The organism is Candidatus Bathyarchaeota archaeon, assembly GCA_026014805.1.
Classification (GTDB): Archaea; Thermoproteota; Bathyarchaeia; order Bathyarchaeales; family SOJC01; genus JAGLZW01.
The window spans coordinates 57,672-115,342 of record JAOZHR010000010.1 but is presented as its reverse complement, the minus strand read 5'-3'; the positions used below and the strand labels follow the sequence as shown (position 1 = coordinate 115,342).

The 57,671-nt window shown below is 40.9% G+C and carries 56 protein-coding genes, 2 tRNA genes and 1 other RNA gene (1 of these 59 only partly in view); 28 read left to right on the top strand and 31 right to left on the bottom strand.

Going from position 1 to position 57,671, the window contains the following annotated elements; all coding sequences use genetic code 11:
* Positions 1-687 carry the 5' portion of a hypothetical protein gene (locus NWE91_02880; GenBank protein ID MCW3985339.1) on the bottom strand. Its footprint begins 33 nt before the window's first position, so only the first 687 of its 720 coding nucleotides appear in the window; its start codon is at positions 685-687; its stop codon lies off the left edge, out of view.
* Positions 688-850: 163 nt separating this feature from the next.
* Between NWE91_02880 and NWE91_02875 the strand changes: the two genes are divergently transcribed.
* From NWE91_02875 to NWE91_02860, 4 genes are all read left to right on the top strand, one after another.
* Positions 851-1,765: a DUF72 domain-containing protein gene (locus NWE91_02875; GenBank protein MCW3985338.1), complete on the top strand. Its 915-nt coding sequence runs from the start codon at positions 851-853 to the stop codon at positions 1,763-1,765.
* Positions 1,762-2,586, top strand: coding sequence for a DUF72 domain-containing protein (locus tag NWE91_02870; protein ID MCW3985337.1), 825 nt, complete (start codon positions 1,762-1,764; stop codon positions 2,584-2,586). Before NWE91_02875 ends, NWE91_02870 begins: the two co-directional genes overlap by 4 nt.
* A 167-nt stretch (positions 2,587-2,753) precedes the next feature.
* Positions 2,754-3,320, top strand: a complete 567-nt coding sequence (locus NWE91_02865; protein ID MCW3985336.1) for a molybdopterin-dependent oxidoreductase — start codon at positions 2,754-2,756, stop codon at positions 3,318-3,320.
* A gap of 273 nt (positions 3,321-3,593) precedes the next feature.
* Positions 3,594-3,887: a hypothetical protein gene (locus tag NWE91_02860; protein ID MCW3985335.1), complete on the top strand. Its 294-nt coding sequence runs from the start codon at positions 3,594-3,596 to the stop codon at positions 3,885-3,887.
* 545 nt (positions 3,888-4,432) lie between these two features.
* Here the strand turns inward: NWE91_02860 and NWE91_02855 are convergent.
* From NWE91_02855 to NWE91_02845, 3 genes are all read right to left on the bottom strand, one after another.
* Positions 4,433-4,873: an NUDIX domain-containing protein gene (locus NWE91_02855; protein MCW3985334.1), complete on the bottom strand. Its 441-nt coding sequence runs from the start codon at positions 4,871-4,873 to the stop codon at positions 4,433-4,435.
* A 126-nt stretch (positions 4,874-4,999) separates the two neighbouring features.
* On the bottom strand, positions 5,000-5,917 hold the full coding sequence (locus tag NWE91_02850) for a site-specific integrase (protein ID MCW3985333.1): 918 nt from the start codon (positions 5,915-5,917) through the stop codon (positions 5,000-5,002).
* A 367-nt stretch (positions 5,918-6,284) separates the two neighbouring features.
* The gene (locus tag NWE91_02845; GenBank protein ID MCW3985332.1) at positions 6,285-7,430 is read right to left on the bottom strand and encodes a cohesin domain-containing protein; all 1,146 of its coding nucleotides are present in this window, start codon (positions 7,428-7,430) and stop codon (positions 6,285-6,287) included.
* A gap of 306 nt (positions 7,431-7,736) precedes the next feature.
* On the opposite strand from NWE91_02845, the gene NWE91_02840 reads away from it, so the two are divergent.
* Positions 7,737-9,197 (top strand): cullin, encoded by a 1,461-nt coding sequence (locus tag NWE91_02840; protein ID MCW3985331.1) that lies wholly within the window; start codon positions 7,737-7,739, stop codon positions 9,195-9,197.
* A gap of 81 nt (positions 9,198-9,278) precedes the next feature.
* Here the strand turns inward: NWE91_02840 and NWE91_02835 are convergent, their stop codons facing one another.
* Entirely contained in the window at positions 9,279-10,352 is a 1,074-nt protein-coding gene (locus tag NWE91_02835) for a hypothetical protein (protein ID MCW3985330.1), read from the bottom strand.
* 236 nt (positions 10,353-10,588) lie between these two features.
* Here NWE91_02835 and NWE91_02830 point away from each other — a divergent pair, with 236 nt between their 5' ends.
* From NWE91_02830 to NWE91_02810, 5 genes are all read left to right on the top strand, one after another.
* On the top strand, positions 10,589-11,083 hold the full coding sequence (locus tag NWE91_02830; GenBank protein MCW3985329.1) for a hypothetical protein: 495 nt from the start codon (positions 10,589-10,591) through the stop codon (positions 11,081-11,083).
* Positions 11,080-11,532 (top strand): hypothetical protein, encoded by a 453-nt coding sequence (locus tag NWE91_02825; GenBank protein MCW3985328.1) that lies wholly within the window; start codon positions 11,080-11,082, stop codon positions 11,530-11,532. Before NWE91_02830 ends, NWE91_02825 begins: the two co-directional genes overlap by 4 nt.
* Positions 11,533-12,329: 797 nt before the next feature.
* Positions 12,330-13,232 (top strand): HEPN domain-containing protein, encoded by a 903-nt coding sequence (locus NWE91_02820; GenBank protein MCW3985327.1) that lies wholly within the window; start codon positions 12,330-12,332, stop codon positions 13,230-13,232.
* Positions 13,233-13,278: 46 nt separating this feature from the next.
* Positions 13,279-14,346, top strand: a complete 1,068-nt coding sequence (locus NWE91_02815) for a hypothetical protein (GenBank protein ID MCW3985326.1) — start codon at positions 13,279-13,281, stop codon at positions 14,344-14,346.
* A 126-nt stretch (positions 14,347-14,472) separates the two neighbouring features.
* Positions 14,473-15,873, top strand: coding sequence for a hypothetical protein (locus tag NWE91_02810; protein MCW3985325.1), 1,401 nt, complete (start codon positions 14,473-14,475; stop codon positions 15,871-15,873).
* Positions 15,874-15,894: 21 nt separating this feature from the next.
* Here the strand turns inward: NWE91_02810 and NWE91_02805 are convergent, their stop codons facing one another.
* The 9 genes from NWE91_02805 to NWE91_02765 form a co-directional block, all read right to left on the bottom strand.
* Positions 15,895-17,082, bottom strand: coding sequence for an ATP-binding protein (locus NWE91_02805; GenBank protein MCW3985324.1), 1,188 nt, complete (start codon positions 17,080-17,082; stop codon positions 15,895-15,897).
* Complete coding sequence (locus NWE91_02800) at positions 17,075-18,352, bottom strand: hypothetical protein (protein MCW3985323.1); 1,278 nt, start codon at positions 18,350-18,352, stop codon at positions 17,075-17,077. The genes NWE91_02805 and NWE91_02800 overlap by 8 nt, the downstream gene beginning before the upstream one ends.
* A 140-nt stretch (positions 18,353-18,492) precedes the next feature.
* Positions 18,493-18,891, bottom strand: a complete 399-nt coding sequence (locus NWE91_02795; protein MCW3985322.1) for a hypothetical protein — start codon at positions 18,889-18,891, stop codon at positions 18,493-18,495.
* A gap of 8 nt (positions 18,892-18,899) precedes the next feature.
* Complete coding sequence (locus NWE91_02790; protein MCW3985321.1) at positions 18,900-19,832, bottom strand: AAA family ATPase; 933 nt, start codon at positions 19,830-19,832, stop codon at positions 18,900-18,902.
* Positions 19,833-19,971: 139 nt separating this feature from the next.
* The gene (locus tag NWE91_02785) at positions 19,972-20,229 is read right to left on the bottom strand and encodes a hypothetical protein (protein ID MCW3985320.1); all 258 of its coding nucleotides are present in this window, start codon (positions 20,227-20,229) and stop codon (positions 19,972-19,974) included.
* Position 20,230: 1 nt separating this feature from the next.
* Entirely contained in the window at positions 20,231-20,452 is a 222-nt protein-coding gene (locus tag NWE91_02780; protein MCW3985319.1) for a hypothetical protein, read from the bottom strand.
* Positions 20,452-22,521, bottom strand: coding sequence for a hypothetical protein (locus NWE91_02775; GenBank protein ID MCW3985318.1), 2,070 nt, complete (start codon positions 22,519-22,521; stop codon positions 20,452-20,454). Before NWE91_02775 ends, NWE91_02780 begins: the two co-directional genes overlap by 1 nt.
* Before the next feature lie 18 nt (positions 22,522-22,539).
* Positions 22,540-22,902: a hypothetical protein gene (locus NWE91_02770; protein MCW3985317.1), complete on the bottom strand. Its 363-nt coding sequence runs from the start codon at positions 22,900-22,902 to the stop codon at positions 22,540-22,542.
* Entirely contained in the window at positions 22,895-23,128 is a 234-nt protein-coding gene (locus NWE91_02765; GenBank protein MCW3985316.1) for a hypothetical protein, read from the bottom strand. Before NWE91_02765 ends, NWE91_02770 begins: the two co-directional genes overlap by 8 nt.
* Before the next feature lie 98 nt (positions 23,129-23,226).
* On the opposite strand from NWE91_02765, the gene NWE91_02760 reads away from it, so the two are divergent.
* A complete protein-coding gene (locus tag NWE91_02760) occupies positions 23,227-24,162 on the top strand; it encodes a winged helix-turn-helix transcriptional regulator (protein ID MCW3985315.1) in 936 nt (311 codons plus the stop codon).
* Between the two features lie 318 nt (positions 24,163-24,480).
* Here NWE91_02760 and NWE91_02755 read toward each other — a convergent pair whose 3' ends face one another.
* Complete coding sequence (locus NWE91_02755; GenBank protein ID MCW3985314.1) at positions 24,481-26,046, bottom strand: ATP-binding protein; 1,566 nt, start codon at positions 26,044-26,046, stop codon at positions 24,481-24,483.
* Between the two features lie 282 nt (positions 26,047-26,328).
* On the opposite strand from NWE91_02755, the gene NWE91_02750 reads away from it, so the two are divergent.
* The gene (locus NWE91_02750; GenBank protein MCW3985313.1) at positions 26,329-29,325 is read left to right on the top strand and encodes an N-6 DNA methylase; all 2,997 of its coding nucleotides are present in this window, start codon (positions 26,329-26,331) and stop codon (positions 29,323-29,325) included.
* Positions 29,326-29,839: 514 nt separating this feature from the next.
* On the opposite strand, the gene NWE91_02745 is transcribed toward NWE91_02750, so the two are convergent.
* Both NWE91_02745 and NWE91_02740 read right to left on the bottom strand, forming a co-directional pair.
* The gene (locus NWE91_02745) at positions 29,840-30,616 is read right to left on the bottom strand and encodes a hypothetical protein (GenBank protein ID MCW3985312.1); all 777 of its coding nucleotides are present in this window, start codon (positions 30,614-30,616) and stop codon (positions 29,840-29,842) included.
* 38 nt (positions 30,617-30,654) lie between these two features.
* Positions 30,655-31,377 carry a hypothetical protein gene (locus NWE91_02740; GenBank protein MCW3985311.1) on the bottom strand — a complete coding sequence of 241 codons (723 nt, stop codon included), beginning with the start codon at positions 31,375-31,377 and terminating at the stop codon, positions 30,655-30,657.
* 36 nt (positions 31,378-31,413) lie between these two features.
* On the opposite strand from NWE91_02740, the gene NWE91_02735 reads away from it, so the two are divergent.
* Positions 31,414-32,034, top strand: coding sequence for a hypothetical protein (locus NWE91_02735; GenBank protein MCW3985310.1), 621 nt, complete (start codon positions 31,414-31,416; stop codon positions 32,032-32,034).
* A 301-nt stretch (positions 32,035-32,335) separates the two neighbouring features.
* Here the strand turns inward: NWE91_02735 and NWE91_02730 are convergent, their stop codons facing one another.
* The 3 genes from NWE91_02730 to NWE91_02720 all read right to left on the bottom strand — a co-directional run bounded on the left by NWE91_02730 (position 32,336) and on the right by NWE91_02720 (position 34,905).
* On the bottom strand, positions 32,336-32,485 hold the full coding sequence (locus tag NWE91_02730; protein ID MCW3985309.1) for a hypothetical protein: 150 nt from the start codon (positions 32,483-32,485) through the stop codon (positions 32,336-32,338).
* Between the two features lie 245 nt (positions 32,486-32,730).
* Positions 32,731-33,801, bottom strand: coding sequence for a hypothetical protein (locus NWE91_02725; protein MCW3985308.1), 1,071 nt, complete (start codon positions 33,799-33,801; stop codon positions 32,731-32,733).
* 135 nt (positions 33,802-33,936) lie between these two features.
* A complete protein-coding gene (locus NWE91_02720; protein MCW3985307.1) occupies positions 33,937-34,905 on the bottom strand; it encodes a hypothetical protein in 969 nt (322 codons plus the stop codon).
* 225 nt (positions 34,906-35,130) lie between these two features.
* Here NWE91_02720 and NWE91_02715 point away from each other — a divergent pair, with 225 nt between their 5' ends.
* Positions 35,131-36,075 (top strand): ogr/Delta-like zinc finger family protein, encoded by a 945-nt coding sequence (locus NWE91_02715; protein ID MCW3985306.1) that lies wholly within the window; start codon positions 35,131-35,133, stop codon positions 36,073-36,075.
* Positions 36,076-36,260: 185 nt separating this feature from the next.
* Here the strand turns inward: NWE91_02715 and NWE91_02710 are convergent, their stop codons facing one another.
* On the bottom strand, positions 36,261-36,641 hold the full coding sequence (locus tag NWE91_02710) for a hypothetical protein (GenBank protein ID MCW3985305.1): 381 nt from the start codon (positions 36,639-36,641) through the stop codon (positions 36,261-36,263).
* 781 nt (positions 36,642-37,422) lie between these two features.
* On the bottom strand, positions 37,423-38,388 hold the full coding sequence (locus NWE91_02705; protein MCW3985304.1) for a hypothetical protein: 966 nt from the start codon (positions 38,386-38,388) through the stop codon (positions 37,423-37,425).
* Between the two features lie 163 nt (positions 38,389-38,551).
* Between NWE91_02705 and NWE91_02700 the strand changes: the two genes are divergently transcribed.
* The 5 genes from NWE91_02700 (at position 38,552) to NWE91_02680 (ending at position 43,843) form a co-directional block, all read left to right on the top strand.
* Positions 38,552-39,484: a hypothetical protein gene (locus NWE91_02700; protein ID MCW3985303.1), complete on the top strand. Its 933-nt coding sequence runs from the start codon at positions 38,552-38,554 to the stop codon at positions 39,482-39,484.
* Positions 39,485-39,767: 283 nt separating this feature from the next.
* Positions 39,768-40,514, top strand: coding sequence for a dihydrofolate reductase family protein (locus tag NWE91_02695; GenBank protein MCW3985302.1), 747 nt, complete (start codon positions 39,768-39,770; stop codon positions 40,512-40,514).
* A 197-nt stretch (positions 40,515-40,711) separates the two neighbouring features.
* Positions 40,712-41,521: a winged helix-turn-helix transcriptional regulator gene (locus NWE91_02690; protein MCW3985301.1), complete on the top strand. Its 810-nt coding sequence runs from the start codon at positions 40,712-40,714 to the stop codon at positions 41,519-41,521.
* Entirely contained in the window at positions 41,518-42,696 is a 1,179-nt protein-coding gene (locus NWE91_02685; protein ID MCW3985300.1) for a nucleotidyl transferase AbiEii/AbiGii toxin family protein, read from the top strand. The genes NWE91_02690 and NWE91_02685 overlap by 4 nt, the downstream gene beginning before the upstream one ends.
* Positions 42,697-42,820: 124 nt before the next feature.
* A complete protein-coding gene (locus NWE91_02680; GenBank protein MCW3985299.1) occupies positions 42,821-43,843 on the top strand; it encodes a tyrosine-type recombinase/integrase in 1,023 nt (340 codons plus the stop codon).
* 113 nt (positions 43,844-43,956) lie between these two features.
* Here the strand turns inward: NWE91_02680 and cas4 are convergent, their stop codons facing one another.
* Positions 43,957-44,634, bottom strand: coding sequence for a CRISPR-associated protein Cas4 (gene cas4 / locus NWE91_02675; GenBank protein ID MCW3985298.1), 678 nt, complete (start codon positions 44,632-44,634; stop codon positions 43,957-43,959).
* A 129-nt stretch (positions 44,635-44,763) separates the two neighbouring features.
* Between cas4 and NWE91_02670 the strand changes: the two genes are divergently transcribed.
* The 5 genes from NWE91_02670 to NWE91_02650 all read left to right on the top strand — a co-directional run bounded on the left by NWE91_02670 (position 44,764) and on the right by NWE91_02650 (position 48,476).
* Positions 44,764-45,252 (top strand): collagen-like protein, encoded by a 489-nt coding sequence (locus tag NWE91_02670; GenBank protein MCW3985297.1) that lies wholly within the window; start codon positions 44,764-44,766, stop codon positions 45,250-45,252.
* Positions 45,253-45,923: 671 nt separating this feature from the next.
* Entirely contained in the window at positions 45,924-46,205 is a 282-nt protein-coding gene (locus NWE91_02665) for a hypothetical protein (protein ID MCW3985296.1), read from the top strand.
* Positions 46,206-46,218: 13 nt separating this feature from the next.
* Positions 46,219-46,295 (top strand) — tRNA-Ser (locus NWE91_02660).
* Between the two features lie 406 nt (positions 46,296-46,701).
* Positions 46,702-47,112, top strand: coding sequence for a hypothetical protein (locus NWE91_02655; GenBank protein ID MCW3985295.1), 411 nt, complete (start codon positions 46,702-46,704; stop codon positions 47,110-47,112).
* Positions 47,109-48,476: a hypothetical protein gene (locus NWE91_02650; protein ID MCW3985294.1), complete on the top strand. Its 1,368-nt coding sequence runs from the start codon at positions 47,109-47,111 to the stop codon at positions 48,474-48,476. Before NWE91_02655 ends, NWE91_02650 begins: the two co-directional genes overlap by 4 nt.
* A gap of 233 nt (positions 48,477-48,709) precedes the next feature.
* Here NWE91_02650 and NWE91_02645 read toward each other — a convergent pair whose 3' ends face one another.
* From NWE91_02645 to NWE91_02610, 8 genes are all read right to left on the bottom strand, one after another.
* Entirely contained in the window at positions 48,710-50,053 is a 1,344-nt protein-coding gene (locus tag NWE91_02645) for a site-specific integrase (protein ID MCW3985293.1), read from the bottom strand.
* 59 nt (positions 50,054-50,112) lie between these two features.
* An RNA gene (gene rnpB, locus NWE91_02640) (RNase P RNA component) lies at positions 50,113-50,417 on the bottom strand.
* A gap of 225 nt (positions 50,418-50,642) precedes the next feature.
* Positions 50,643-51,770 (bottom strand): NAD(P)/FAD-dependent oxidoreductase, encoded by a 1,128-nt coding sequence (locus NWE91_02635; GenBank protein ID MCW3985292.1) that lies wholly within the window; start codon positions 51,768-51,770, stop codon positions 50,643-50,645.
* Between the two features lie 185 nt (positions 51,771-51,955).
* Positions 51,956-52,231, bottom strand: coding sequence for a DUF6506 family protein (locus NWE91_02630; GenBank protein MCW3985291.1), 276 nt, complete (start codon positions 52,229-52,231; stop codon positions 51,956-51,958).
* Between the two features lie 365 nt (positions 52,232-52,596).
* Positions 52,597-53,871: an ABC transporter permease gene (locus tag NWE91_02625; GenBank protein ID MCW3985290.1), complete on the bottom strand. Its 1,275-nt coding sequence runs from the start codon at positions 53,869-53,871 to the stop codon at positions 52,597-52,599.
* Positions 53,864-54,595: an ABC transporter ATP-binding protein gene (locus NWE91_02620; GenBank protein ID MCW3985289.1), complete on the bottom strand. Its 732-nt coding sequence runs from the start codon at positions 54,593-54,595 to the stop codon at positions 53,864-53,866. The genes NWE91_02625 and NWE91_02620 overlap by 8 nt, the downstream gene beginning before the upstream one ends.
* Before the next feature lie 135 nt (positions 54,596-54,730).
* Positions 54,731-54,931 (bottom strand): hypothetical protein, encoded by a 201-nt coding sequence (locus NWE91_02615; GenBank protein MCW3985288.1) that lies wholly within the window; start codon positions 54,929-54,931, stop codon positions 54,731-54,733.
* 68 nt (positions 54,932-54,999) lie between these two features.
* Entirely contained in the window at positions 55,000-55,647 is a 648-nt protein-coding gene (locus tag NWE91_02610; protein ID MCW3985287.1) for a PAC2 family protein, read from the bottom strand.
* A gap of 106 nt (positions 55,648-55,753) precedes the next feature.
* Between NWE91_02610 and NWE91_02605 the strand changes: the two genes are divergently transcribed.
* The 4 genes from NWE91_02605 (at position 55,754) to NWE91_02590 (ending at position 57,592) form a co-directional block, all read left to right on the top strand.
* Positions 55,754-55,832, top strand: a tRNA-Met gene (locus NWE91_02605).
* A gap of 146 nt (positions 55,833-55,978) precedes the next feature.
* Entirely contained in the window at positions 55,979-56,269 is a 291-nt protein-coding gene (locus NWE91_02600) for a hypothetical protein (GenBank protein MCW3985286.1), read from the top strand.
* Positions 56,270-56,453: 184 nt separating this feature from the next.
* Positions 56,454-56,852 carry a hydrogenase nickel incorporation protein HypA gene (hypA, locus tag NWE91_02595; protein ID MCW3985285.1) on the top strand — a complete coding sequence of 133 codons (399 nt, stop codon included), beginning with the start codon at positions 56,454-56,456 and terminating at the stop codon, positions 56,850-56,852.
* 2 nt (positions 56,853-56,854) lie between these two features.
* On the top strand, positions 56,855-57,592 hold the full coding sequence (locus NWE91_02590; protein MCW3985284.1) for an Mrp/NBP35 family ATP-binding protein: 738 nt from the start codon (positions 56,855-56,857) through the stop codon (positions 57,590-57,592).
* The last annotated feature ends 79 nt before the right edge of the window (positions 57,593-57,671 follow it).

Below are 57,671 nucleotides of genomic sequence, written 5' to 3'. Positions count from 1 at the left end.
CTCTGATGGGAAGACAGTTCTTCCTAAACTGAAAAAGGGATGTTTTTCCAAAACAAACTGCTGACCATGTTTAAAAGGTCTAACGGAAGCTACAACATTAGCACGCCCGCAAACTACTGCTTTGAAGAAAATGTTCCGCTTTAACGGATAATGTGGAAGATAAGTGGCAACCACTATTATACGGTTTTCTTTAGCGAATTTTGAGAGATAGACGGTAAGTTGATTGAAAACGTCTCTAGCTTCCCTTTTAGGGACATCCTTATCGAGATACAATCCTGCTATGTCCGAGATTACCACAAGTTTCGAGTTATATTTCTCAACAGCATCCTGCAATCTATCCAAGACCAGAGAGGTCATCTGGTGGGCGGTGAACGCTCTAGAAATGAAGATTCGTTCCAAAACTTCTTTAGGATCAAGCTCATGAAGTTGAGTAATATAAGAAACGTCATACAACCTGAAGGTGTTGCCACCGTCAACAAACACCACGCTTGTCTCTAGGCCTCCAAGCTGATATGGCAACTGGGCTCTAACACAAAGAAGCATTGACAAAGGCAAAACTGTAGACGATCCATGGAGAACGGCAAAGTTGCCCAAGGCGAAGCCTGGAAACAAATCATCTATGTTTTCAATGTTGAAAAATAAGCGAAATTGAGGGGGAAAACTCTTCACTATTGTTCTTTGTGACAAATTGGCTCCTTTTCTCCTAACGTTGGGGGTGAAAACAAGGAATTTGGAGATTCTTAAAGATTCAGTAGAATGATATTCCAGAAAAGGAGACACAGTAAAGTGAAAGTGAAACGGTAATAAAGGTTAATCTGTCTGAAAGTGAAAATAAACAAGATGATGAAGATTGACAGAATACCTCATTGGAACCGGCGGCTGGGCCTATTTCAAAGTTCCAAATAAACCCTCATTAAAAGCCTATTCTGAAAACTTCAACTTTGCAGAAGTAAACTATACCTTCTATGAATATCCCAGCACGAGAATGGTTGAAAGATGGCGGCGGACAGCGCCTAGCGATTTTACGTTTACAGTTAGATGTCATAAAGACCTAACTCATAGAACTGGCTTGAAACCCGTCGATCAAGCCTATGCGGTCTTCAGTCAGATGATGGGTACTTGCAGAATTCTTGAGGCTCCCTTTCTGCATCTGTTGACACCTGCAAGTTACGTTTTTGATGACGTGAAGATAGGACAAGCAAAGGACTTCTTTTCATCAATCAATCTCAAGGGGGTTTGTCTTGCTTGGGAGGTAAGAGGCCCTATGACTGCAAAACTCATCAATCTGATGCGAGACTTCGAGATAGTACATTCAGTTGATTTGTCAAGAGAAGAACCAACGTATGATTGCGATGTTATCTATAGTAGAGTCTTTGGCAAAGGACAGCATAACATTTACCAGTTCACCGATGAGGAGCTTGTAGAGATTGAACAGAAAATACTCAAGGCTGAAGCCAGAGTTGTAATCATAACATTTCATGGCATACGAATGAGCAGCGACGCTTCAAGATTTAAGAAATATAAGGAAACTGGGGAATTTGTACCAGTTACTGCATACACAGGAGCTGATTCAGTAAGAGCAGTTCTTAAAGAGGATGCTAAGTTTCCATCAACAAAGGCTGAGTTGGTTAACCACCAGGGTTGGAAGGTAATTGATTTAACAGCTGATAAGAGAGTTCATCTGTCTAAAATGCTTTCCAAACTGCCAAGAAAAACTTACAATGGCGTCGACGATGTAATTGAAGAGTTGGAGGTCTTCATGTGAACAGAAACAATATTCTGCTTGGCACTTCAGGCTGGAGCTACAGAGAATGGGAAGGCTCATTCTACAGGAAGGGTGAAAAGAGAAAGCTTCGAGCATATGCAAGAGTCTTTCAAACTGTTGAAATTGACTCAACATGGTATCGTTATCCTTCAAAAGGAACAGTCATGGGATGGCTACGCTATTCACCGTCAGACTTCGTTTTCACAGCTAAAATTCCGAAAATCATAACTCACGAAAAGAAACTTGGTCTTAGAGGTGATGTGCAAGCCGACTTGGACGCCTTCTTGGAAATCATGCAACCATTGCAACTGAACGGAAAACTTGGGTGTCTCCTTATCCAGCTTCCGCCGAGCTACGATTACAACCCTGAGAACTTGGAGGCTTTTTTCGAGGTGCTTTCACCTCAGTTCAAATTTGCTGTTGAGTTCCGGAACCTTTCTTGGATGCAAGAGGAAACTTGGCGCTTGCTGAAAAAACATAATGTGGCTTACACGAACGTTGACGAGCCGCTCCTACCGCCAAAAGTCCACATCACTGCAGATTTCACTTACTTCCGCTGGCATGGAAGAGGAGAAAAACTATGGTTCAATTATCTATACAAAAAGGATGAACTTGAGCCTTGGGTTCCAAAAGTGCTGAAAGCATCAGAACAAGTCAAGAAGGTTTACGGCTACTTCAACAATCACTTCCATGGCTACGCCCCTGAGAACTGCCTCAGCCTAATAGAAAGACTACTGTCGTTGAAGCCACAACAGACCAAGGTTAAGAAAAGGATGAACAGAAAGCAAGTAGGTCTCATCGGCTATTTCGAGAAAAAATAAGATTTGCATGCATGAAAAAAATGGGGAGTTGCGGGGAGTGATTTCGGGTGATATCTCCACTGTGGGCGGGGTTCAAATCCCAGCGACCCCATTGCAATAAATTACGTTCTATAAGAAAAAGCAAAGACATAATTGTGGCAATATGGAATTCTTGAAAAGGCATAATCATGAAAGACAAGAATCAGCGGATTCCGCCAAATCAGACCGTTACCTCAAAGTTTCCAGTCCTGCACGTGGGTTCTGTACCGAAGTTTAATCCGGAGCAATGGGATTTCCGTGTGGAAAGTTTGGTTGAGAATCGCTTGAAATTAACATATGGGGAGTTCCTGAAACTTCCAAAAGTTGTTCGTGTAAGCGATTTTCATTGTGTAACAGGATGGAGCAGATTCGATAATGAATGGGAAGGAGTTGCCTTCGAAACCATTTTTGATCTAGCCAAGCCTCTGAAGAATAGTAGATATGTGACTGTTGTTGCCGAAGGAGAATATACTACCAGTTTGCCTATAGAGGACTTGCTGGACGATGATGTGCTTCTTGCATTTAAGCTAGACGGTGAGCCCTTGACACCAAAACACGGCGGCCCTTTAAGATTGGTCGTGCCCAAAAAGTATGCCTACAAAAGCGCAAAATGGATTAGAGGATTAAAGTTCACTGAAGAGCAGAAACTGGGTTACTGGGAGAAACGAGGATATAGCAACACAGCCGATCCATGGAAAGAAGAAAGATACACATGAGTATACGCTGATTACCTGATATAAATGAGGGTTTCGGGAAATTGAGGGTGGTGTGCTGGTCGTAACCCGTCTTAGGGCTTAGTAATATTCTATTGTTTTGCTTTTGCCTATCTTTGTTCTCATTATGTTTTGCAGTTTTACCATGTGTTTCTTGTTTTATTATCTGCTTTTTGGCTTGTTACGGTATGACTAGAAGCTCGTGTAAAGATTTTGAGTCTTTTGAAGATACTGAGGATAAGATTGGTTTGTTGCTTTGGTGTGTGGACAATAGGCATGGTTGGCAAGGTTAAACGTGCGCGTGATTTTGGCAAGATTAAACGTGCGTATATGATGGACAAGGTTGAACGTGCGCAATTGTATAGGGAAGAGGTTGAACGTCTTATAAGGTTTGAAAATGCTGAAAGAGACGGTGTTGGTCTTTGTCCGTATGATAATAAACCATGTGACAATGTTGAACGTGGTTGCGAAGATACCTTTATTGGAGAGGCTGCTGCTAACGGTGTTGGAGAGCTTATCTGGCGTTGTCCACGTTTGAAGGGAAAAAAGGCGGATTTAATCATTAAATGAATAGGTTTGATTTGGCTGGCTTAGTTCTTGTCGTTATCGTGTTTGGGCTTTTTGTAGCTAATTGCTTGTATGATTTTTATCAGAGTAGAAAGAAGAGGGTTGTCGTGGTTTGATTGGCGGGCGTAGGCGTGACAACGGCTACGCGGGTTATTTGCGCTGCATGCATAGGCATGACAAGTTCTTAATATGTGAGCAAAGAGTATGTGGTAAGCAAGATAGGCATAGGCTGGGTTTCTGTGAAGTATGCCGCGAAGAAACGCAAGAAAAGGCAAAGATACTTGAAGAGAATGCACAGACTGCACAAGAAGAAAAGGCACGCTAGAACCACTTCCTCCTAGTTTGCGCGTGCTAAAGTTTTAGATGGTAAGTTGTATTCTGTTTGTTTGAGTTTGTTGTTGTTTTTTTGAGGCGAGTGGAGCGGAGCGACATGAGCCTGAGAAATGGCATGCTGATACAGAAAAAAGAGGGTTATTTGCGTTTTTTGAATGCGTGCGCAGAAGAAAATGCGATGGCAACTATAAGCCGATGAACCAAGAATCGAACGCTTACTTCCTAATAATTTCATTTAGTTTTTCTAAAGATTCTCTGTGTTCATAACTTGTCTCTTTAATTAGTTTTAGAGCCTCTTGAAAACTACACCATTTGAATTCAGAATGTTCCTTTCCCAGAACAACTTCCTCGTCTGAAGACACTTCCACACCGAATGCGTATGCTTTCAAATGCTTGCATGCATGCCCATGCTTTTTGAGACGCTCCATTAAAGGAAGGTCTATAGGTTCATAATAGTGAACATCTTCTATTATTTTGATAATGTCTTTTATTCCAGTTTCTTCTTTGATTTCTCGCTTTAGGGCTTCTCTTTTGGTTTCTCCTTCTTCTAAACCGCCAGTTATTGGTTGCCAGAATTGCCCCATTTCTGGATGGCTCTTTGGAGGATGTCTTTTTAGAATTAGATATTGAATTTTCCCATCAGTTCTCTTATACAAAATCGCTTCAATGCGCGCGCTCATGAGAAAATAGAGTTAGAGAATAGTATTTTAGATTTCTCTATCCGAGTTAGTCCGAACTGGTTAGTCCTTGTCGCCAATTGGAGGAAATTAGAAAAAAGAGGGTTATTTGCGTTTTCTGAACAGCATTGTTCCGTCTTTTTCTGCGATGTATTCGAATCCTGCTTCGATTAGTGTTTCTGCTTGTTTGACGTTGGTTGCTGTTTTGCATGTCCATTCGTCGTCATTTAGGTTGAGTAGTTGTGTGTAGATTAGTGTCGTTTCTAGTCGTCTGTGTCCTAGTTGTTGTTTGACGTATAGTATGTCTCTTGTTTTGTGATAGAGCATTGTAGCAAAGTAGTGTCTGAGGTCGTATAGTCGGATTGTTTTGAGTGTTTGGTCGTGCAGTTTGTCTGCTAAGCTGTTTCTCATTTGTCTGTAGTATTTCCCGTATAGTTCTGCGTCGCCTTGGAATACTTTGTCATTTTGTCTTAGCTTATTTGTGTTGATGTGATTTTCTAGTCTTGCTTGTAGGCTGTTGCTTATTTTTAGTGTTCTTGGTGCGCCGTGTTTGGCTGTTGTTGGATGGATTAATCTTTGGTCTAGGTCTATGTCCTTCGTTTTGAGGTTGCATAGTTCGACGGGTCTTAATCCTGTTTCTTTGCTGAGTTGTAGTTTGAGTCCGAGTGTTTTGCCTGCTCTTGCGATTAGCATTTCTATCTTTGCTTTGGTTGGTATTTTGATTGTCTTTGGCTCTGGTCTGTATTTTGGCATTTGCCATTGGATTTGGTAGTATTTGCAGTATTTGTTGTATGCTAGGCATAGGTTCTTTTTGTATCCGTTGGATACGTTTTTGTTTGCTATGAAGTGTTTTACTTGTTCGGGTTGGTTTAGGTCTGCGTGTTTGCTGATGTATGTTAGTGATTTGTCTACGAATTTTATTGAGTAGTCGCTTTTGGCGTTGTTCTTCATTTTGATTAGTATGTTGATTATGGTCGGGTTACGCGAATAAGGTACTGGTGTGCTGGTCGTTCCCAACCTCAAGAGGCTGGTTACCGAATTTTTATGTGTTCTTAATCTTGTATTCCAAAGAACTTGTACTAGGCTAGGGCGGGCAAAGAAAGATCCTTGATAAAGGTATTTAGGGGCTATGAAGCAACGACAACTAGCAATGCTGAAAAGGTAGGGTGAAACAGATGTTTGTTGTAGAAGCCTATTCCTTCTTTCCACTATGCTCCTTATTTTCGTGTTCAACGGCTTTCTTAAAAGTCCTCGTGGGTGAAATCGCACTAAAGTTAGAAAATGTGTAGGCATGATGTTCCCTAGAGCAGAGAGGATATCTTCCAGCGTCTTCTCAGCGTGAGGCCCCAACATTGAGTATTATCTGCGTGTGCAATGGAAACGTTGGCTGTTATTCAATGTGTTCAATGATTTCTTGTGTGGTCTGTATTATGCAGTCTTTCTGCTCCTGTGTGAGATGTTTTGCGTCGTTTGTGACTTTCTTAATTAGGTCCTGCAGTTTGTGTACTGCTCCATTGGTGTTTCCTTTGTCTAGCAAGTTGATAGCGTCGTCAAGCTTGGCAGTAAGAGACTTTTCAAATCCGTTATCTAAATCCCACGATTCAATTGTGTCTTGGAGGTTCTCTGTACCTGCGATCGGGCCTATTGAACAGTGTCCATCTTCTGTTGAATGGGGAATCGGCCAACCAACAGTGTCGCGTGCAGGTTCGAAATATTTGAGCGTTGCCAGATCATCATGATATATTTCGATGGGGCAGCTTCCCTCTGCTTTTGCTCTGAAGGTAAGTGCGACTAGTTTTAGATGACCGGTTTTCGGGAACTGAAACGCAAGCCAAAACACCGATCCAACTCCGCCTGAAATTATATTCTCCGGAAACAGTTCGACCTCGATCAAATCTAAAAGAGAAGCATCGTATGCAATCCTTATATCAAAACCATAAAGATTGCGGACATTATCAAGTTTGACATAAACTGTAAATTCTTCGCTGACAGAAACAATGATTTCAGGAGGGTCTATATAGAGCCTTGTTATCCCTGTGACCTTGACATAACCATTGACCTTCTCATGATCAATTTGACTGCCCGACGAGTCGGCCAGAAAAGTTTCATAGAGGTCCAACACACATTCTCCGGAAACTATTGACTCAAAGGTGATTGTGGCCAAGGTTCCGTTGCCATTGGTTCCCTCACCCGTCATTGAAATAATGGCAATCCAAATCGTGCCAGCCGCCTCGTCTGTTTCGTTCTTGAGGAGTATCGTAGGCTCATTAAGAAAGACACCGAGAGAAGATTCTACTACATCCAAAATTTCCGTGTCATAACTAATTTTGATATCGAAACCTATCAGATCAACGACATCGCTGATGTTCAAACAAACTGTGAACGTTTCTCCATACTTCACAGTGACGCTAGGGGGATCAAAATGGAGAGTAGCGGTGCCAGACGGACTCGCGTAATTTATGCCTGTCCAAAACATTGAAGTTAGAAGTATGGCGGCAAAGATGAGGGTTACAGATGTTGTAATTGTCATTTTCATAACTCTTTTATCACCTCCTTTTCTCCTGCTCTAATATATTTCAAGTTGGATTAAAAAATTTTCGCAGGCATGGTGCTTGAGTGTGTGATTAGACGTCAAAGCAACCCTTTTTTGCTCATCTTCTTCCAAACTTCACTTATCAATTGATTGGTGAAACAGTTTTTGTTCTAGAAGGCTTGTGCGCGCGCCCTCCCGTTGGGTCAAGCTGTTATAACTTTCCACCCGTGCCTGAGAAAGCCCTCCAATACATATACTTAAATTCAATAGCCTGAAATTAATTTCAAAAGTATTTAAGGGGAGAGCTTTTTGAATAGAGCCATTGTTGTGGAAGATGAATTATTCGATGGTCTTCAGGAAAATATCGATATCTTGATAGACGATTGGAAACGTGAAGGAGCTGACGAGGTATTCGTATTCACGCATCCCAAAGGAGTCAATTTAAATCCAAGTGACATTAGAGGATTTCTTCGGTCAGTTCCCAATCTTGAGGGTGTTTTCCTGATAGGGGAGTTGCCGGTTCCACGAATTCAAATGGATCCACAAACAGGGACCCAAATAAATTGGTACGCAACTGACTACTTCTTTATGGAACTGGAAGGAGACTGGTCTGTGAGCGAGAACACCTTGGTCTCTTACCAAAATCTTTTACCTCCTACAATCTTTGTAGGAAGACTCATAATAGGAGAAGATACTGGACACATATTCATACCAGCGAAACCTACAATCTTGGAATTCTACAACCGATACTTGGAGAAGCTACACTTATTTCGGATCTTAGGTTCACAGCATTCGTTGGTCATAGATGGAAAAAGAGAAGTTATATTTCCTCAAGTAGCGCGAAATAACTTCAACGTAGCACTTGTGAATAACTGGGGAGGAGACGTTCAAATTATCGTTGATTGGCTTGCTCACCTCTACCCCAGAGAGAATATTGTTGTCCATGAGGATGTAAACAAGGGTGAGTATCGTAATATTCTCAGTGGTTCCTTTGATTATTTGGCGTTTCGAAGCCACTCAACCCCCCTAGGGCACTCTCTCGAAGATGGTACACGCTGGAACGCATGTGATTATCTGACTGAGGATCCAGATGTGAACTTCTTTGAACTAACGGCGTGTGGTACAGGAAGTCTTATCTGGGAAGAGTTATCAGATCCATATGATCCATCATCAGAAAAAGTAATCAAACTCATGTCAGATTTATTGGCTTGGAACATCCTTTTTGCGGAAACAGGTGGACTGCTAGTTCTGGCTCCAAGCATTTCTGGTGCTATGAACAACGTCACAGTATTCTATGATAATTTACGCGAAGGTGGCACTTTCGGTGAAGCCTTCAGATCATGGGCAGAGTATATGAATTCGTTTGGAGACCCCATAGGATGGGCTTTCGTGTTATTTTTTGGGGATCCATTCATACGGTTTGATGTACCAAATTATGATTGTGTAATTTATACAAGTCTAATAGGAACTATTCTAGAGTCTAAATTACCGATCATGCGCCTTTGGAGAGACAAGGTCTTCAGATCAAACATCTGCGGAAAGCTTATAATTCAGCTTTTCTACTGCTTGAGTCCCTACTTGTCGATGATAACAATTAAGTCCCGTTTAATTAGGTCTGCCAACCGTTCGATAATCACAAAAACTCTTAAAATGCTCGAGTCAACTCCATTGAATACAATCGTAAAAAACTATGTCGTCAAGAAGACTCCGAAGAGAAGCGAGCCAGATGAAAATGTTCCAGATTGTAAAACATGCAAGAAATTATCATGAACAATGCGCGCGCGCGTTTGTTTCGCTTTTCAATACGCTGATAATTCGCCTAGACATGCGAATGGCTTGAACATGCTAGAATTAATAGAGCATATTCAATTTTGCTTCAATTGCGTTGTAGGCATTTCCCCGAATTCCCCATATCTTACTCGTTAATAGCGTGAGAAATCTGATACATTCCGAAGGGCATTTATCAATGTACTTTGCAAGTTTGCGTGCATCTTCCTTTTCATACCTTCCCGGAATGTAACCTATGTTTGTTTCCTCGTCTACCATGCTGTGGCGTGGTTCTAATGTTTCGGTAATCTTTTCCATTTGGAGAATTTTAAAAGCCAAATCAACACTTTCATGGGACACTCTTAGATATTTGAGCAAGGGTTTAAGACTAAGACCTGAATGTGTTTCAACTTCCAAATCTTTAAGTTGATTCAAGACTACAGAAATCTCTTGATGAAGATCCCCTATTCTTTCCACATTGTCCACAATGGTAGAGTATAGTATAATATGCTTTCTAACCACCAGACCTAATTCTCTGAATAACATTGGATCAAAGAGGGATTTATTCAATAGACGTTTCATACGGAAAGAAGTCTTATCCAGCTCTGGTTCATAGGTATTTATGAGCATCGTAGCTTCTTTTATAGTAGTTTCATTTGGAAAAGATTCAATGGAAGAGTAATTCTTTTCATACATCTGTGAAATCTTATTGCTACACTTCTCCAATACGGTCATAATGTTTTTCTCCTTTATTATTTCATCATTGAACCTCAATGAAAATCTACTAGCGTCTTCATCTGAAATATAACAATGGGTTCCGTAAAGTAGAGATGGAACTCTATCTATAATTTCACGGGTTTTCTCGAATTCAAGCGGAACTAGCAGTTTTACTTCGTCGTAGCCCATCATATATGCCCCATAAACCCAAGTTTCGATCTTTACAGGGTCATCGTCAACACAAGGAAAAGAAGGAATCTCTAACTCCTGTTCTTCTTTCACTGAAATTCGTACGGTTGATTTATCGATTTCATGCAAATACACTTCTATGTCTTCTATCCTTCTAATGTCCATCCTTCTGTCTATTATTCTTCTTAACCACTTTGGTGGCAGGGGAACTACGTAACTGCTACCAGATTTCCAAATACTTCTTTTCATCATCTTTACACGATAGACCTTATGAGGTCATCCTGAATAAAAACCTTATCTTTCCAGATTTATCTAGTAATGTACAACAGTTATTTAGTCATATAGACGGATGTCTTTATAATCAAGAGAACATTTTTATCTAACTTTCTGATGCCTTCTTCCTAAGGAGAATTTACTTGTTAGAGGCGTTATCTGAGAAAAGGATCGAGTGCCTTCGATCATTGTTTCCTCTTAATATGTATCACAACATGATAATGAAATTAGTTGAAAAGAGAAGCCTTGCATCCACCTGTCCCGACCGAAAGGTTTCCACAGCGTTTATCGAAATGAACCAACGATCACCCAAGATTTTGTCAATAGCAACCAATGGTGTTCCGAAAACACTTCACCATTTAAACGACACATCCCAACATCGAATTTTTTGCGTTCATGCTGAAGAAAGAGCCTTTAAGGATCTCACTGACGAGAACTTCAATCGTTTTCCAATAGTTTCCTTCTGCAATCTTAGTCCTTGCTATGACTGTGCTAAGATTCTTTCGAACTCGCCCATTGTTGCTCACGTATACAAGGAGAATTATGACAATTTAGTAGGTGTGGAGGTCCTCCTAGATCAAAAGGTACCTGTATACAGATCATACCACGGAAATTTGGAAGCTGTTCACCCAGATATTTCATTGCAAGAGTCGGGTATAGTTAACCAAACCTTGAGAAGATTAAACGACTTGAGGGTTGAAAACTTTTGAAAAAGTTTAAATGCCCAAATTGCGGCGCCCCCTTAAATGAGAGTCCCGACGGTCTACATGATTGCACACAATGCGAAGTACATGGTGACAACGAAAGGATAAAAAGAATAGAAGCGGGATTGCATGTGATAGATCCTCTGATTGAACAAGATACAAAGAAATTGAGAGAAAGAGAAAACTTAAGACGCTTCATCATTCGTTTTGCACCTCCACCATCGCTGGTAATAAAAACTGAAAATTTCGAGGAACTAGAGAAAAAATCAATGGAGTCTCCGTTTAAAACAAGATTAGGCTTTCTAATTGGATCTATGGAGGTGGCAGCATTCCTAGGATGGTTTACAACAAACATTCATAACTTTGTAAATGGGAAATTACACTCTATCGAATTCATGGTACCCTTTCTGATACTTCTACAGGGAATAGTGTTCATTCTATTATTCAGGAACTGATTTTCGTCCCGAACGGAAATCTGTACATGTCTTCCCTAGGAGTCGGTAATTACAGAAGCAAGTGATCTTTATTTTTTCCCCACACATCCTTAGGATCAGAACACTCTTATGAAATCTTTGGGGCGAAGTGTGTTACACTTCATTTTTAGAGAGAATGCATGCATATATGCGCGGCTTAAACTCTCTTGTAGAGTGCACATCTTGGTTGGAAAGGTACTTAGAGAATAGAAATTACATCATTAGGATTTGTATAAAGCTGAAGAACTTTGAGAGTTTCTTCAAGTTTTTGGAACAGCTTAGCCCTACATCAAGATTGCTGACTATCTGATCTCTTTCTTCGTCATAAGTCGTGCCTGTAGCTAATCCTGACCTGTATTTAACCTCAACAAAAAACACTACACTATCAAGTTCTAGGGTAACATCAACTTCACTGGTCCTTCTTTCTTCTTGTACGCTCTAGGAGATGGATAGCGTTTCCAGAAATAGAACTTCAAATCTCTAGACTCCCTGTCGGGGATTTGAGCATGTATAGTGTCTTGCAGAGGAAATTCCTAAACCAAACACCATGGTTAAGGTTCTTCATAATCCCAAAAACATTAGCGGTTAGTACATCCCCGCTACCTGTATGGAGAACTATCTGATTTCCAGAGTAAATATGCTCGTCCTTCCTAGGACTCTTATTTAGCTCTACCAAATGGTCAAGCAAATCACTCTCTTGAGTTTCTTTTTACTAAACTCTTATTAAAAAATATGCGCATCGTCAAAGTTTAAAAGCGGGATTCATTACTTTTTGGTTTATGACCAAAGAAGAGATAAGGGTTGGGTATTATTTACTGAACTTCGAATCTCAAGTCAAAGAAATACCCCTTTCAAACCAAATTATGATAAAGAAAATTACCGTAGTCGATGAGCCTTTTGAAATTGGCGGAGTGGAAATAGGTGGTGGAGAACGGACATTTTGGTGTGTCAGTATTGAAGGTGGCTCTTTTGATGATATAAAGCAGAAAGCAATGGCACTAATCTACGGTTTAAGATTCTTCAAAACGGGTCCCGTTGGTATTGAAGAAGGTCATATAGAGTCTGAACTCTCGCCCCCGGATCTTCCTAGGGAGAAAATACCTCAACTCTGGTTTCTGAAACCAGAACCGCAAGTGTCTGGCACATACACTTTGCTAAAAGATGAAGTCGTATATGTTCAAAGATTCTTTGATAGATTTCTTGAAGTTGGAACCATAAAGCGCCCTTTGGCGACCGCGTGGTACAGATTCAACAAAGCCATACAAAGTGACAACCTAGAAGAAACATTCATCGACTTCATAACAACTCTAGAAATCCTCTTCCTAAGAAGTAGGTCCGGTGAAATACGCTATAAACTTGCCAATAGAGTTGCTTCTCTAGTTGGAGAGGAAGAAAACAGCTATCAGATCTACAAAGACGTCAAAAAATTATATGATTTAAGAAGTTCAGTATTGCATTCGGGGCAGATAGACTACGAAAAGTTGCGTGAAAAGACACAACAATTGGAGTCATTAGTAAGAAAATCGCTCCTAAGTGTACTCGCCCTAAAGGATAAATTCGCCTATAAGAACTTACCTTCAAAACTTGATGAGTGTCTTCATAAAAGAGAAACCAAAATAATGCTGCACAATCATATCAATGAGTTTTGGGGAAGCATAATCTTTCCCAAAAATTACAAATAGCCCGGACAAGTTGGACAATGCGCGCGCGTTGCGTGAGCATTGGAGTTTGATGGGGCGCGCGCAGCCTATCCAAGACTTTGCCCTTGAAAACAAGCATGCAGGCGTATGGACAATGGCAAGTAGAAGCTACAGGCTACAACTAAAGATAAAACGAGTGAATTATGAGAAATTAGGTTTGAAAGCTAATCCTTTCCCCTCGGTTCCTGTGTGTTCGGACAGCGAGGAGGACTTCTTCTCGGAGAAATATGTGAAAAGGGAATTCAGAGTACTTCGGAAGTTAATAGTGAAAAACTGCCGGTCAAGGTCATCACGAATGGCGATCTATGTTTTTGGGGATTGTGGGTGCGGCAAGTCAACGCTGTTTCAGAATTTTGTTCGCAGGTTTTGTTCAGAAAAACATTTCCTTCCTATATACTGTCGGTTTCCATTTTATGGAGGTATAAGAAGTTTATATCAAGAAGTTGTTAAGAGGGTTGAAAAATCTATTTTGAGAGAGTTAACTCGTCTAGTCACATCCGACTACCCATTTTGGGCGCCATCTTACTTTCTCAGAAAGGCTAAATACGCCGGCCTATTCCGAACAGAATGGGAGATGATTCAAGCCTTCAAGGTAAGTGCTTATTACGCTGTAAAAGCGTTTCAAGACCTCGTTTTAAACCTTCTGTCGGCCTCAAAGCGAGATAAAGTCGTATTGTTCCTTGACGATTTAGAGCATGCCTGGGTTCGATTTACAGGGCCGCAAAGATTTAGATGGGAGGAAACATTGACTAAGATGATTCCAAATTTGAAGCGGAAATTGATTTTAGTGTTACCAATCAACGCCAAGATCCTGGCCTCCGACCCCAACTCATCTCGTCCATATTTCGGAATGCATAATTGGCATGGTATCAATTTGGATCACTACATCAAGTTCAAACCCGAGGTGACTGTGACAATGCAAAAAGAAGACGATGAAGTTCTGGCTCTAGCTCTAGAGCTAATAAACAACAAAGTAAAAAACGAAAAAGGAAGGGGTTTTTGCAAAGATCTGGTGAACAACCTGCCAAAACCGATTGGGTCTGTTTCCGAGGTTCTGCAACGCTTGTATTTCGAAACAAGAAGGACGGTTCAGTAACAATGATATGCCACCCAAATCACGGCAACAGAGCTTAATATATGATAATCTTTATTTATTCACACATAAGCAGGAAGTATTGCGCATGCATGTATGAGCATATACTGCTGTACGGAGCCTTCAACCTTGTTGGAATCCTCTAAAAAGAAGGAAAAGGGTGTTGTCGTTGCTGTGGGTGATAGAGTTGAAGGTTTCGATGAACTTCTACATAAAATAAAACCAAAAGCAGTGGGATTCCTAATATACACGAAAAAAGGGTTTGAAAACGCCACTAATTTGGCGAGAAGCTACTTTCCTCAAACCAGAAACTGTGAATATGGAACAATTCATGATACGGAAAAGAAACTTGATTTTTTCAGCAAAATGCATCGGCTCATAAACTTCATAGAAAGAGACAACTTTGCAGACTTAGAAACAATATCTGTGAGGACAGAGAATCTTGAGGTACTTGTGCAGTGCGCTGTATGTGCACATCAAGCTCGAACGAGATTAACAGTTTTGCATGAAAAGAGTGTCTTCCTCCTAGATTTCCATGAAGCACGCCTTATAGATTCTCTTCACTCCATCACAAGAGCGTTCAATTTACATCAATACGCTGAAGTTTTAGAAGAAATATCGATGGTTCGCAAAGACTTCAAAACCTCAAAGATCAAAATATACTTCAAGTTTCTTGAAAGCCTTGCTGATGCTTATGCAAGTTGGGATGATAGGGTGTTTCCAGACGCCTCGACAAAACTTCAGCAGACGATTGCCCAACTTGGAGAAAATGCTGACGATTTCGGAAAAATGGGATCGGAATATCAAGAACAACTCACAATCCAGATAGCATTTATTAAGAAACTATGCAGTGAGAAGCCTGTACTCAGATACTTGTTCGGAACAATAGATGCTCTCTGTAATGGTATCCGTAGATATGAAAAAGGCGACTTTTTGGTGGGTCTATTGACAATAGCAAACTCTATCGAATACTCATTGCGATCAAGGCTCTTGATGAAAGGATACGACATAGAGAAACCTAGCAAATTGAGCAAACATCTTCTTAAAGAACACCCTGAAAAGGCTAAAGAATATCTTATGTCAGTTAGAAAATTCTCGATAGATCAAAAATCCTTGCAAATGAACAAAGGTGAAATCGTGGCGACAATCAAACCTACTTTCACCCATAAGCCTGGATTCATTGACATGCTTGGACTTTTGAAGTTTCTTGAGGATGAATTGTTTGCCAAGTTATCACCAATGATAGAGACTAGCGCTACAGACTCTTTTCTATCCCTCAAGGAGCTCAATACTTTGAGAAACAAAGTTGTTCACAACATGGCGGCCGTTGAGAAAAATCAAGTCGAGGAGGCCCTGAAATTGGCTAGATATGTAATTGACAAGTTCATCGATGTAGTCAGCGTTGAATATCCATCACAAATGCCTACAGAGAGTCGAGAAGAAACGAAGCTCCAGGTTCTTGAAAGACAAGCTAGCCATATCTCTCTTGATTATAGGGAATTGATAAAAACATTATTTGGATGGGTGTAGCACAACCACAGGGGCTGTACCTTAGGCCCCTTCTATTGGTTCACCTAACAACATATGTTCTTCCAAAACCTCTTTCGAAATCTCTTTTATTTTATTCTGGGCGCAGTTCCTCAGAATCCCATGGCATCGATTGATTATATTGGATGTATTTCGAGCAGTTCTTTCATAAATCTCTCTAAGTGCCAGTTCATCGAAGGGCGCTAAACCTGACAAGTCAGGATCGACTCTTTTCTTGTTGAGGTACCATTCGACAAGTTTCATAATCTCCGGAAAATCGAAGAGCCTAACTCGAACCATGGTTTGAGGATTCATAGGTAAAGGTCTCAACAGGGCAGGATAGTTAACCTTAATATCTTGTTCTATTTCTTCATTCATGGTAATCTCAACTGAAAGTAAGGGTTTGGCTCGAACTACAAGTTCCCTTACATCAATAGCAAACCTGTCCTTTTGCCTTTTTGTCCATTTTCCCCATGCTAGCTCAAGCTGGTCTATTAGAAGATAAATCATTGTATATCCGGCGAGATGGAGCAGATGAAATAGCCCGATCAAAGAATCAAGTATGTCCGCTGACCTCTTTCTACGTAAAGTTTCAATAGAGTTAAGAGGATTCACAATATACTCCATCACAGGATTTACGATCTTCAAGTCAACGTATGGAAATCTCTCGAAGACGTGTGACTTCACTTCTCTTGTTAACGCGTCTATATCAAGACGATCTTCCTGCAAAAGCTGGCGATAGTAGCCTATATCCTCGGTCAATTCAGTCTTGTCACCTTGCCTACTAATCAGAGCAGGGTTCCTATCAGTGGCATTTCGACAGAGCCTTGCTGACAATCTAGCCAGAATTTGCTCCTTCTCGAGGTTGGAAAGGAGGTCTTTGTAAATTCCGGCAAGTCCTGCACGTGGGGAAAAGACGAATATAGCTAGGTGATCATCTCCATATCGCTCGTTTAGTACACTCTTCACATGTAAGAGTATCACACTCTTTCCAACTCCTCTTGGTCCTACGACCCATAGATTTACAGGTTCTCCTGAGAAAGAGGGTGCTAGAAACTTGTCCTTTATCTCTTTCAGTTCTTCTTGCCGGATTTCCGAGAAGAAGTCGAATCCAGCAGGACTAGCTGCTGGAGTAGCCGGAAAAGGATTGCCTGATAAACCGTAAATTTCATAGATATTTTTAGGCTTCAATTCGAAGAGTGGATCAGTCAAGTAGCTGGTCCTCCAATCTTATAATCCTGAAGATTTGGTCATAGAGCCTAAAAGGTTTTCCGAAAGGTCTAATTCTTCCCCTAGTCACATTGCCTCCTATCATTGAAAACTCAAATTTTTCAGGTCGTTTATGGTAGGATACAGTAAGTGATTCGTCAAAGATTTGATCTTGTATTCCGAGTTCTCTACAACACAATGCTCGAAGTTGAGATATCCAGACATATGGGCTCCCCAACCTTTCCTTTAAAAATCGATTGTGCCTCGCCAAGGTGATGTTGAACTCTTTGTCAGAAACCTTCCTAGGAAGAATGACAAAGACTTTAGCAGGGTTGAGGTTTTCTCGGATTTCAATTCCCCTACCTTTGTCATCCTCAGAGATGATAGTGGCGCCAGTCTTTGCTAGTTTCTTCACCACAATTCCAAGAGTTGGGGCTTGGAGGATCGGAGTTTTCACCTTGGCCATTCTCTGTTGAAAGTCAATTAAATTCAGTTGTTTAAGTAGGGTTATACTGTGTTCTAATCTTCTTCTAGTTGAGTCGAGTTGAAGATCTGATAATGCAACTTTTCCATTCTCTGCAATCATCTTATAGGTTTGATTTAGCTCAGCCACTGAGGCTACCCAACATGTCAGGTAGAACTGTTTTACGTTGTCTATGTTGATAATCTTGGGGTTAAACACATTCGTGAAGTTGAAGAACTGCCCCCACACCGACATCATGTCAAAGTCCACCATGTTGACTTTCAAAACCTTCTTTACATGGGAAGCAGCCCTTGGAAATGCTTCCTTAGAAGGAAGATTCTCAAGATTCGTGGAAAAACTGGCAGGCAAAATGAAATCGCGGATAGGAATGAGGTAACGAGACGGTGTAAATGCCAGTTCAGGTTCGTTTCGAACCATACTATCTAGGATATGTCGTTTATATTCGATTTCCCGTTTCTCCGATACATAGTTCCCAATCTCAAGCAGGTCATTTGTCGCATCATACACTTTTTCCCCCACCTTTTTGAGAAGGCCCCAGTTAATCATAGCCCGTATCGTTTTATTTGCAGCAACCCTCAAAAAAGTGGGAGAACGCGCTTGTTTATCATAATTTCTCCATGCCTTGCCAGCATCGATCGTCTTCTTCCTTTGAATAGATATTGATGTTCGCAGGATTATGTTATGTATGTGCGGAAAAGTGAGAGCACCATCCCTTATGCTCAAAGCCACCTGCGATATAGCCAGGATATACTCCATCATATATGTTGTCCCTACTAGGGCTCGTTGCAAACAGTTCACCGTCTATTTTATTATATTCGATATAATTCTGGAGTGCACAAAGATATGTGTTTTCTCACGCGCATCGTGTAAATTCCGTGCCTGGTCACTTTCTACTTCGTATTATCGCTTAAAAGGCTGAAATGGGTATGCTAACTGAGCAGATTCGTCAACGCTTCCACTATTTTTTCTTTCCTTTCGTATTGTTGCTCTTCGAACATTGTGATCAGTTTGTTTATTAGTTGCCTGTAAGGTTTTGTATGCTGATTCAGTATCCACTCTGCGAAGCCGTGGCGGACCAGCTCCAACGCTTCTTCCTGGTCTTCTTTGAAGACGAGTATGGTGTCGCCGACTACCAGTTCAGCTAATTTTTTTCCATTGTGATATTTGGCTGTTCCAGGCAGCCATTCCACTGTTACTTCATAGCCCATATTTGCACATCGCTGTAAGCGGCTGAGCTCCTCCTTCAATTCTTTGTTGAGGATGGGGTTGATGGCTTCCAGCTCTGGCCTTTTCGTTCTCTCCTGTTTTTGCAGAGTGCGCCTGGACATTTTGTCAGTTAGCACCATCCAAAATCGTCTTTTGCCTGTGTGGGGGTTTGCTTGCCCCTTTGCTGCATTGCTTCAACTTTTTTCTTTAGGGCCTCTAGTTCTTGAAGTAATTCTATCGTGCTTTCGCTTTTGATTGCCAAGTTGATGTCTTCAGCTTCGACCTTGGATTTGCCATTTTCCTCTGCAAGGAGTCCGGCTGTGAGGAGGATGGTGAAGCCTAGTCTGATGTCTTGTGCTTCTGCTGCAGCTTGGGCGACTGTGGTGAGGAGTTTGTCTGAGAGGGTGTTGGGGTGGAAGGCTTTTTTGGCACGTTGTTTTAGGATGGTTTTTGCTTCTTCAGGCGTGTAAGGCTCGAGCTTTACTAGTTTGGGTTGAAGCGTACTTAGGGCTCGTTTTGGAAGGGATATGGCGTCTTTGAGTTTGTTGCTGATTAGGATCAGAGTTGTTTTGGGTTGACGATTCAAATAGTAGACTAGAGGTTCTCGCTCCTTTAAGAGAAGGGCATCCACTTCATCTACGGCGATGATCACGGTCTTTTCTTTTAGAATGTTTTCAAACGCCTTTTTCAGCCTGAACATTTGCCAACCGCTGTCGGGCACGTTTAGGCCCAGTTCCTTCACTATTTCAAGCATGGTGTAGTATGGGGTTCTAGTTTTGCCCGCATTTACGTAAACCGTGGCTAGGGGAACCTTGTACTTTTCGGCGTGTCTATGTATCTCGCTGAGCAGGTATTGCACGCATATGGTTTTGCCAGTGCCAGGAGGTCCACAGATGAATAAGTTGTTGCCCACTCCCGTTTTGAACAAGGCAGATAGGAGGGAAGCCATGGTTTTCAAGTCAGCTTCGCGGTCGAGAGGCTTACCACCCGGCGGATCTGACAATGGTTGTAGGCACCTAGCATCCTTGAAAATTTGGCTTCTGCTTTGCTGGAACAAGGTCATTATCAGGGTTCACCTTCCCAGACAGAGACAGAGGGACGGGGAGGAGGGTCCCCCCTAGGCTTAATACAACCCTTAATTTGCATGAGAGTAAGCGTAAGACATTTGAAGTTTGGCTTCGATGAACTGTAGGCTTCCATGGCTAATTTACTCCTTTTTCCAGAAGTCGTACGATGCTCTCAATTTCCTGAATTGTTATCTGCTTTCTGTGGAAGTAGAAGGTGTATTCGATGATATTGGAGAGGTGACGTCTTAGCTCATTTTCCCCTTTAAGACTATCTAATTTGTTCCAAGATTTCATATCCTCTAGAGTTCGAAGAAATCGGTTTGCCAGCGTGGTCAGGTGCGAAACCCTGTGTTGATCTGCTCGGTTTTTATGTGAGAGGTTTATTTTGTCCATCCTAACTACCTCTTCTCTTTTGTAGTGATGAATCCGCACACTCACGAGAATGGAAGTTTTGGGCACAGTTTCTACAAATTGGAATCTCAATGCCTTGTTTGATTTCTGCCCTCCAACTTGACCATTCCTTGTGGCTGCAGATGGAACATGTAGTCTCCTCTAGGAAACTGTCGTGCCAATAGACCGCTTCGATATCTTCAGGATTAACGAGCCGGACTTGCATTAGATCATCACCCCGAATTTGTCGACTTGCCGAACTGGGAAAATTGCAGCTTCTTCTTTCAACTTTAGAACAGCTTTCTGTGGATCCAAGTTTAACTTCCGACATTGCTCTGCAAGGTCAACAGCGTCAACTAGACTGTCAGAGTCTTTATTGGTTGAAATCCATCTTTTAAGTATGGGAATGGCGCTCAAGGTTTGCGAAGTATGCAGAGTGTCGTCCCTGCTGTCTTTTCCGACACTGGTAAGGTCACTCTTTTGGACAACTGGGACGAGTGGGACAGCACTAATTAGTACTTTGCGAGTAGACCCTGACTTAACCCCTGTTATTACGTCGTAACCAAGTGCCTTAAGCGAAGGCGCTAGTTCATTGAGTCTCCTAACAAGGGTGCTTGGAGCTTTGGGCCACGCTTTTTGCCGTGTACTTATGCTTATTTCCTTTGCATGGTTTATTAGTGCTGAGAAAAGTCTGCTAGGTGTGTTCTCCCAGTTTTCAATTTTCATTGACTTGAGCCAGTCTATCAAAACCGTTGCAACCGGGCTTTGAAAAGCTGCCTCTACGATTTGTAAATTAACCTTTTCTTCATAAGCCCTTATGAAATCCTCTTGTTTGTATCCTAGAGCTACGGCAACTGCGCAACCCCACTTTGTGAAGTCCGCCATCCTAAAATATACATCAAGTTTGATCCCCCCGTAAATACACATGGCTCGAGATAGAACGTCCAAAAGGCCCCCTAAGATTTCTGCTTTACATTGATTAAACTCTTTGAGTAACTGTTTTTCCGGCTTCCGTTTGTTTTTTTCTATAGCATTATGATGAATCAACAATGCTCGGTCTAAAAGATCCCCTCTCTGTGCCGGTATATTGATTCCGTTAGTTCCGACACAACGCATAAAATTGTAGATAATGTCCGAATCATCGGAGTATAGTTCTCTTTTTGTGAAGCCACCACCTGTCGAAGCTCTGCACAAAGTGTCACTTATCCATGATGGCAAACTTGTGATATTGTCATAGAAAGCACACCAATGATGATCCAGTTGCTGCACACGTTCTCTTTCATTTCTCGGAAGGGTTAAAACCTCAACAGTTGAAGGATCAACTAAGGCTCGGATAGTTTTGAACATCCACGATTTTCCGCTTCCTTGAATCCCATAAGGCATAAGAATGACGTGCGGAATCCTAGGAATCAAACACGTTACGACATAAACTAACATCAATAACCGATCGTTCTCATCATCTTCAGGAATGTTGAAATAGTTAAATAACTGCCAAGGATTTCCCTCAGTTTTGGGCTCTACCATGGGCATCTGGTGCTTATATCGCTTGAAAAGTATTGGTGGTTGCTCAACAATGTTCCAACCGTTAGCAGTCACTTTGATTGCACGCCATTTGTCGTCTGACATGTCAATCCAAACACCGTCTTCGCTAGGTGCTACACGATTGTAAAGCTGGTATTTTTGGCCTTCATACAATGATGCATATTCAAGAACAATCAAAGCCATCCTAATTGCTTCCGTACTGGGCGCTCGCCCCTCTTTTTTCCAAAGCAGAGAAGCTAACCACGTGCGAAACTGTTTACTTCGAAGAGGTCTTATGACTAGGACTCCATTTTGTTTGATTCTTGCGTAGGCTAATTGATGTTGGTCGTGGAAAAACTGCGGTTCCTGTTGCAAACATAGCATTATTAATTTGTCAGCTTGATTCGGTTTCTTACCGTCTTCAGGAGCAAACATTATTTTTTCTATAGTTCTTTCACTTGGTATCGTGATTGCTCTACCATAGACATCTACCGGTCGCACGCCAAGAGCTTTTGAACATGCTTGATGGTTTCCGTTATATTGAGTTTCTTTTCCGTTGCGTACGCACCTCATAACCCATGAATCATTATTTCGCTGTATGAGTTCAATTTCAGTTTTGTAGTGAGAGCAAGCTGCTGGGTCTGTGTGGCGTAAATCTTGTTTGCTGTAGGTTTCATGGTTGCAATTAAGCCTAGCATCTTTGTCAAAATAGATACATGCGTCAACTTTGCAACGCATTAAAGCATCCGACAATTTTTTGTATCCGGAAGTCATTGTTCCTCTCCGCGCTTTCTATTTTGTTTTCTTCCTTCCGACAACATTTTGGTCCGTTGAAAACTGCCAGATGAAATGTTCGCCTAGCTGTGCTTTCCCATTGTTTTTTTCAAGCCAAGCTTTCAAATCTTGCCAAAGAGTGCTGTTGTTGTTAGCAGATTTTGATGTCTGCTCAAATTTGCCGCGTTGTCCTTCTTTGGGCTCCCAAAAAAGCGCATCATACGTGTGTGTATCTTTGTCTTTTAGCGCCGCTATGGGTTTGTTGACTTCCAACTCAGCAAGTTCATCTAACGATTCGCGCGCCAGGTTTTGTATCCCCGATAGAAATCGCCCGAGGACTTCTGAGTTTGTCTTGGGTTTCCGCTCATTGTTTTTACTCATTGTTTTTGCTTCTCCTTTTTTGTTGCTCAAGTTCTATGCCATGCAAAAGATCAGCTTTGATGATGTCAAGACTTTTCAAAACGTCATTAATTGAAACATCTGCAGCAAACATCAAAACAGCGGCTCGGTTTGGTGTCACCTTTACATTTGACCCGAGTATGTTGTATATTGACTTTGGAATGTAGGCCAAGCGCTGTTTCTGGTTGATCTTTATTTCGATTTCCATCTAGGTTTCTTATCCTCCTTAGGTTTCTAGTGCTACTAATACATTTGTAAGAAAACCTTATATGGTTTTTCATACACCTTAAGTTTACAGTGACTTCAATGAGTTATTCTCCTCAACGTGTCAAAAAAAGGAAGAAGGAAATAATCATACTCAAGCTAATGCAAGCGAAGGATAGAAAGTTAAGATGGTCCGAACTCGTTGAGCAAACTGGGTTTAGTAAACGCACTTTATCCAAACGGTTGAAAGACTTACAAAGAGAAGGCGCTTTAAAAAGAATCGTAGACGCCGAAACTGAAGAATACCCTCCACCAGTTTATTACGAGCTTCAAAAGGGTCACATACTCGAGCCAGTTGACATTCTCTTCTCCGCCCTATCTCGTGTTGTTGAAATAAGCGACGTAGAAGTTGAAAAGGGAAAAGAGCTTTTTAACAGGCGTGTTCTTAGTTGTCTAGTGGAATGTTTTAGCAGAATTTTTTTGTACGGAGGTATATTTGATGCGTCGGTTGCTGTTAATCCCAGCAACATTTCGAAAGGCCAAAAAACTGCGCCAGAAAAAGCAGCCATTAGGGCAGAAGGACCTGCATTTTCAGTCATTGAAGATACGCAAGACAAGATGTCAACAGAAACTAGAAAGTTAGTTGAAAAAGTCTTTTCATTCAAACTTGACTTCAAAAATGTTAGCGATGCTGTTCGAGAAGAATATAAATTGCCTGATGAAGCAAAAGTAGAAGGCCCAGCATTAGATACAGTGACTACTCTTGCATACTTTTTATGGACCCCAGAAATGGTTCATGTTTTATTAGAATTCTACAGGTTAGAGAAAAATAACTTGAACAAATTTGAGCAGAACTTACAGTCCAAGCTTTTGGTCTGGCCAGTTGTGAAACAGCAAAACCTTGAAAAAGATGTTGACAGTTTGCTCAGTTGGTGGGATAAAATATTCCTGAGTAATCCGTCACAGTTTTTTCTGACTTTGTTGGCTAGCAAATATTGGGTTGATTTCACGCGATCTTTGCCAAGACCTAAACAGTAGATCCCCATGCATGCATGCTAAGTATGTGGAGTTGCTGAAGCGCCTAGAGCGTATGGAAAAACAGCAAAGTTAGCGCTGTTTCCCAAGGAGTACAATTTGCATTTATTAGCTACATTTCAACTACCATGTTACCGCCAGTGGTGTATTGGTTCTGGTGTCAAGTTGAAAGCTATTATGAAAAATATGTTTTCAACACACCGTTTGAATTAAGGGATTTTGTTGGGGTTTCAGATATCAAAAGTCTGGGCCCATATGTAAAGACACAATGGAGAGACTATGAAAAAAGGTTTCTAAGTACAAGTTAAGTTCGAATTGTTTTCATTTAAAATTGAAGTCACTGGGCTTCTCAATTTTCTTACCTGTCCATCTTAGAATTATATCAAACAACCATACAATCTCTTTAGGAATACCTTCCATCTGATAAGTCACTGTCGGACATCCGCTTTTTTTAGAAGGTCTAGGCTTAAGGTAATCTTCGATTTCAGACCTTTGTAAACAATAAATTGGGCATGGTGACGAGGCATTTGAGTGTCTTGGTCTCTTCAGCTTACTAAGCTTCTCAAGGGTTCCAAAAAGCTGAAATCGGTTCTTTTCGATTTGAGAATACTCTTTAACTATTTTGGTGGCGATATTTGTTTTATCACCATCCAAGATAACTATTGAAATGTAAGGTCCTTTTGGGATAGTATACAGTAGATGACTCCAGAAATCTCCAGCTAAGTGAAATATCCCTATTTTATTAATTAATTGATACCAATTTCTGAATCTTTTTAGGTATCTACTCAGAAAAATCTGGAATGTATAAACGTCGTATGTCCCCTCTACATAAATATGGACTTGTTTTAAGCTTGTTGTATGTGGAAGGAATCCTGCAAAGGAATTGGGATCTTGTTTGCTTTTTGTTAAATTAACTTTTACAAAATTTTGGTCAATGAGTGAGTACAGGTAAACTGAGACATTTTCTTTATTCCAAAGAATAGGATTGACAAATGTTGGATCATGTGTTGCTAGGAAAACCTGCTTTTCTTTGCATTGGTTGAGTAAAAATCTCAAGAGATCTTGCTTCCCTAGAGGACTTAGACCAAGCTCAGGTTCATCTATTAGAATAATCCTGGTCTCGGATTCTGAAATTATATCAGTCATCAGACATATCAGAGATTTCACACCCGAACCCTGTTCTGTTATTGGAGTATCAAAATCAGTCTTATCTAGCGTCCTTATCAAGTCGAGATTGTGTCGAATGTTCCCTAAGTTGGGATCAACGAATTCTTTCAGGTATTCGATGAGTTGGGTCTCATCTGTAGCTGCAAGATTCTTTGAAGTAATATGTTCATGGATCTGCTTACCTTTATAGCTTTGAAGTCTCTCATCTGGACAAAAAAGCATGTGATCAAGAATCGCTGTTTTAAAATCACTCCATATAACCGGTGAAACATGTTCAGGTATTAATAAGTTATTAGACACTTCAGTCCATATAACCTGCTCTTTCTCAAATTCTTTGGCCAGATGCACTTTCGTTCCTTCATCAAGAGCACTAGAGGTGGAAATAGAGTTTCGCCTTTTTGATAGCTCAGGTAAAAGATGTTCGACTCCCTCTTTCCCATAACCAAAACACAGCTTTACCTTCCCTTTTGTCAAGTATTTGTCCCTGATATTGATATTAGCATTCAGAGAAGGATCGAGGTTCTTGATTTTCTGCGTTACTACCTTACAGATTCTACATGTATACCCGGGAGTACCACCTCTCAAAGTTAGAGTACTTAACCAATTCACAGCTCTCAGGATACTTGTTTTTCCGCAGTTATTTGGACCAATTATGATGTTAAGATCTTTTAATTCGGGTAGTTCTGCATGTTTGATGCTTAGATAATTATCCACTTCTATATGTTTTAGGAAACGCGTTCTAATAACCTCGTAGATGTGGCTGTTTTACATTATTCCTCTACTGTTATAAGAGATTTCGTTGGAGTTCAAATATTGAAAGCCTAGGGCCCTATGTTAAGACGCATTGGCACAAATATCAACAAAAGCTACTCGGAAAAAATTGGCATCAATAGAATTTCTTGAAACATTTCTCTCCAATTTGTTTTTCAAGGCTAGCTCATGTTAATACTTCTGCAGTACACAATCTATATTTATATTAAGTCATTGTTCATAGTTTTAGTTATGAGCTTTCCGCTAATTTCGCAGGGCAAAGCCGGGGAGAACACCTGGAATGCAAGGCTTGCAGAGAAATTGAGGAAAAAAGGTTATGCTTCAGCTGATTTTGAGTTACATTTTCCCATTCTGAGAGGCCGACCGAGAAAACCAGATGTTGCGTTGATGGATGGAGGTACACACATCATTAGTGGAAAGCTTGGTGAGAGTAAAGAATTTGATGCATTCTCTTCTGCGCAGGAATATCAACAATTAATAGGCGCAACAACAAATTTGGGTGAAGTCTTCGCTGTTGTTTATCCTTCTTCAAGAAAGGAATCCTTCATCGTGCATCTCTTGGCTAATCCTGAACATGAAAGGAAGGTATGGCGAGCTGCTAAATTTGATGGTGTAATTGAGATAATTCATGAAGTAATTCAGAAAAGAATCGATTTTCTAAAGCAACCCCTCGAGCCTTCTGATGCATCTGTTGTAAGGTTACTCCGTCAAGGTGTTGACATTCTTCATGTATCAGCTAGAAAAGCAAGCAAGAACAAACTCAAGAAAGTTTTTGGAGGAGTCAACTTTTTTGACTCAGTTCTTTCCGATTCTATACCGAAAGAAGAACAAAAGATTGTGCTTAGTAGGGCAGCTGCCTTTCTTTTTGTCAACCAGCTACTATTCTATTATATTCTTCGTCGAGAGACCGGATTCTATCCCGAGATTGATGTTGAGGATATGTCTTCCCCATTAAACATCAAGAACAATTACTTTTCAAAAGTTTTGGAAAAGAATTATCGCCCAATTTTTGAGGTCGATGTGGCCTCGCTTTTCGATCCAAAACTGAGCAAAGATGGTTCTCTAAGAGTGACTCGGTTAATCCAAGAACTGATCCACTCAGTCTCAACACACGACCTAATCGGCAAAGTTTTCCATGAGATCATTCCTCTTGAATTCCGTAAGACTGTCGCTGCATTTTACACAAATTCTGCAGCGGGAGATCTCCTTGCGGCACTTTCAATTCTTGACCCTGAAGTGCGTGTTCTTGACCCCGCCTGTGGAAGTGGAACTCTTCTGGTTTCGGCATATCATAGAAAGAAAAAGCTGTCCCGAGCTTCCAAAAAAGAAGCAGTTGAATTGCATAAAACGTTTCTGCAAGAGCAGCTCACTGGTCTCGATGTAATGGCCTTCTCAGCTCATCTAGCTGCAGTTCAATTATTACTACAAGAACCATTGAGTTACACAGAACATTTGCAAATAGCGACGATAGATTCCACCCGAGCACGCGTTGGTACAAAAATTAAACCTTTTGGCGAAACGATCAGAGATGCCTTTCGTCAAAGAAAAATTGATGCTTTCAGAAATGGGCGTCATGAAATTAAAAGATCAGAGCTTGCAAGGTCCGGTGCCGTTATTGTAGGTCACGGATCAAACGAAAGCTTTGAGCTAAATCAAGCTGACGTAGTCATAATGAACCCACCGTTTACAAGTTCACGCAGAATGTCACAAACCTATAAAGATGACCTGAAGAGAAGGTTCAGAGCAAATCCACGTTATGCTTCGCTTGTGAAAGGGAATATTGGGTATCATCTCTATTTCATATGCATTGCGGACAAGTTTCTAACTTCTAATGGAAGAATGGCAGTCGTGATGCCCTTTACAACTCTTATTGGCGGCGACTTCAGTGAACTGACTAGGTTTCTAGTCTCAAAATACTCTATCGAGTATATAGTAATCGGACAAGGGCGTTCTGCTTTCTCTGAGAACACAATGTTCTCAGAAATGTTATTTGTTGCAAAGAAGAAAATTCCGACAGATTCTCACAATTCTGTACTTTTGCTGACAAAGACCTCACCTACGTCTTGGTCTGTGGCTGATGTCGAAAGTATCGCTGATATGGCTCAAAAATGCGCAGCGACAGGAGAACGGTTGGAAACGAATTTATGCGTTGCAACATCTTTTAATCAACGCGAATTGCTTCCTGAAGGCAAAACCTTAACGCGTCTAGTTGCCGACCTAGACAAAAGGTACAAGGTGGCTGGTGACGAGCTTCACAGAATCATAGAACATAGTGGTCTTACTACTACATTTGCTCACCTTGAAGAAGCTCAACTTCTTGAATTGAAGGTTGCCGAGGTAGTGCATGGAAGAAGCAGGACAGGTAAAGGGCATTCACTGACTAGATTTGGCGGAGATGCTCTGGTAGCTTGCAGAACTGAAGAAAGAGCCCTCATGAAACATGACCGTCTTATTTACAAAGATAAGACTAAGGAGAGTTTTCATTTTCGCGACAAGGGCACAGGAGACGTATTCGTGGTACCAAAGGACGTAGTAACCGCTGCTCTTAGAAGATTTGCCTACGTAAACAGATTTGAATTGACAGGACATGGAGACTTTGTGATTATTAAGCCATTTACTGGAGATAAAAAGTTGTTTTACGCAATTTTGAGTGAAGAAAAAGCCAGAACTGCCTTAGAAGCATTTAGAGCAGAATGGCCCCAAGTCGTGGAATCTGGGTCGTCGCGAATATGTTTGCCAGGGAGAATTGATCTTGCGGCACCTGGTTCCAAATTGCTTGCGGTTCGTAGTAATCGGCCAATCTTCATGTGCTCTTTCATGTGGGGAATATCTGGACTAGCACGGGCTGATGAGAAAATCATTGTGCTCTGGCTGAACTCAGCAATCTTCTTCTACTTATTGCTTGCAAGAATTACGGTGACAAGAGGGTCATGGGTGAAGCTGCATGGGAAACCGCTACGAAAAATGCAAGTCTTGGATCTGACTAAGCTATCTGATTCTGCTAAAACCCAGCTAATCAGTCTATATGATGAACTCTCAAACTTCAAATGGTCGTCACTTATTGACCAGTATACTGCTCCTTCGAAAGAAAGAAAAAGACTTGATATGGAAATGTTAAAAGTTCTTGGAGTTGATGACCCTAACAAGGCACATAAGGTACTTCGCCTCATTTACAATGCAATTATTGCATCTTTACGAGCAATGCAAAATACTATGGGAGCAGATTAGCCTAAGAAATCAGCTCTACAAGCTGGTGTTTGTGTAAGCAGAGTGCTATATTTGTGCTGGACTAAAATTAACAGGAAGTAGTCTAAAGCTCTCTTACATTATTCCACTATTATAGAATAAATGTTCTTCTGACGCGCATGAAGACTTTGGAGAAACTGCCAAAAAGTAGTTTTTGTGTTTTTACTACAAGACCACCACTATATAACGGACTATTCAGTAGGTAAACAAAACATCCATTGAAACCCCTCTCGTTCTACAATACATGGATAAAGTAGAAAACGAGCACACGCATAAGACATAGCTAAACCTTACAGAACCATAGACGTTCATGACATGGAAACGATGTGCATGAGCCACGAGAAGAATACAGTCCTCAAACTAAGCTTGTTATTGATTGGTTCTTTTAGTTGTGTGCATGCCACGTTGTTTTTTCTAAAAGGCAAAGATATTGCTTATAACTACCAGCTTTCCCCGTAGTTTCCAGCGGCGATGATGCATGCAATAAGAAACTTGCTTATAGGTCAAATTCGACATTTATTGTCTCTATGATACTTTCGCGAAGTGCTTTGGCGTAATCTAACATACGCGAGTTTATTCTGGTTTCCTCCAAGACAAAAGCACGCAAGCGTTTTTCTCTTGACATGTATTCCTCGCCCCACCATATTGGATGAATAAGCAATTGACGAAGAGGCATATTAGGTTCCTTAAGCCAAGCCAAAGGTTCCCCATGTTTCCAACACCCTGATGAATCAGCGAGATACCTTTCCCATGAACGCCCAGTTAATGCTTCTGCGTAAGCATTCACTCTATTGCTAATCAATAGGTCATGCTTACATCTTTCTAGGTCATTGTTGGGGGGTTTATGAAATGAAAATGACGATACCTGACCGATTGCGTTCTCCAATTTTTTACAAGCAGAATCTAATCTTGATTCTATTGAACCCGTTTCTTTATGTAGACTCGGGTCAATATGTAATCCTATTTCATGTTTCATGTCCATGATTTTTTGAAGTATATCACGTGATGTATCATCTTCTATGTTATACAACGACGATTCTGTCATTACCATATAGGTAGCACGTATTCCGAAATCCTTCTCAATTCTCGCCATTCTAAGTGCCCTTTTCAGTGAAACGTCGACATCGTGACGGAGAATCAGCTTAGACCTACCGAGTTTTCCCACTATTTGAGGTGCTTGCGATAATAGATGTAATTCAAAATTGGACTTTACAGTTTGTAGAATCTTTCTAAAGTAACTATAACTGAAGTCAGATGCCCAGCCAGAATTCATTAGGAGACACTATAACGAAAAGTGTAAGTCAACGTTTATTAGGTTTCAGTTGAAATTTCGAACAGCCTTTTTAAAAGTTCTTCAACCTCTTCATGTTTGGCTCTTATCATGTAAACCTCCAAGGTATATGCCTCATAAAGAACCCTTTTATGACCATGAAGTAGAACAAATGATATTATCAAGATGACTAGAAACATACCGATAGTATATGGTAGTCTTATTGTGAAGCTGACATCAAATATTCCTAACAATATTGCAGTAGGAAACAAAAAAAGAAATGAGAAAAATGGAACCCACAAGCCTGAAACTCGTCTGGTAGCGAAATTCGACAAATGATTCTTTAAAGTTTGAAGTATTTCTGGGCCAATCTTAAGATTGTCTTCTTTGCTTTTTATCAAAGTTGTATGATAAATTAGATCCAAGAATTCTTTTTTCTGAAGGAAACATCTAAGTTGATCTTGATAGTGCTTGCACCTGGTTTTATCTTCTATAAAATCTAGATTTTCTATATATTCTAGAGCAGGTCGATTTTTTTTTGATAAACGCTCATAATCATATTCGTTGTATACGGAATAGATTATATATCCAGCAATGGGACTCGCTCCTAATAATCCTAAAATGATCCCACCGATTTGACCCCAATTGTCCTGTAAAGATTTAATGGTATTGGGAGATAGATTCAGGATAATAAGGATTAGTAGATAGGTAAAGAAAAGGGATCCAGGCAAATAATATCGCATAAAACGATACTGCTCAGACATTTCTCTTCAATGACATTATTTTCTGTGTTTATATAAATGTTGAAGATGCATGCATTTAGTATAATTCCTCAAATTCTTCGCATTGAGGCAAGCGTTAGCGGAGAAATCAAAAGAGTTGCAAACACAATCATTGAGAAAGAGTATTTTCTAGATGACAGAGTAGCTTGTATAAATGATTTGATTGAGTGTATAATCACTAAAGCAGGTTTTTCTAATGTGGCAATGCTAGTAGATGGTGTCGATCACATGAACGTTTCAGATGTTGCTCAATTCGCTAAGAACAATTTCCCTTGGTTAACGAAAGTAAGGGCATCAGTGGTTTTGACTGCTCTTTCAAAATATCGGAAGGATCCCGAATATGCATCTATTTCTGAATGTGCAAGAACTGTGAAGATTCCCAGAATTGCATCAATTAAAGGGCTCAAGATGTTCCTTAACAAGCGAGTCACCACACTTGATCCTAATGCTCATTGGGACGATGTATGCCATGAAAATTCCACAAAGCTGCTCTTTGATTGGTACTACTCAAAACGTGAACTAATGACTTTACGAGCTATAATAAGATCGCTGAATTATGCAGCTTACAAGACTTTACATGACGGTGCTAGCCAAATCCTACCATACCACATGTCAATCGGGATCAAAGATTCCTTCTAGCATTCAGTGAAGACTCGTTATCTGTACATGAAGATATCACGTCAGACAAGTAAGAGGAAGGGTAGTATATCAGAAGTCTGACCGGCGTCTACTTCGCTTTGCTTTCAAGCAGTAGATTCCTTACCAAATGTTTTTCCACCTAGTTCGTCGTTGACTCACAATGTGATATGCTTGGTGTTTTGGGAAACCGTTAGCGCGCGCGCTCCAATAAGCACGTACCCTTTAATTCTTTTTGCAGTCCAATAATTCAAACGTATAAGTGCCTTCAATATGTTCTTTCAGCCCAAGGTTCAGAGAGCTTTCAAATTTCTTGTATGTCAACTCGATGCAAAATAAGTGCTTTCAACCAATGTGAAGGATACATGCATGCATTAAGCAGTCTGAGAAGCCACAACAACAGAAAGACAGCAAAGGCACCTGCGAATGCCCATAATGATTTGATTAAACTCATTATATCTTCCAAAAAAAGAGAGCCAGCGCGAATTATAAAAGACTTTGCCGAATAAGATGAGAAGCACATATGCGCGCGCGCATTGGCTATATCAATCACAAGACTGCCGTGCTTGACACGTGACTTCGGGAGATATCTCGTCTTTAGGCGCGCGAGGGGAAAGGTCTATTAAAATATTCAATATATCAGTATAAAGGTAAAAACCGCAAAAAGCTAGAGTTTGCAGGTGTAAGCGCATTCTACCATTATTTATTCTGGCTAAAGCGAACTAGAAACGTTAGGTCATTTTTGTGACGACTTATCTCAATTCTTGTTATTTGATTTATTCTTATTAGTTCACTCGAAATTTTCGTTTCGAGATATCTTGTAAGAGAATAATCAACCATTTCATTTTCTTCATAGAGAATAGCGCCATTCTTCCATGGTATTGGTTTCTGAAGTGAAATCGCTTTGTCATCTGGTTGTTCTTTTATGTTCAGGAGTTCAGTCATTTTATTGGCTAACTTTTCGGTATTTAGCTCAGATTTATCCTTTGTCTGCAGAAAAGTCCTCTTGTCAGCTTTCTGCAGAGTCTTTTTGATAGGGTCGAGTTTTTCTATCCTATCTGATTTTTTGGGCTTTCTGTAGTCATTCCATCTGTCTATTGTCAATATAGGTAAACGTTGATCTAGCATGTATAATCTGTTTTCAACGATTATTCCAGTCGCTGTATGATTGGGGGCATGAGCGAAATAGATTTCTCCATTAGGGTAGATGTTTGACAGCAAGCAAGCTGTCAGCTTTGCATAATCTCTACAAACACCTAGCTTTTTTTCAAGAAGTGCATTAATTGGAATATTTGGTCTGAGTGCATTTATGAGTCCTTCCATTACTGGGATTTTTCTATTACCATAGATAATCCATATCATTATTGCGAGTGTCGTCGCAATGCTGCTCACTAACATTACAAACCATATTACAATAAACCACGGTAACAACCATAACAGCTCGATATTTCGGATTATTATAAAAAGGAGAACAACTAGGCCGATACTGAAGGTAAAGAGAGATATAAGACCTGCATAAAACAATACGCTCACAATCGGATGTCTTTCAGTCCAGAATACTATGTTTCTTTCTTGCCATTCTAATATGTTTGTCAAGGTCTCTCTATACGAGCCCGCCTCAAGCCTACTTGCCAAACTCTTTATCTTACTGTTTTCTATCTCATCTGAAGTTGGACAATACCCTCGAAAGCAAGAAAAACGATAGTAAATTCTTGATCTTATCCCTCTGAGAGCTGTCGCGATCGCAGTTAATTTCTGTTTTATGTTCATTTTTATCATTACTCAATACCATTTTAGAATTAAGCTTTCCTTCTATATGCTCGTGCGCGCTTTGCCGTGAAACCAGGAAGACACGAAGCATGGACATTCTTGCCTGATCTGAGTTTGGATCTTCTGCAATGCACGTTACTTTCCTAAGAATCTCAAGCGTTGGTACAGGTATGAGCAAAGAGTCACTGCCGATCCGACTGCAGGATGGAGGGAAACTACACCAGCAACCCCGCTTACAATGAGTTTTAGGATCAATAGCAGACTGTCCTCCCTACGAGCACGTTGCATTTGATGATCGATTCGCTTCAATTCTTCGACAGCATCACGAATGAGTGCTTGAGCAATGAGGTCATCTAAGGAAGCAGCAAAAGCTTCTACTGTGAGACGACTTGCTTGAGATGTCACTGTCTGATTTAGTATCGGGCACGCCTCCTCGATTGGCAGCCGGGAAAATTTCATCAGGTCAGCTTTCTGCAACCAATCGGCGGTCCAAGAGCTGTGTGTTAGTAGCGGTTCCTTGGTTCTTGCGCATCTTCCTACGGCAGCAACACGAGTCCATATCTGCCTGTTTGAGAAATCCGCGGTTGACAAATCCTCGCTATATTGTACCGGAAGTTTCTCAAGAAAGCTCCGCCATTGAAGACTTTCGGGAGTGCCGAAAAGCACGTCTCCAACAAGCGATCCTTCACCGTAAAAAGAAGGCTTTTGCTCATGTGCTGGTTTAGAACTGCCTTTGTTCGGGTCGCCAGTCTGTAGAAAGCAAATTCCATCAGGATAATTGTTCCCGAAATTGTAGAGTTCAAAGATCCTGTGCTCTATGAGAGCATGCGTGAGGGCTAAGGAGCCTCTTTCTGACGCAATCGTTGTCGTAGGACTCATAATATCTTCTAGACTTCGATCGTTCTGTTCAATGATCGTGTCTTGGTAGGTGTAGTCAGCGTCAATACCTGCGACGCCGTCAATATCAGGGATATCTCCGCCATGAAGAGCCTGCAAATAGAGATAATCCACTTTATTTACGGCAGCGATGGCACCAAAGGCCTTAAGCATAATTGCGATTTTAGTGAGATAGATGGGATCAAGTAGTGAATCTCCGGCAAGCACGACTTTGTTGCCCAGCAGCTTGTTTATTTTCAGCGTTGTCTATAACCCCAAACCCAAGATCATAAACATACAGGGTGACATTAATTCAGGTAAGGAAGGAGTGCAGCTATAAGCATTATGTCACCGAGAAAACTCCTCCATTTCCCTTTCCGTAGACAACCGGCATCAAAAAATCCCTCAAAACATTAAAGTCAAAAGGACAAGAACTTACACTGCGGGAACTGATTGAACTCCATTGAATGTGCTGAAATAGCAGAATGGTTTATGAAACATCATAGTGACAGGGTGCAGAACAAGCGATTATTATCATGGGCTGGAAAGCTCGGAATAAAACTGAACTGTAAAGGCGAGTTGGATGAAGACCAGCTATTTCATCTATTTGTGCTTGCAGCATTGTGGAATAATGAACCCACTTATGAAGCTGGTAAAGGAGAACAGGTTTTTCAAACTATCAAAAAAGACTACACGTTAGAGCATTTCAGGGAAGCAGAATCAAAAGGTGAATTTCGTGAAGATTTAAAGAATATTGCGTACAAGGGGATCCAGAATCCGAATACCTTCGTTTTACTCAAGTTCATAGCCACTGGAAAAACCCAGAGAGGGAATGTGTGGCAAGAAATCAGAAGAGTACTAGAACTCCCAGGGATTGGTAACAAGGAGATTGACATTAATCGACTCAGGCAGCTCTACGGTATCTTCAATCCAAGAGAATACAAGGCAAAGGCATATTTCACAGTGAAATCCTTCCTGATCTTCAGAGAGCTGAGAATTCAGTTCAAAGAAACTGGGAGATATCAGTACAATCCTATAGTATGTTGTATTCCTGACAGCCATGTAAGAATGGAGTTAACCAATCTTAATCTGATACAGCAAGCCGGAAATGATATAGACAGCTTGATTGCTGCAAGCGAAATGGTAGCGAAGTATTTCTGCACAAATGCTTACGAGTTGTACGATCTTCCTCTCTTCTTTTGGCATAAGAGAAGCAAGAAGAACACAGAAAAAATGGTGTCTCAAGATCAAGCTGGAGCTATCAGAGGGCGATCAGCAGGCATATGCCCTTCATGTGGATCACCATTGGTGTGGCGGAGGGCTAGGAAGACAAGAGAACTATATCGAGGTTGCACTAACTTCGATGGTGGGTGTAGGTGGAAGGATAGAAGCTATTGAAAAACATAGGAGGCTATTAAGAAATGGTTGAAGGAGATACTGAATTTCGGATACGAGAAAAAAGGGAGAAACATATGGATTCGAGGAGGTCGAGTCTTGCATGTTGTACGATCTTCAGAGTTTGGAGGAAGGCTTCGAATTGTATGGCGCGAAGACTGGAAGAACGATTACGCAATCATCTATGACTACTCCGGTGGAGGGGGCCCGATATGCATAGTGCCCATCTCTGCCCTCTTCGATTCTGGATTTGTGAGGCATGCATGCAGTTCGGGTTCCTTTTCCAACAACCATGCAATTCTCATACCGCAACCAATTCCCGAAGGACCAACCAGCATCTCCAATGAAGAAAACAACCTTACAAGACGAAATTCCAATCCATAGTCTTCCTCCTGCCTTAGGGATCGACATACGGACTCAAAAACGGTATTATTTCGGATACCTAATCCCTTTCTTACGCGGTTCATGAAGATTGATTTTTGTTTGGTGCGTACTACTCCAATTGAACCACTAAAGTCGCTTCCTTTCACGCCTTCATTCCATTGAGTTAAGGCCCCTTTTTGGATCATGAAAAAAGGTGTCCATACATGCCCGTTAGAGGCTACCGAAATGATATCAACTATCCTCCTAAGGTCATGAAGCTTAGTCCATTCATGCATGCAAAATGAAAGAGAACACTTTGATAGATATCCCTCTTATTCAATGGATTAGCAGTCAAGATTTTGTCCAATCCTCTCGAATAGTATCTATAAAACTCATTCACTGCGTTGCTTTTCTCTGAAAAGAAAGCCCATACCCTAACCAAGTATAGTAAGTCGTTCGTGGAAAGTGGTTTAGCATATTTACTTAGTTGACTATTAAGCGTATGAAGACTTTTATTAATGAGATTTCTTATCGTTGTAGGTGGCTCTTTGGATAGTTGAAATAAAAAATATGACGCAGTGAAGTCGGGTACTGGGGCAGGAAAAGACTTCTTGAATTCTTTCATCCTTTGAATTGATTCTTTCATATCAAAGCTGGCTGGTATTTGCATGAATTTAGGTGCATGCATGCATCATAGTTAAGCCCAAAACTAATTCGAACGCGGCTATAGCTATCGCTCTAGTTTTTTCTCTTTTCAGTTGATTTAGAATACTCAAAGTCTGCTACCTCCCCTGAAACGTATCTTAGCTTATATCATCTGAAGTTTCTAAAATTTTTGGCTCCGCAGACGAAATTCGCTACTGGGAAGGCGTAATGTTAAGAAGGACATAACGCGAAAGAGAAAAAATGAGGAAGATGTGGGAGATATCTCCACTGCAGCCAGAGATTCTCTACTAGTCATTTTCTGCGCCAGGAAATGTATGCAAATCAGGATGATGGTGATTTCCAAGTGAATTCTTTTGGTGTTCCCGCTTCGGGTGCGATATTAAAGTAGTACGTTTTGCCGCTTGTCCATGAAGACGCTAAGTTGTTTGGCCAGTCAAGAACTATTGTTATCGTTTGGTCGACTGCAAGGAGTCTTCCTGCCGTGCTGAGATCTGTATTGACTGTGACTTCTAGGAGATTTGAAACTGTGCTGCCTATGTAAAGGCGGACGATTTTTGCGTCGCTTGTTCCTATGTTTTTGACAGCTATGCTGGTTGTTTTGGCGGTGGCGTTCCAATATATGTTTTCAACGTCTAGAATAGCTCCACCTGCTTCTATTTGTTGCGCAACCACATAAGCTTCTGTGTAGTACAGCTTGTCATATGTAAAAACAGCTATTATCACCTTGGAGCCATCGTCACTTAATGTTATGTTGTATGGCTGCTTTATGTACAGAACAATTGTCCAGCCAGATCGTAGTGTCGGTTCAGTTGTAGCTTGCTGAAAGGTTTGTTGCGTTCCATCGATTAGAATGTCAAAGGAACTGCCAGACAATTCAATGAGTGTTTGCTCCAACTCACTCGATACGGGACCTGTATCCGTTTTCCAATAATATACATTACCCCAGCTACATTCTATACCTCGAATCGTGATTTTGCGAAGTACAACATCCTTCTCCCCAGTATTTGTCACGACGACTGCTGCCTCAGCCCACCCGGTTTGATTACACCAGATGTGTTGATTAGTTACATCCAGTATTTCCTCTTGAGTGCTGCTATTAGCGTTGTTATTTTGCAGTTGGATCAGAAAAATTCCAGAAGCTACGCCGCCAACGAAGACAGTAAAAGCTAATGCAACAACTTTGCCACTAATAGCACTGGTTGAATTGGAAGATTCAGTAGTGATATTCACATATAAGAAATCTAATGATTGAATTTTGGCTTTTATGAAGTCAGGATTCATTTTCAAGGTTTGAACATTAGTGTTTATAGCGGAAAAGCCTCTTTTTTTCTAAAAACTGGAAACCTGATAGAATATCATTAGAAGACAAATGGCAAATTAGCCTGAGCCTCGAAGAAAGATTTCTCGCGGGGGTCTGTAAGGAACAGTATCTGAAAACGGACATATTAGAATGCATGCACATGAACTCCGGCTTCATAAAAGTCAAAATCTCGCATCGCTAAACAACCTAAACATGAAAACTGCTGTCGAATCTGGCAATGTTACTGCATTTAGCAGCAAAATTGTTGCATTAGCTCTGATTATGTTTTTTGGAGGCGTAGCTTCAGGGATAATTCTGCTTCAATCGTTTAATGGTGGTAGTAGCAGTGATGCCCAGGAGGAAACTCTCGAATTATCGAATCAACACGTTTGGGGCAACCAAAGCGGATGGATTGAGGCGGCAATCGTTGTGCTCAACACCGGAGAACGAGATGCCATAATTCGCAAAATCACCATACGAGGGATAGAGTGCGACTGGAGTGATGTCTACTATTGGAAAACTGACACGGGTCCAATATCAAACGAGCTAGAGCCAACACCCGTGGAATTGTCCAGCTCTTCCTTCAACATCGTCATCGATGGAATCCAACGAACTTTCCAGCAAGCTACTGGTGAATTAACACTGAGATCTGCGTGGACAGTTGTCTTGTATGTCAAAAGCCCCTTTAACCTCACTTCCAGCGATGGAGGCACAAAAGTGATTATAACGATTTTTACAGAAAATAACCTCTATTATGAAGAGGCTTATGTCGAAGTAACATTCACATTCATGCAAACAGAAGAACTTTCATTCACGAGCTATACATGGGGTACAAATAATGCATACTGTCTGATTCAAATCAAGAACACTGGTTCGTCAGACCTCTCAATTAGTGAGGTTCGAGTAAACGATGTGGCATGTGCTGATGATGGTATCACTACGCCCCATACATTGGAACCAGGCAGCACAGTGACGCTCACCGTGACCCGCACAGGAGGATATACATCCGGCGTCAAGTATGAGTTCAAGGTAGTCACTGCTAAAGGCAACACGTTTGGTCCTTACATTAGAACAGCACCTTAAGACACCACCCTTTGTTTGAGATCTTGAACATCCATGGATTGCTTCTTCTCCAAGCGCTGCCCTATCTGCCCTGATACTTCAAGGTTTTGATGATGAAAACGGTTGTGAAGTTCTTTCTCATGTGAAAATCCTTTACACACAAGGAAAAAGGGGGTTTGCAGAGGACATCGCCACTGTGGGGAGGGCTCAAATCATTTCTTTGAGTAGTGTAGAAATCCCGCGGTTCTTCTGTCACATCCAACGTGTGCGGAAAGACTTTAAACTGTTGTTTGCGATGGGTCTGTTGAAGACAGCAAAATCATTAGAAGTGGATAAGATGTTTGAACGAGCAGAAACAACATTATGTTTAGTTATTTCTCTGGATGGAAAAATAACTACTGGATCGACTGATAATCTGGATTCTGATTTAGATTGGAAGAGAATTGTAGGGCTTAAAGAAGGATTTGCGCAATATTATCAAGTAGAGCAATCGCTAGGGACAAATTACCTGAACTCTGGCCGTGTATTGGAAAAGGTAGGATTCAATAATAAGAAAGAAGTGCCAGAAAAGGAACCATTGAAATTCGTGGTCGTAGATAGAAAACCGCATTTGAACAAGCATGGAATCAATTACCTATGTAATTGGCTTGAAAACTTATTTATTGTGACAAACAATCCAAAGCATCCTGCATTTGAACTAAAAAGTGAATACGATAACATTGAGATAATATATTATGAAACTGATGTTGATTTTGCCGACTTGTTGGTGAAATTGAGGAAGCATCATAGGATAGAAAAGATAACCATTGAATCGGGCGGCACTTTGAATGCAATATTTTTCCGAAACGGTTTAGTTGATCATGTGAAAATTGTAGTGGCGCCGTTAATTGTTGGGGGAAAGGAAACGTCTTCGTTGGTTGATGGCTTTTCTCTTACGGATCAGTCTCAACTGCATTTGTTGAAAGCTTTAAAACTAAAGGAATGTAAGAAACTTGAAAACTCATATTTATTGCTAGAATATGATGTGATCAATGATACAGTTATCGAGTAATTCTCTGGAACACCATTCTTTTCAATTTGAATGCTTAGCAAAGACTCTATATGTGAAAAAAGGGGGGTTGCGGGAGAGATCGCTAGCCCTTGTGGGCGTAGAGAGAAAACATGCTAATGCTCATTTGGATATACTTTTGACAACAAACTATATATATCGACAAATGTATATCGATTTCCATGAGATCTTCATCATCAGTGCCACAAAAAGTGATAGAATATGTCTCGAAGAATGAGACAGTTTCAATAGAAGACATCGCAAAAGACCTAGGCGTTTCTTGGATAACAGCAAAGAACTACTTAAGCCGACTCGCAAGAATGGAAATCGTCAAAAGAGTAGGAAGAGGGGTATATCAACGCAGGAAAAGGAGTACCGCAATAGTCAAACCCACTCCAGAACTCATTCGACTCGGGCAAGATCTCAGAGAGCGCTTCCCAATGGCAGATTTCGTTGTCTGGTCTTTGAACATGCTTGGTGACTATGCTCATTACGCGGTCGGCAGAGATCTTATTTTTGTCGAAACATCCAAGATGCTGTCTGCGAGTATCCGTGATGCACTGTTAGAAAAAGGGTATCATGCTGTATTGCGTCCATACAAGAGAGATTTTCAAGAATATGCCTACTACCCAGAACAGCCGATATTTATCCTTGAAAGGAAAGAACTCTACGGATTAGTTTGGTTTGAAAACAATCTAATTCCCACACCCGAACGGATATGGTTAGACTTGTATTTTCTTACTACTAGAATGGGCCTGAGTTTTGATCTTTTCGAGCTTGGACTCATATTTGCAAATATGGTCGAAAGAGACGGGATGAATTTTGATCGTTTGCTGAGATATGCAGGGAGACGAGGTCTTTTTCGAGAAATGCTCATTTTCCTTTATAGTCTCAAGAGAGAAGACACAAGAATCGGCTCTCGCGTACCTGAAGACGTTCTATGGATTAGACGAGAAAAAGAGACACTTCGTAACATTCTGACAATGGTCAAAGGAGCTGATAAAGAATGATCGACACTGCTAAGACAATTGGCACAAAGTCAACATATGATCCTAAGGAGATTAGCTCTTTCTTGTCAGAAGGAGGCATTAGAAGCATACCTAATCTAGAGAGAGCAATCCTCAGTCTTGAGTATCTTGGCCAACTTGTAGAGGAAGGATTAGATCTGATATTCAAAGGAGGATCCGCAGTCCAAGTCATATTGAGTAGTAAGAGGGGTATATGGACTAGATTGAGCGTCGACGCTGACATATGCGTAGATCTATCAAGAGAAGAGTTTGAAAATGTTCTCGAAAGAGTTTTTCAGAAATTTGATAAAGAGGGATTCTCATATAGTCAAAGAGATGCAAGGATTAGTGATGAGATCCCATTTTACCTTTATAGAATTGAGACACCGCCTATCACTGACCGAAGCCGAGTCTTCTTACTTGACGCGATGGGAATAAAGCCTGAATTTTCTACTGTTCAAACCCCTCTAAAAACTCCTTTTTTCGATTCCCAAGTGGAAATCGTAACACCAACCGTTGGAGCACTTATTGGAGACAAAATTTCCACAATTGGCCCGACAACTATTGGCCGCCAATTAGTACATAGTCGAAATGGCCTTGAATACGCAAAACATTTTCACGATATAAACCAACTCATAAAACTTGACTTCAGCTTCAAGGAATGTGCTGAGGCGTACTATGAAGCTGTGACCATTCAGTCAAGAGTTCGCGGTAGAAAGTTCACTCCGGGAGAATGTTTCGACGATTTGGTTTTTACATGCCAGGTTGCAAGCCTACCGCCACAGGTTGGTGACGAAATCATTGAAAAAAAGTTGCATTCTAGGAAAGGACAGCGCGCGCGAGCACATTCGGAATTTAGGATATTACGAAGAGGTCTGCAAAGATTCCTTCCACTTCTTGTGCGAGGGATGAGTTATGCCTGGGACGATGTTCGTTTCTATGCTGCACGAACAGCCCTTTTGGCAAACATGATAAACAATAAGATGAATGGCGAAAAAGCGATGGAACTACTCAGATCCGATTTCTCCACAAGAAAGGAAGATATCCTTAGACTCATCAAACAGATTGAAGGTCTTTCCGACGAAGAGCGCTGGTTCATCGAAAAAAGTGAAATAGAGAATTTTCCCAAAGTGCTCAAAACGTGGCATGACTTTTTCTTTGTCGAAGATTTGGTATAAAGCGGAGTTTATTCCATTCAGCTGAGAATGTGAGAAAAAATGGGAGTTTGCGGGAGCTAACAGACATATCGTGTCTGATATCATAGCTCCTGATTAGAGATTCATAAACTGAATCTTCCAGGAGGTGAAAGGAATATACACAATGCAAACCTTCCTGGGATCTCAGGTATCAGGTCAGACTAAGAGATCTTATGCTATTGGGCTAAAGAAGTTCATTGCGTGGTATGGTAAACCTATTGATAATCTATTGAAGGAGAAAGATCCCTCTAAGATAGTTGAACAGTTCTTTGTAGATATTAAGAAGAAACTTTGTCATAATACTGCTAGAACCTATACAATCTCTGTTATCCAGTTCTGTAGGTATAACAATATAGATATCAAACTTAGAAAGGGACTAGGAGCAGGAGGAACTAAGCAGTCTACCAGGGACCATATTTTATTAATAGATCAAGCTAGAGAGATGTATAAGATAGGATCTTTAGAAGACAAAGTAATGGTTAAGATATGGCTCTTAGGACTTAGAATCTCTGATGCTGTAAAACTAGAGTGGAAAGACTTCCAAGTATCAGACAGTGATCCCATAGAAATCTTAGTTAAAACTGGCAAAGAAGAAGTAGTAGCTCATGTCTTCATAGACTCAGAACTACAGGAACTAATGGCGAAGTACATTAGGATAATTGATCAAGAGAATAAGTATCTCTTCCAGGGAATAACAACTAAACAATTACTGAGAAGATTACAAAGTCTAGCAAAGAAAGCTGGTATAGAAACTAATGGTAAAGTCTTTGGATGGCATCTAGGTAGAAAACTATTCATGAGAACTGGTACACAATTTGGGATCAATATATGGTCTTTAAAGATGATGGTTGGAAAGGCTATAGATCCTAGCATTGCGACGTACATTCGTGGAGTTAGTCTAGTAGAGGATGCTAAGAAGATATCTAATACACTTAGAATGGAAGAACCTAAATCGAATGGTAGAGTAGGAAACTTGGAAGAAACTGTACAGATTATGACTAAAGCCTTTGGTAAGTTTCTTAGACAGATCTTAAAAGAACAAGGATACGGAACTGGAATAGGCTTTACTATGGACTATGATGCTATGGATGATGAAGAAGTAATCAGGTGGTACTTAGGAGAAAGATAGACCCACTCCCTTTTTCTCAACTTGTAGTGGAAAAGGTTCAAAAGCCTAGTAGAGAAGATCTGGAAAACATTATATGTGGTACTTAGCTAATTAGGAAATATCAGATTACAATATCAGGTTCTAGAAATGCTAAGAACTTCTTTCCCTCTTGTGAAGAGGTTCTTTATTTCAGCATCTTCTAGTTCTCCTTCTTGAGGCAGAATCTGACAAAGTGGATAATAATTACACTTGCGACACTTCTTAGCATTTTCTTCTGCCTTAGGTAGAATATTACTCTCCAAGAGATGTATCACCTTCTCAAGAACATCTTTGGCTTTTTCTGGATTTGGTTTCACTTTTCTTGGTTTCAAATCATTGTAAATAATTATTGCACCAACTATAGGCGAATATCTAGAGCCACCTCCCGCAAGAAAGGCGTATGCACTTACTTGTAGCAAATGGTCTGGCCACACTCCATCGCCCATTGGTGGATCGGATGATTTCTCTTCCTGAATAATGTAACCTTCTTCTGTTTTTCTAATGACATCAATCCGTCCAGACAACTTTTCTCTTCCTAAGTATATCTCTGTATCGACTATTTCTCCTGGAACTTCATGAAGAGTCTCATACATAAAATCAGTCAAAGAATGTATCTTATCTTTTGAGTCTACAAGATTCGATATAGAACGTATTAGACGATATTTCACGATTGAATTCCAATCTCTTTCTCCAGTTTGTATCTTTGCTTTTCTTAATAACCAGACCTTCCTCTTGCAATAAGAATAGGTTGTTAGATCTGATACTGAAACCAACTTTATTCGATTTAGAGGACATCATTCAAAACAATTATAGTTTATGAAGATTCAATAAATATTAGCAAAAGTATGATGTTGCATAAATAATTTAAGCTAGAAAGCATTGAACTTATAACGGTGGTGGAAATGTCGGAAGGAAGTAGTCCTATAGGAATATCAAAAACAGTATTCGTAGCAGGGCTTATTGCTGCAATTCTAGCATCTAGTCTCATCTCAACTATAGTCATTACGCAATTTGGGCTAATTCAAGGACCTAAAGGAGACACAGGTTCACAGGGAGCACAGGGCGAACAGGGAATACAGGGAATTCGAGGACCAACGGGACCAGCAGGGGGAGTTGAGCCTGATGTTAAAGCATTGCTTACAAGCACTTACACAGACATATGGTTAGGAACAGACTACCATGATGTAGAAGGGCTAATGATAAACTTCGGTAGTGACCGTGCTTACAGTGTCACCATCACTATAACTTGGCATACAACTGGTGGCGGAGAGCATACAGAACCAGCAGCCTTGATAGGAACTTTAAGTGGACATCAGATCTATGACTATTCAAAAAGATACTACATTGAAGGTAGCTTTGACTACATCACTTGGGAAATAACATGGACTTGATAGTCCTTCTAATCTCATTCTCTCTTTTTTCTGATACCTAAAAAACTTATTCTTCAATTTCTATCCCCTTCCAGATCTTCTTTCTTCTCTTCCCTCTTCCTTAGAAGAATATTTTTTAAGTTTCCTTGTTCTATGTTCTTTGACTCTATTGCCACTCTGTACATTTAGAATCTCTCTGTTAGCTTCTTAACGGTTGAGAGTAGAAACTTAGATTATTAACTCGAAGTGCCTGGGTCCAGCAGGGTGAATCTGGTTGATTGGAATCTTAGTAGTTATTCCCTTTACCTATTATAGTGTTATAGGTTATCTGACCTAGAGGATACCTTCTACTATAACAGAATAAGACTACAGTACCAGGATAATGAATGAAACAGGGGATAGAAAGTACATGGGGGGTGGTCGTAGTACTATAACGATATAGGTGTTAGCTTCTCCTAGGAATTATGATATAAAGGAAGGATAGATTGAGCTTCTTAACACTTTAAGTGTTCTGGCGAACGGTAGAGAACGCTGAGAGACAGTCGCACAGTTAGATCCATCCTTCAAACATAGGATCCAGAGAAGAACTGTTAGAAAGAAGATAAGAGAACACTTATCCTAGGGAAGCACCAGAAATGATCACAAAGCTTTTAACATTATAGGGACATATGATGTCCCTAGAGGGATTCTAAATGTCCCAAGAAGAGTTCAAATCTATTCGCATTACGTTGTCCGATGAAGCATTCGAACGGTTGGAAAGAATTATGAAAGATGCTACATTTAGAAGCTACAGTTCAACAATTGAGGAGTGCGTCAGAGTTGTTTCTGACCTTATGACGGAGATATATCATGTTGCAGGTAGAAGAGACACCCCAGACGTTAATGTCAATGTGAACGACCAATGTCGGACTTTTGAACGATTTGTCTCAAGAATGACTCGCTTCACAAATCGTGGTGTGTTCCCAGGTGAATAGTAACACATTCAGCGGGACCGTAGATTAGCCAGGAAAGATCGTGGACCTGCTAAGTCTAAAACAGAGGTTCAAATCCTCTCGGTCCCGCCACATCTACTACTCCTTATTATGTTACACTTATTTTAAAATTTCTGTGTGTAGTCTCTCTTCAAATATTCTAGAACTTACTTCCATATCTCTTTTTATTGCAGGGAGTACATCTATAGGTTGGAAGATAACAGACATTTAGAGTCTCATATCGGGAGATATCTCCTCTGTGGGAGGTTCAAATCCCACCCCAACCCAAAACTTTCCTGCTTCCGTTTCTGCAACTACTAATAAAATACTGAACGACGAATCATGGAATAGTACTATTTATTTAGTGTAGCGTGTGCATTCGGGCAATTACCGCTAATGTCGAACGCCTAATCACGGTACGGATTCGATTTTGGTTAATAGTTAATAATTAGTAATCGAATATCAAAAACAAACAACTGAAGTGTACGTGCTGTCGAGAATGATCAAAAACTATGAATTATTAGTTAATGCACTGGCAAATATCGAATCTCATGTTGAATTCCATCCAAATATGCTGCCAAATGGGATTTCCAGACATAAACTGATGAATTATTTTGAGTTTTTATCTCCGATAATGTTAATACTACATGGTTCTACTATTTCGAGTGCAAAGTTTTCGATAGAAAAAAACAGCGATTTGGATATAGTGTGCGTATCTTCCAAAGCAGCTTTCTGGCCTTTGGAGCAATTGTATAAAAGACTGAAAGAAAACCTTGAGAATGAAGACATCAAAATTGACGTATCAATCATAACCTATAATGAATTAATATCAATAATAGAGGGCGAGTCTTCTTTGAGCACTTCTTTCAAGCATGGCTTTTCAGTATTGTATCAGAAGGGAAGAGGATGAACTACTTAGATCTAACTAATTATTGGATAACCAAACATAACAAAAATTACTATAAGTATATGAAAAGCATCGAAGAGCCGAGATATGGCGTAAAGACTTTCTTTTTGAATTCTTATTACCTCTTTAGAACTCTGGGGGAAGAATGGGAAAACTATCTAGAAAGATATCCGAATCTTTTCAAAAGAGATCCAGCAAATGATTACTATAAGTATCGTGATCCTACTGAAAGAGGCAATGAAAGACAAAATTCGTTAGAGTGGACAACAGCATTCGAAATAGTTGCAGGGTTTGGTTTTCCTCATAATGAATCCGCGAAAGAAGATTTTCTAATATATTCCAAAAGGTTCTTGGAAAGGGCCATGAGATCACCAAATACGCGGTGGGTAGATTTTATGTTAGCCTCCGCTGTTGCACACTTGCCTAACCAATATGTTGATGTAAAAGAGCGGCTTCCTTCTCAATTGGAAAAACATGTTCAAAATGGAGATTTAAGTCCTCATCACCTGATGATATATCTCAAGGCATTAAGGCAATATGAAGGGCATGGCGAACTACGTGCTAGAATTGTCTCAAAATTGATGAATTGGATCCAAAATCCAGTTGAAAACTACGCGCGCAGACAGATTCTTATTTTGGCTCGGTTGATAACAAGAATGCAATGGTTGAAAGATCTTACAGAATCAGGAATCAAAGAAATAATAGCAAATCGCTTCATTCACGCCCTCAATAGTGTACACCACGTCGATTGGTCATGCTCTCCTATGATTCTTGAGGCCTGTTTCATATGTGCGGATGAAACAAAAAAGGACAATATCCAAAGTGTTTTGGCAAGGAATTTGACACCTTCCACCTTTTTCAAATTTCAGGAATTGTTTCCGTTTTTGAATCCTAAGGATAACGCTCTTGAGGTTCAGAGTTATGTAACCAAAATAAGAGAAAAATGCAAACCTAGTGTGTCTGAAAACGAGTGTAGAGATTGTATGGAAAAAAAGCAAGGAGATTGTTGGATTAGAATTCTTGCGAAATTAACAAATACTGAACCAAAACTGCATTCTGGATATGAGATAGCAGACAAAGTAATCTATTCACTGCAACAAGGCGTATATATCGTTATAAAGGCAGATCCTATTTCAAGGCAAAGGGGTGAAGGAGATGTATTATACCGCCAGTGTGGGTCACTGTTTTCTATTGACCATGCATTAGTGCTCTATTTGAATCCGTGTGAAACAGCTCCTTTTGTTATCGAAGAGATTAGAAGAGTAGCATCAAATAGCGCAAAGAATCCTCGATTTGAGGTAATTGACCAAAAATATATTCGTCAAATGTACAAGGAATATTTGAGAAGAGAAGAAATGAAACTATAGTCCCTGCTTTTCCTTCATTGCCCCAAGTCGCGAAAAATCCAAGAATTCGAAGCTATATTGCAGAAAAAATGGGGTTGTGCGGGAGATATCTCCACTGCAGTCGAGGCTACCTCACCCCGGCCACTTTTTGTAGGATTTCGGCTGCTTTTTAGGAGATATCAGTGGGGGCTATTTCACGTTTTTTGGAGAGCAGTGGGTCTTTTTTTGCAGACATTTTGAAAGCTTACATGGAATCAGTTGTAACAATTCTTTAGTATGAACCGGTCATTAGACAGCTCTTTAACAAGGTCCCAACCTTCACTCATGAATCTGATTAGCTTTTGTTCTCCTTGAACTATTGTGATTTCACTTTTGCTGCAGTTTCCATTTCCATTATAATTGTTCACGCTGTTTCTTTCGTCGTTTTCTTTGTGGGATTCAAGGCTTAGCTTCTTGATTTCTTCAAGTGCTTCGTCTACTTTTTCGTACTTGGCTAGGGCTTCTTCAACTTTCTTTATTTTCTCGTCTGAAAACCCAAGTAGCTTCGCCATGTCTACAACTTGTTTCTTTCTTAATTGTTCGATAGAAGTGTGCACGTGTGCCCAATTCAGTTTCATATATCTCTGAGCTAGGACGTCTACGTTTGCGTTGTGATATGGTGCCTTGGCTCCTGGAAGCTTGTGCCCCATCAGATACTCTTTGTCATCTTCTGCCATTTGTCCCCCGTCGACATACCCACTGTCTAGAACCGATCTGAATGTTTTCCTTAGACTATGAGCTCTTACGGTATGCCACTTCTTGATTCCTGCTCTCCGAGCAGCTTTCTTTACAATCCTCGTTAAATGCCATTGGTCCATGGGCTTCTTCAGCCGATCCTCTTTGCTTAAGCTCCTTGAATCAGAAGGAAACAGCAGCTCGTCCTCTTCGGTCTTTCCACGTTTTTCTCTCCTCCAATTCACATATTGCCTTAACGCTTCGCTTGCCTCAGCGCCGAAGAATGTCCAGTAATCCACGCCTTCCTTGCAGGCATCTGGGAGTACCTTTCTCAACTCACTGGTTATGTGGACTCTTATTGGAAACCCTTCGCTTTCCAGCTGATCCTTAACCATTTCATACGTCAAAGCCCTTAACGCACTATTCCTCAAGCCAGACTGAAACAAGCACAAGATTATCGCCCTCCACTTCAAGCCGCAAACAGTAGCCATTCTGTAAACTTCTTCCTTATTAGGCACATATTCAGGCCTCTTCATAACTCTGTAGGAACTGTCAAGTTCTAACTCCTCAAGCTTAAACTTGTTAGCCTTCAAAAAACTCTTCAAAGCCTTCATAGCATTCAAAGCCGTGCTATTCTTACCCTCATCACTAAACCTGTCACAAAAACTTTGAACCTTAAAAGCCACATCATCCTTCGGCAACTTGACAAACTCATCAGGGGAAAGCCCTGTAAACCTAACAAACCAAGCCAGCAACTTGAAATAGGCCATTGAAGTTGAGACGGATCCTCTGCGACGCAACCTGCGAATCCACATCTCAACACTAGCATACTCAGAAGTTCTCCAATCAGAATCTAACTTCAGCAACTCTTCAAAGAACCGCATTTCAACTCAAAAAACTAGTGCAGTAGAGATATTTAAAGGTTCCCAACCTTCTAGGGCTGGTGTACTGGTCGTAACCCGCCTTCTGTTCAAAGATGGCATTCAGCTAATCGGGCTACCCACGCTTCATGCAGTCCTCATAAGCGTCTATTTGCCCTTTCACCTTGCAGGACAGCCGTTTCACCGCTTCACATCCAGCATCCTTCAGCAACTTATCATGCATCATCGTCACACGCACGGACGGACGTTTCGTTTCTGTTCTGTTGCCAGGACTCTCGCCCTAAATCCTTAACGGATATTGCAAGTCTGCACGGTGGACGGAGTTTCCTCAAGCTCTCAGTAAGCTCGGAGCCATCCGCCAGCTCACCAGCCCTCAAAAAATAAGATAGTTATGGCGTCTCTTAAAGTTTAAACCAGCAAATACAAAAATCAACGTTGCCCCACCCCCACGCGCACGCTACTTATGTAAATAGTACCAAGCCAGAGCAAAATGTCAACAATTACTAATATCAGAAGAAAATATCGAAACCTTATTTCTCTCTACCCAAGTTTACGCACGCGCACACATATTACTGGGCCGCATGTACGCGCGTCAACTCGATGTTATAATGTTACGAACATATTCAGATAGGATTTTTGGTAATTCATGAAGTATTCTTTTATAAAACATTTGATGCTCTAATTCATGATTTATCATATCACATATTATCTTGCCATGGGATCTACTACCAGCAGCTAATCTAACCGATATCTCAAGAACATGAGTGTTGTACAACAGATCTCTTAGCTTTATTGCTGCTATCAAGTTTTGCCCATACTCGGTCCTCCAAAAAGTATCGAAAAGAGCAATATCACCCTTTTCTAATGCTCTCGCAAGTAATTCGCCATCCCATAAAGCATAAAGTATACCCTCGCCAGTAATAGGATCAACATGACCCGCAGCATCACCAATTAGCCCCCAATTATCACCTGCGCAGGGAAGTCTTAAGAACCCAGGATCTTTTACGGAGGGTATAGTTGCTGCCCATTCAGAAATGATTTTTAAACCACGATAATGAACCCTAGTAAATCGCTTCAAAACTGGTTTTAAGCACTTTCCATACCTAAAATCGCTTCCTATTCCTATGCTTGTATGGTCTTCTCTTGGGAAAGACCATATGAAACCAGGGATATCTTCTAGGTATTTTATCAACATAGGCTTACGTCCTGTCACAAAATAACCAAAGCATATTCCTAGATTCTCAGGAGGTATACGACCCAGAATTCTCCTTCGCACCATAGAGTTAACGCCGTCTGCTCCAATCAGAAACTTTGACCTAATTTTCCTTCTTTTAGTTGCCAATACCCAATTTGTATCTTCTCTTCTGATGGTTAAAACTCTTTCCTTTATATGTACTGACCCTGCAGCTATTGCTGTATCCAGAAGAAATCTGTCTAATTGCATTCTCGAGATATTCATTCCAATCTTCCCGAAAACGAGAGCTTTCGCTCCTCTAGGAGAAACTAAACAACATCTATTAACATAGATTTTTGATTTTGGAACATTATGCAATATTGGAAATTTTCTAAGCGCAAAAGGAGAAACCCTTCCACCACAAGGTTTTTCGCGAGGGTGAGAGGCGTCAAAGATTGATGGGTAACTACCATGTTTCGCCAGATTGTATGCGCAGAAGGCACCAGCAGGTCCACCACCAACAATAGCTATTTCAATATGTTCCATAGGTACACGTGCATCCTAAGCTTTAGTTGCTTTGCCTTTTATTTGTGTTTGGGCTATTCACATATGCTCGCGATATTTGGAATCAATGGTGGTTTTGGCTGACTATCGGACTATGTATAACAAATCTTGCCTCCACTTCCTTCGCATTTTGGTATCGTCGCATGCATGCCTCTATAGCCTTTTCTTTATCTTACCTTTGATGAAGCTCTGTTACTTGGACCATCTCCTCTCGCAACAAAAACTCCAACATTCCCTCCGACAACTTCTGAGATCCATGCAACTTCTTTACGGGAAAATCCAGGACAGAGTATGAAGGAATCGACTTTTTCTTTTCTGACAAGGCTTCTGCACACTTCAACTGCGTGGTTTTGACACTTGACCACAACCACAAAGAGTTTACACTTTGAAGTCTCGACAACACATATACTCTTCTCTGGATCAGCATCAGAAGCATGAGCCAGAAAAAAACCTCTTTGAATGCCACTCTCATCAACTCCATTTCAGTGCACTAAAAGGTACTCAAAGCGAAATATTTATGCGTGCGCAAGAACGTTATGCATAAAGCCTCTTTTCCCTATGCAAGCCCTATTTTCCCTTCCTGCATCCTAAAAAAAAATACGCACATACGTATACTATTATAACGATAATGATAACTCAAACCCCTATGCCCTTTTATGCCCCATATGCCCCTCAGTAACTGCCCTGTAATCAGTGGAATGCTTCCGCATGTCAGTGCTGATACTGGTGAGTCAGTAAGCAGGTGCATCCCAGTCGTTGGTTGGTTGGTCAGGTTGTGTGTGTGGGCTTAAAGTTTGAACCTTGGATGCTAGCTTTTCTTCTTTCTAAGCCTTAAACCTCTGAGCTTCAACTTTGCAGTCAAAATCTTTTCTGTGGCAAACAGTTTTGCAGCTATGTAAAGCAAGGCAACCGTGAATATTGCCACGTAGATAACGCCGAAGACCGCGGTTAAATAGTTTCCAGTGAGAGTAGCTTGGGCTGCCAGCATTGGATGAGTATACGGGATGGCAAGAAGAACGATCCTGGCTGCTAAAGGTAGAGAATTGAAGTCAGCAAACATGATGATGAACATGGGCAGCATAATAATGACGTTAAGATAGCCGACGACTGACTGCGCACCTCGAACATCCTCTGCAAAAGCCGATATAATTATCGCTAAAGCAAGAGCCGAAAGCAGAGACATGAAAACCGAAGCTCCTAGAATCAGGTATCCTAGAGGAGTTGGAGCCAAACCAATAGCTGCAAGGTCTACGGAAACACCCATGTCGCCCATAATCATGAAGGACCCCATGTAATAATTAAACCCTATAATGATGGCGATAGCGCCCACAGCTGCAACGATAGTTGATCCCGCAAGCTTTCCAAACAATATAGTAAAACGGCTTATGGGCAGACTTAACAGCGTTTCAAGAGTCTTCTCCTCCTTTTCCGATGCCACGGAAGTTGCAGCAATTTGCATAGAAAAAACAAGCAATATACTTATGGTAACAGGCAAAGCAAAAACTTGCGAGTACATTATGCTGAAGAGCACGCCAGGCGGGACATCTGTAGGTTTACCTTTAATAATTGACTTTGATGCAGTCTGAAATGGATTAGGCGCCAACCATCTTTTGAAGGCCTCCAAATACCCACTAACAACTGAGGAACTCGCCGCCTCAGCGATTCCGCCACTGCCAGTAAAAACACTGTAAACTTCAACGGTAGCGGGATAGTTTGGATCTCCCTTCGACACATTTTCGGTGAATCCTGAAGGAACCACAATGAGGTCGGTTGCATTTGTCTCTGTTTGCAAAATCTCTACGGCTTCATCCACGTTTGAAGCGCTGATGTTGATGATTGTCATTGTAGAAAAGCTATTTAGGAAATCTGTTAAATTCTTAGCGATGACACCATGGTCAAAATCTACAAGACCTACTTGGAGGCTTTGAAGGCGCTCTTCTGTTGATTCTATAGATCCTCTCATAACAAATCCCATGATTGGGAGCATCACAAGTGGGAAAACAATCATTCCAATTAGAATTTTCGGATCACGCAGCAGTTCTTTGAGTTCTTTTACAACAACGTTTCCTAAACCTTTAAGCAAGACCAACCACCTTCGCGAAAGCCTCTTCCAAATTCTCAACATTATTCTCTGACTTTAGCTCTTCTGGAGTGCCCTCTGCCACAATTCTTCCGTGATTAATCAAGGCAACTCTTTCACACAAATATTCGACCTCCAACATGTTGTGGCTTGAGAGCAAAACGGCAACGTTGTGCCTTTTTACATATTTCTTAATGGTTTCTCTGACATGAACCGAATGAAGAACATCCAACCCACTCGTCGGTTCATCCAACACCGCCAACTTCGGCTTTGTCATAAGCGCCCTAGCTACGAGAAGTCGACGTTTCATACCTTTACTATAAGTTTTCACCTTATCGCGCAGGCGATCACCAAGCCCAGAAATCACAGCAGCGCTTCTAATAGTCTCCTCCAGAGCTTCTTTGTTTTCTGAACTAAACTTCGCCATAAACCTCAGATACTCTTCTCCAGAAAGATTCTTGTAAGCTCCTGCTTCTTCCGGAAGATAAGCTATGAGCCTACGAACCTCTGAAGCCTCCTTAACCACATCGTAATCGTATACTTTCGCTGAACCAGAGGATGGCATGATTAATGTAGAGATAATTCTAAGTGCCGTAGTTTTCCCGGCACCGTTAGGGCCAATAAGTCCATAAATCTCGCCACGTTTGATTTTAAAACTCAAACCATCCAAAGCCCTAATACTACCAAAAACTTTGACAAGATTCTCTGCCACAACAGCAAAACTCAAACCCACATTCCCCAATCAAGCCCCATGCATCTTCTATCACTTAAAAACCTAATGCCACTTCAAAACAATCAATCTAAACCTACGCGTGCGCACTCCTTTCTTCTCTAATTCCCAAAATATGGCCAAATCATAATCTCACTCTTTAACCAGTCTAAGCACAAGAACAATTCCAATCAGGAAACAGACAAAACCCAAAGCCATTGCATATATTTGAGGAATAATTTTGCTCACCGCAGCTACAAGATATGTCGGGCCAATAAAACACAGTAGTGCAGCTAAAACAACATGCAACATCTGCTTGACTTCTTTCCTTGCAAACCTGCTAATAGCTTTCACTAAGCGAGCATCCTCCATTCGTGAAACATACGTTAAGACTTCACTATTAACCTTTTTCTTTTTCTCTTCTACTGCCCCAGCTTATTTCCTGTCCCCCAAATCTTTGTTAACAAGTTGAATGCCGCAAACCCTGCATCCTTATCTGACTGCAACCCCTCAGTTGCACCTAAAAGACAAATTCCATTCATCCCTCGCTCTTTAGCTAGCCCGAGTAGCAGCCCGGTAGCCCCCATAATTCGCCCCTTTCCATAGATTATGCCGCCCTCTCCCATGACTTTTGCAGCCAACTCGTTTGATGTAGCTGCCACATAAACTTCTTTCTTATCAGTTGAGACAGGCACGCCGCCAATGGTTACCACCGATTTACAGCCTAACTTCTGGGCGAAATCTAAAAGTTCTTCGCATATTTCATAGTGAGCCACGACATTATCCAGCGGTGGCTGCAAATTCCCAGTTAAAACGACTGCATTCAACTTTTCTCCAGATAGAGGCACATAAAACTCGTAACGTGGAGGACTGCAAATCCCATCCCCACTAATGGTGACGTAATCTGGGAAAAATGGTGAATAATATTCTGCAAACAGCTTAGCTTCACTAAATTGAATTAACAATTGTGCCGCAATCTTTCCTACATTTCCAAATCCCGGAAGTCCTTCTATAAAGATGGGCTTGTCAAGTTTTGGACGAAATTGTTCATGGATATATGAGTTCTGCAAATCTCTGCACAGCTAAGACAAACATGGCAGATGTTATAATGCTTTTCGCAGGCAATGATACCTCGAAACATTTAAAGCATGCTATGATATCAAACTTGAAAAGTGAAGCGGGGTGGGGTAGCCAGGTTTAACCCGCTGGGCTCATAACCCAGAGATCAGTAGTTCAAATCTACTCCCCGCTACCAAAACCTGCCTTTTTGCATTAAAAAGAAGAATATAGACTAACCATCTCGATGCGTTACAGTCACTCCTAGCAGAAACGTTATGCCTAGGACAAGAACAAATCCCAAAACCCCGCTAAGAAGCATCGAAAGATAAGGATCTTCTATTATTGGAAGCATATAGTCAGGCGCGCGCGCTTGCAGACGTAAAAGGAACAAAGGCAGGGTCAATAACTCTGATATACGACCATGAAACAAGAAACTTAGAATCCGATTTAATCGACATCCAACACCACTTCGAATCTATAATTTGTGCAACGATGCATGTCCATTTAAGCAAAGAAAAGTGTTTAGAAACAATTGCAGTGAAAGGTGAGGCTAAGGAAATAAAATGGTTGGCAGAAAAGTTGAAAGCCAGAAGGGGCGTAGAAGAAGTGAGGTTGAACATCTTTTCAATATAAGCGTGCCTGCTCGAAGATGCTAGTGAAGCCTTTTTTTGTCCAGTTTTTGTGCGATTTAGAACAGATGCGCTAATCAAATATGGATGGCAGCAAATAGAAGCTGAGATCAAACCCAACTGACCAAAAGTTTCAATTGCGCACAAAGTTACAATACTTTTAAACACAGCTAGTCTGAGGTTTCAGCATGCACGAATGGGCTTTAGCAGAAGCAGTGGTTTCTACAATTCTTAAAATAGCCGGAGAAGAAGGACTTAAAGATATTACTGAAGTCAAAATCAAGATTGGTGAACTGCAACAGATAGATCAGGAAATTTTCGAGTTTGCTCTATCTCAACTTCAGTCTCCCCTTCTCAAAAAAGCAAAGTTCAATTTTGAAACTGTAAGGGCTGAATTGAAATGCAACGTTTGTGGGCATCAATGGAGTTTTAGCGCAGAGAACCTGAGCGAAGCTGTCTCAGAAGCAATCCACTTTATTCCGGAGATTGCTCACACGTACGTAAAATGTCCTAAATGTGGCAGCCCAGACTTTGAAGTCTCCGTAGGGCGTGGAGTTTGGCTAGGCTCCATAAAAGGAGTAAAGTAGCGATGGTTGACCCTAGACTGAACATAATCGATGAAAGATTGGCAAAAATAAGGAAGATAATAGCGGTGTCAAGTGGCAAAGGAGGAGTAGGCAAGAGCTTAATCGCATCTACTTTGGCGCTTACTCTTTCGAGAAGTGGCCATAAAGTGGGTCTACTGGACTTGGATTTCTCTAGCCCGTCTACCCATGTTATATTGGAAATTGACGGATTGTATCCAAAGGAAGAAAAGGGAATTGTCCCGCCTGTGGCTCACGGTTTAATGCACATGTCGATCATCTATTACTCAGGTGATGCTCCGACGCCTTTGAGAGGCGTCGACATCTCTAACGCAATAATAGAGTTATTGGCTATCACTCAGTGGGGCTCGTTGGATTTCCTAGTGATTGATATGCCTCCTGGCATCGGAGATGCGACATTAGATATGATAAGACTCGTCAAAGACATCAACTTTCTCGTGGTTACGACTTCATCTAAGGTGGCATTTGAAACAGTGAGAAAATTGATTAGGTTACTGAGGGATTTGAATGTGCCTATCATTGGTGTTGTGGAGAACATGAAGATGACCGATTCATCGTTCATTCGTGAAAATGTTGAAAAGTTCAAGGTGTCCTTTTTAGGGGAGATAAAATTCGACTATGAGCTAGAGAACTCTATAGGGGATGTAAATGAACTATTAGAAACAGACTTCGCAAGAAGCTTAGAGGAGTTAGTATCTCAAAGGCCTGAAATAAAGTCTTAAAAGGTACTTGTTGGAAACTGGCTCTGGCCACCGTATCATAGCTAAAGTTAATAATTTGCAGTGCCCAAAGCGTTGTAGA

Excerpts from the sequence above, each read along its gene's own strand:
- NWE91_02865 (MCW3985336.1), top strand. The coding sequence starts at position 2,754 with ATGAAAGACAAGAATCAGCGGATTCCGCCAAATCAGACCGTTACCTCA.
- NWE91_02860 (MCW3985335.1), top strand. The coding sequence starts at position 3,594 with ATGGTTGGCAAGGTTAAACGTGCGCGTGATTTTGGCAAGATTAAACGT.
- NWE91_02845 (MCW3985332.1), bottom strand. The coding sequence starts at position 7,430 with ATGAAAATGACAATTACAACATCTGTAACCCTCATCTTTGCCGCCATA.
- NWE91_02835 (MCW3985330.1), bottom strand. The coding sequence starts at position 10,352 with ATGATGAAAAGAAGTATTTGGAAATCTGGTAGCAGTTACGTAGTTCCC.
- NWE91_02830 (MCW3985329.1), top strand. The coding sequence starts at position 10,589 with ATGATAATGAAATTAGTTGAAAAGAGAAGCCTTGCATCCACCTGTCCC.
- NWE91_02820 (MCW3985327.1), top strand. The coding sequence starts at position 12,330 with ATGACCAAAGAAGAGATAAGGGTTGGGTATTATTTACTGAACTTCGAA.
- NWE91_02795 (MCW3985322.1), bottom strand. The coding sequence starts at position 18,891 with ATGTCCAGGCGCACTCTGCAAAAACAGGAGAGAACGAAAAGGCCAGAG.
- NWE91_02790 (MCW3985321.1), bottom strand. The coding sequence starts at position 19,832 with ATGACCTTGTTCCAGCAAAGCAGAAGCCAAATTTTCAAGGATGCTAGG.
- NWE91_02785 (MCW3985320.1), bottom strand. The coding sequence starts at position 20,229 with ATGGACAAAATAAACCTCTCACATAAAAACCGAGCAGATCAACACAGG.
- NWE91_02780 (MCW3985319.1), bottom strand. The coding sequence starts at position 20,452 with ATGCAAGTCCGGCTCGTTAATCCTGAAGATATCGAAGCGGTCTATTGG.
- NWE91_02775 (MCW3985318.1), bottom strand. The coding sequence starts at position 22,521 with ATGACTTCCGGATACAAAAAATTGTCGGATGCTTTAATGCGTTGCAAA.
- NWE91_02770 (MCW3985317.1), bottom strand. The coding sequence starts at position 22,902 with ATGAGTAAAAACAATGAGCGGAAACCCAAGACAAACTCAGAAGTCCTC.
- NWE91_02765 (MCW3985316.1), bottom strand. The coding sequence starts at position 23,128 with ATGGAAATCGAAATAAAGATCAACCAGAAACAGCGCTTGGCCTACATT.
- NWE91_02760 (MCW3985315.1), top strand. The coding sequence starts at position 23,227 with ATGAGTTATTCTCCTCAACGTGTCAAAAAAAGGAAGAAGGAAATAATC.
- NWE91_02750 (MCW3985313.1), top strand. The coding sequence starts at position 26,329 with ATGAGCTTTCCGCTAATTTCGCAGGGCAAAGCCGGGGAGAACACCTGG.
- NWE91_02745 (MCW3985312.1), bottom strand. The coding sequence starts at position 30,616 with ATGAATTCTGGCTGGGCATCTGACTTCAGTTATAGTTACTTTAGAAAG.
- NWE91_02740 (MCW3985311.1), bottom strand. The coding sequence starts at position 31,377 with ATGTCTGAGCAGTATCGTTTTATGCGATATTATTTGCCTGGATCCCTT.
- NWE91_02735 (MCW3985310.1), top strand. The coding sequence starts at position 31,414 with ATGTTGAAGATGCATGCATTTAGTATAATTCCTCAAATTCTTCGCATT.
- NWE91_02730 (MCW3985309.1), bottom strand. The coding sequence starts at position 32,485 with ATGAGTTTAATCAAATCATTATGGGCATTCGCAGGTGCCTTTGCTGTC.
- NWE91_02725 (MCW3985308.1), bottom strand. The coding sequence starts at position 33,801 with ATGAACATAAAACAGAAATTAACTGCGATCGCGACAGCTCTCAGAGGG.
- NWE91_02710 (MCW3985305.1), bottom strand. The coding sequence starts at position 36,641 with ATGATCCAAAAAGGGGCCTTAACTCAATGGAATGAAGGCGTGAAAGGA.
- NWE91_02700 (MCW3985303.1), top strand. The coding sequence starts at position 38,552 with ATGCATGCACATGAACTCCGGCTTCATAAAAGTCAAAATCTCGCATCG.
- NWE91_02685 (MCW3985300.1), top strand. The coding sequence starts at position 41,518 with ATGATCGACACTGCTAAGACAATTGGCACAAAGTCAACATATGATCCT.
- NWE91_02670 (MCW3985297.1), top strand. The coding sequence starts at position 44,764 with ATGTCGGAAGGAAGTAGTCCTATAGGAATATCAAAAACAGTATTCGTA.
- NWE91_02665 (MCW3985296.1), top strand. The coding sequence starts at position 45,924 with ATGTCCCAAGAAGAGTTCAAATCTATTCGCATTACGTTGTCCGATGAA.
- NWE91_02655 (MCW3985295.1), top strand. The coding sequence starts at position 46,702 with ATGATCAAAAACTATGAATTATTAGTTAATGCACTGGCAAATATCGAA.
- NWE91_02650 (MCW3985294.1), top strand. The coding sequence starts at position 47,109 with ATGAACTACTTAGATCTAACTAATTATTGGATAACCAAACATAACAAA.
- NWE91_02645 (MCW3985293.1), bottom strand. The coding sequence starts at position 50,053 with ATGCGGTTCTTTGAAGAGTTGCTGAAGTTAGATTCTGATTGGAGAACT.
- NWE91_02635 (MCW3985292.1), bottom strand. The coding sequence starts at position 51,770 with ATGGAACATATTGAAATAGCTATTGTTGGTGGTGGACCTGCTGGTGCC.
- hypA (MCW3985285.1), top strand. The coding sequence starts at position 56,454 with ATGCACGAATGGGCTTTAGCAGAAGCAGTGGTTTCTACAATTCTTAAA.
- NWE91_02590 (MCW3985284.1), top strand. The coding sequence starts at position 56,855 with ATGGTTGACCCTAGACTGAACATAATCGATGAAAGATTGGCAAAAATA.